This window comes from Paraglaciecola arctica (genome assembly GCF_018861065.1).
Lineage (GTDB): Bacteria > Pseudomonadota > Gammaproteobacteria > Enterobacterales > Alteromonadaceae > Paraglaciecola > Paraglaciecola arctica_B.
Genome location: NZ_JAHKQO010000019.1, coordinates 48,401 through 106,071 on the forward strand (window position 1 = coordinate 48,401; position 57,671 = coordinate 106,071).

Annotated in this window: 58 protein-coding genes (1 of these 58 cut by a window edge); 52 read left to right on the forward strand and 6 right to left on the reverse strand. The window is 41.3% G+C overall.

Going from position 1 to position 57,671, the window contains the following annotated elements:
- Nucleotides 1-102 precede the first annotated feature (102 nt).
- Nucleotides 103-1,770: an energy-dependent translational throttle protein EttA gene (ettA, locus tag KO534_RS07670; RefSeq protein ID WP_215929062.1), complete on the reverse strand. Its 1,668-nt coding sequence runs from the start codon at nt 1,768-1,770 to the stop codon at nt 103-105.
- A 158-nt stretch (nt 1,771-1,928) separates the two neighbouring features.
- Here ettA and KO534_RS07675 point away from each other — a divergent pair, with 158 nt between their 5' ends.
- The 11 genes from KO534_RS07675 (at nt 1,929) to KO534_RS07725 (ending at nt 11,531) form a co-directional block, all read left to right on the forward strand.
- Nucleotides 1,929-2,924 (forward strand): Gfo/Idh/MocA family protein, encoded by a 996-nt coding sequence (locus KO534_RS07675; RefSeq protein ID WP_215929063.1) that lies wholly within the window; start codon nt 1,929-1,931, stop codon nt 2,922-2,924.
- A 162-nt stretch (nt 2,925-3,086) separates the two neighbouring features.
- Entirely contained in the window at nt 3,087-4,343 is a 1,257-nt protein-coding gene (gene glyA, locus KO534_RS07680; protein WP_215929064.1) for a serine hydroxymethyltransferase, read from the forward strand.
- A 142-nt stretch (nt 4,344-4,485) separates the two neighbouring features.
- Nucleotides 4,486-4,935, forward strand: a complete 450-nt coding sequence (nrdR, locus tag KO534_RS07685; protein ID WP_215929065.1) for a transcriptional regulator NrdR — start codon at nt 4,486-4,488, stop codon at nt 4,933-4,935.
- Nucleotides 4,936-4,986: 51 nt separating this feature from the next.
- On the forward strand, nt 4,987-6,123 hold the full coding sequence (gene ribD / locus KO534_RS07690; protein ID WP_215929066.1) for a bifunctional diaminohydroxyphosphoribosylaminopyrimidine deaminase/5-amino-6-(5-phosphoribosylamino)uracil reductase RibD: 1,137 nt from the start codon (nt 4,987-4,989) through the stop codon (nt 6,121-6,123).
- A gap of 35 nt (nt 6,124-6,158) precedes the next feature.
- On the forward strand, nt 6,159-6,830 hold the full coding sequence (locus tag KO534_RS07695; protein WP_215929067.1) for a riboflavin synthase: 672 nt from the start codon (nt 6,159-6,161) through the stop codon (nt 6,828-6,830).
- Nucleotides 6,831-6,909: 79 nt separating this feature from the next.
- Entirely contained in the window at nt 6,910-8,010 is a 1,101-nt protein-coding gene (ribBA, locus tag KO534_RS07700) for a bifunctional 3,4-dihydroxy-2-butanone-4-phosphate synthase/GTP cyclohydrolase II (protein WP_215929068.1), read from the forward strand.
- Between the two features lie 73 nt (nt 8,011-8,083).
- Nucleotides 8,084-8,560 carry a 6,7-dimethyl-8-ribityllumazine synthase gene (ribH, locus tag KO534_RS07705; RefSeq protein ID WP_215929069.1) on the forward strand — a complete coding sequence of 159 codons (477 nt, stop codon included), beginning with the start codon at nt 8,084-8,086 and terminating at the stop codon, nt 8,558-8,560.
- On the forward strand, nt 8,561-8,983 hold the full coding sequence (gene nusB, locus KO534_RS07710) for a transcription antitermination factor NusB (RefSeq protein WP_215929070.1): 423 nt from the start codon (nt 8,561-8,563) through the stop codon (nt 8,981-8,983). It begins immediately after the preceding gene.
- Between the two features lie 60 nt (nt 8,984-9,043).
- The gene (gene thiL, locus KO534_RS07715; RefSeq protein WP_215929071.1) at nt 9,044-10,006 is read left to right on the forward strand and encodes a thiamine-phosphate kinase; all 963 of its coding nucleotides are present in this window, start codon (nt 9,044-9,046) and stop codon (nt 10,004-10,006) included.
- Between the two features lie 42 nt (nt 10,007-10,048).
- On the forward strand, nt 10,049-10,531 hold the full coding sequence (locus KO534_RS07720; protein ID WP_215929072.1) for a phosphatidylglycerophosphatase A family protein: 483 nt from the start codon (nt 10,049-10,051) through the stop codon (nt 10,529-10,531).
- A 124-nt stretch (nt 10,532-10,655) separates the two neighbouring features.
- Nucleotides 10,656-11,531 (forward strand): GH12 family glycosyl hydrolase domain-containing protein, encoded by an 876-nt coding sequence (locus KO534_RS07725; RefSeq protein ID WP_215929073.1) that lies wholly within the window; start codon nt 10,656-10,658, stop codon nt 11,529-11,531.
- Here KO534_RS07725 and KO534_RS07730 read toward each other — a convergent pair.
- Nucleotides 11,521-11,985, reverse strand: a complete 465-nt coding sequence (locus KO534_RS07730; RefSeq protein WP_215929074.1) for an Lrp/AsnC family transcriptional regulator — start codon at nt 11,983-11,985, stop codon at nt 11,521-11,523. The two genes, KO534_RS07725 and KO534_RS07730, sit on opposite strands and share 11 nt — an antisense overlap.
- Nucleotides 11,986-12,140: 155 nt before the next feature.
- Here KO534_RS07730 and leuA point away from each other — a divergent pair, with 155 nt between their 5' ends.
- Nucleotides 12,141-13,814, forward strand: a complete 1,674-nt coding sequence (leuA, locus tag KO534_RS07735) for a 2-isopropylmalate synthase (protein WP_215929075.1) — start codon at nt 12,141-12,143, stop codon at nt 13,812-13,814.
- Between the two features lie 199 nt (nt 13,815-14,013).
- Here the strand turns inward: leuA and exaC are convergent, their stop codons facing one another.
- On the reverse strand, nt 14,014-15,534 hold the full coding sequence (exaC, locus tag KO534_RS07740) for an acetaldehyde dehydrogenase ExaC (protein ID WP_215929076.1): 1,521 nt from the start codon (nt 15,532-15,534) through the stop codon (nt 14,014-14,016).
- Nucleotides 15,535-15,694: 160 nt separating this feature from the next.
- On the opposite strand from exaC, the gene KO534_RS07745 reads away from it, so the two are divergent.
- From KO534_RS07745 to KO534_RS07755, 3 genes are all read left to right on the forward strand, one after another.
- Entirely contained in the window at nt 15,695-16,627 is a 933-nt protein-coding gene (locus KO534_RS07745; RefSeq protein ID WP_215929077.1) for a helix-turn-helix domain-containing protein, read from the forward strand.
- Nucleotides 16,628-16,883: 256 nt separating this feature from the next.
- Complete coding sequence (locus KO534_RS07750) at nt 16,884-17,252, forward strand: MerR family transcriptional regulator (RefSeq protein ID WP_215929078.1); 369 nt, start codon at nt 16,884-16,886, stop codon at nt 17,250-17,252.
- 71 nt (nt 17,253-17,323) lie between these two features.
- Nucleotides 17,324-17,710, forward strand: coding sequence for a carboxymuconolactone decarboxylase family protein (locus KO534_RS07755; RefSeq protein WP_215929079.1), 387 nt, complete (start codon nt 17,324-17,326; stop codon nt 17,708-17,710).
- A gap of 140 nt (nt 17,711-17,850) precedes the next feature.
- Here the strand turns inward: KO534_RS07755 and dxs are convergent, their stop codons facing one another.
- From dxs to xseB, 3 genes are all read right to left on the reverse strand, one after another.
- Complete coding sequence (gene dxs, locus KO534_RS07760; RefSeq protein WP_215929080.1) at nt 17,851-19,713, reverse strand: 1-deoxy-D-xylulose-5-phosphate synthase; 1,863 nt, start codon at nt 19,711-19,713, stop codon at nt 17,851-17,853.
- A gap of 56 nt (nt 19,714-19,769) precedes the next feature.
- Nucleotides 19,770-20,660 carry a (2E,6E)-farnesyl diphosphate synthase gene (gene ispA / locus KO534_RS07765; protein WP_215929081.1) on the reverse strand — a complete coding sequence of 297 codons (891 nt, stop codon included), beginning with the start codon at nt 20,658-20,660 and terminating at the stop codon, nt 19,770-19,772.
- Between the two features lie 126 nt (nt 20,661-20,786).
- Nucleotides 20,787-21,029 (reverse strand): exodeoxyribonuclease VII small subunit, encoded by a 243-nt coding sequence (gene xseB, locus KO534_RS07770; RefSeq protein ID WP_215929082.1) that lies wholly within the window; start codon nt 21,027-21,029, stop codon nt 20,787-20,789.
- Nucleotides 21,030-21,335: 306 nt separating this feature from the next.
- Between xseB and pomA the strand changes: the two genes are divergently transcribed.
- From pomA to metA, 37 genes are all read left to right on the forward strand, one after another.
- Complete coding sequence (gene pomA, locus KO534_RS07775) at nt 21,336-22,100, forward strand: flagellar motor protein PomA (RefSeq protein ID WP_215929083.1); 765 nt, start codon at nt 21,336-21,338, stop codon at nt 22,098-22,100.
- A gap of 3 nt (nt 22,101-22,103) precedes the next feature.
- On the forward strand, nt 22,104-23,021 hold the full coding sequence (locus KO534_RS07780; RefSeq protein WP_215929084.1) for a flagellar motor protein MotB: 918 nt from the start codon (nt 22,104-22,106) through the stop codon (nt 23,019-23,021).
- Nucleotides 23,022-23,166: 145 nt separating this feature from the next.
- On the forward strand, nt 23,167-24,423 hold the full coding sequence (locus tag KO534_RS07785) for a hypothetical protein (protein ID WP_215929085.1): 1,257 nt from the start codon (nt 23,167-23,169) through the stop codon (nt 24,421-24,423).
- 29 nt (nt 24,424-24,452) lie between these two features.
- A complete protein-coding gene (locus KO534_RS07790) occupies nt 24,453-24,854 on the forward strand; it encodes a hypothetical protein (protein WP_252732016.1) in 402 nt (133 codons plus the stop codon).
- Between the two features lie 152 nt (nt 24,855-25,006).
- Nucleotides 25,007-25,339: a hypothetical protein gene (locus KO534_RS07795; RefSeq protein ID WP_215929087.1), complete on the forward strand. Its 333-nt coding sequence runs from the start codon at nt 25,007-25,009 to the stop codon at nt 25,337-25,339.
- A gap of 111 nt (nt 25,340-25,450) precedes the next feature.
- On the forward strand, nt 25,451-26,254 hold the full coding sequence (locus KO534_RS07800) for a flagellin (RefSeq protein ID WP_215929088.1): 804 nt from the start codon (nt 25,451-25,453) through the stop codon (nt 26,252-26,254).
- 196 nt (nt 26,255-26,450) lie between these two features.
- Nucleotides 26,451-27,893 (forward strand): sigma-54 dependent transcriptional regulator, encoded by a 1,443-nt coding sequence (locus KO534_RS07805; protein WP_215929089.1) that lies wholly within the window; start codon nt 26,451-26,453, stop codon nt 27,891-27,893.
- Nucleotides 27,894-28,077: 184 nt separating this feature from the next.
- The gene (locus tag KO534_RS07810; RefSeq protein ID WP_215929090.1) at nt 28,078-29,277 is read left to right on the forward strand and encodes a sensor histidine kinase; all 1,200 of its coding nucleotides are present in this window, start codon (nt 28,078-28,080) and stop codon (nt 29,275-29,277) included.
- Complete coding sequence (locus KO534_RS07815) at nt 29,274-30,626, forward strand: sigma-54-dependent transcriptional regulator (protein ID WP_215929091.1); 1,353 nt, start codon at nt 29,274-29,276, stop codon at nt 30,624-30,626. The genes KO534_RS07810 and KO534_RS07815 overlap by 4 nt, the downstream gene beginning before the upstream one ends.
- 303 nt (nt 30,627-30,929) lie before the next feature.
- Nucleotides 30,930-31,256, forward strand: coding sequence for a flagellar hook-basal body complex protein FliE (fliE, locus tag KO534_RS07820; protein ID WP_215929092.1), 327 nt, complete (start codon nt 30,930-30,932; stop codon nt 31,254-31,256).
- Between the two features lie 10 nt (nt 31,257-31,266).
- Complete coding sequence (gene fliF / locus KO534_RS07825) at nt 31,267-32,967, forward strand: flagellar basal-body MS-ring/collar protein FliF (protein ID WP_215929093.1); 1,701 nt, start codon at nt 31,267-31,269, stop codon at nt 32,965-32,967.
- 37 nt (nt 32,968-33,004) lie between these two features.
- Complete coding sequence (gene fliG, locus KO534_RS07830) at nt 33,005-34,042, forward strand: flagellar motor switch protein FliG (protein WP_215929094.1); 1,038 nt, start codon at nt 33,005-33,007, stop codon at nt 34,040-34,042.
- 33 nt (nt 34,043-34,075) lie between these two features.
- Nucleotides 34,076-34,858, forward strand: coding sequence for a flagellar assembly protein FliH (gene fliH, locus KO534_RS07835; protein WP_215929095.1), 783 nt, complete (start codon nt 34,076-34,078; stop codon nt 34,856-34,858).
- 3 nt (nt 34,859-34,861) lie between these two features.
- Nucleotides 34,862-36,196 carry a flagellar protein export ATPase FliI gene (gene fliI / locus KO534_RS07840; RefSeq protein WP_215929096.1) on the forward strand — a complete coding sequence of 445 codons (1,335 nt, stop codon included), beginning with the start codon at nt 34,862-34,864 and terminating at the stop codon, nt 36,194-36,196.
- Nucleotides 36,197-36,202: 6 nt separating this feature from the next.
- Nucleotides 36,203-36,637, forward strand: a complete 435-nt coding sequence (fliJ, locus tag KO534_RS07845) for a flagellar export protein FliJ (protein ID WP_215929097.1) — start codon at nt 36,203-36,205, stop codon at nt 36,635-36,637.
- Between the two features lie 211 nt (nt 36,638-36,848).
- The gene (locus KO534_RS07850; RefSeq protein ID WP_215929098.1) at nt 36,849-39,137 is read left to right on the forward strand and encodes a flagellar hook-length control protein FliK; all 2,289 of its coding nucleotides are present in this window, start codon (nt 36,849-36,851) and stop codon (nt 39,135-39,137) included.
- A 98-nt stretch (nt 39,138-39,235) separates the two neighbouring features.
- A complete protein-coding gene (fliL, locus tag KO534_RS07855) occupies nt 39,236-39,757 on the forward strand; it encodes a flagellar basal body-associated protein FliL (protein ID WP_215929099.1) in 522 nt (173 codons plus the stop codon).
- A gap of 28 nt (nt 39,758-39,785) precedes the next feature.
- Entirely contained in the window at nt 39,786-40,844 is a 1,059-nt protein-coding gene (gene fliM, locus KO534_RS07860; RefSeq protein ID WP_215929100.1) for a flagellar motor switch protein FliM, read from the forward strand.
- 29 nt (nt 40,845-40,873) lie between these two features.
- Entirely contained in the window at nt 40,874-41,293 is a 420-nt protein-coding gene (gene fliN, locus KO534_RS07865; protein ID WP_215929101.1) for a flagellar motor switch protein FliN, read from the forward strand.
- Entirely contained in the window at nt 41,253-41,765 is a 513-nt protein-coding gene (gene fliO / locus KO534_RS23605; protein WP_215929102.1) for a flagellar biosynthetic protein FliO, read from the forward strand. The genes fliN and fliO overlap by 41 nt, the downstream gene beginning before the upstream one ends.
- A complete protein-coding gene (fliP, locus tag KO534_RS07875; protein ID WP_215929103.1) occupies nt 41,762-42,517 on the forward strand; it encodes a flagellar type III secretion system pore protein FliP in 756 nt (251 codons plus the stop codon). Before fliO ends, fliP begins: the two co-directional genes overlap by 4 nt.
- Nucleotides 42,518-42,552: 35 nt before the next feature.
- Entirely contained in the window at nt 42,553-42,822 is a 270-nt protein-coding gene (gene fliQ / locus KO534_RS07880; protein WP_215929104.1) for a flagellar biosynthesis protein FliQ, read from the forward strand.
- A gap of 57 nt (nt 42,823-42,879) precedes the next feature.
- Entirely contained in the window at nt 42,880-43,641 is a 762-nt protein-coding gene (gene fliR, locus KO534_RS07885) for a flagellar biosynthetic protein FliR (protein WP_436836579.1), read from the forward strand.
- A gap of 17 nt (nt 43,642-43,658) precedes the next feature.
- Nucleotides 43,659-44,783 (forward strand): flagellar biosynthesis protein FlhB, encoded by a 1,125-nt coding sequence (gene flhB / locus KO534_RS07890; RefSeq protein ID WP_215929106.1) that lies wholly within the window; start codon nt 43,659-43,661, stop codon nt 44,781-44,783.
- 106 nt (nt 44,784-44,889) lie between these two features.
- Nucleotides 44,890-46,989, forward strand: a complete 2,100-nt coding sequence (gene flhA / locus KO534_RS07895) for a flagellar biosynthesis protein FlhA (RefSeq protein ID WP_215929107.1) — start codon at nt 44,890-44,892, stop codon at nt 46,987-46,989.
- A gap of 45 nt (nt 46,990-47,034) precedes the next feature.
- On the forward strand, nt 47,035-48,342 hold the full coding sequence (flhF, locus tag KO534_RS07900; RefSeq protein WP_215929108.1) for a flagellar biosynthesis protein FlhF: 1,308 nt from the start codon (nt 47,035-47,037) through the stop codon (nt 48,340-48,342).
- A complete protein-coding gene (locus KO534_RS07905) occupies nt 48,339-49,208 on the forward strand; it encodes a MinD/ParA family ATP-binding protein (RefSeq protein WP_215929109.1) in 870 nt (289 codons plus the stop codon). The genes flhF and KO534_RS07905 overlap by 4 nt, the downstream gene beginning before the upstream one ends.
- Nucleotides 49,205-49,936, forward strand: a complete 732-nt coding sequence (locus tag KO534_RS07910; protein WP_215929110.1) for an RNA polymerase sigma factor FliA — start codon at nt 49,205-49,207, stop codon at nt 49,934-49,936. Before KO534_RS07905 ends, KO534_RS07910 begins: the two co-directional genes overlap by 4 nt.
- Nucleotides 49,937-49,993: 57 nt before the next feature.
- Nucleotides 49,994-50,377: a chemotaxis response regulator CheY gene (gene cheY, locus KO534_RS07915; protein ID WP_039989185.1), complete on the forward strand. Its 384-nt coding sequence runs from the start codon at nt 49,994-49,996 to the stop codon at nt 50,375-50,377.
- A 33-nt stretch (nt 50,378-50,410) separates the two neighbouring features.
- Nucleotides 50,411-51,175 carry a protein phosphatase CheZ gene (locus KO534_RS07920; protein ID WP_215929111.1) on the forward strand — a complete coding sequence of 255 codons (765 nt, stop codon included), beginning with the start codon at nt 50,411-50,413 and terminating at the stop codon, nt 51,173-51,175.
- Nucleotides 51,176-51,187: 12 nt separating this feature from the next.
- Nucleotides 51,188-53,296, forward strand: a complete 2,109-nt coding sequence (locus tag KO534_RS07925; RefSeq protein WP_215929112.1) for a chemotaxis protein CheA — start codon at nt 51,188-51,190, stop codon at nt 53,294-53,296.
- Between the two features lie 67 nt (nt 53,297-53,363).
- A complete protein-coding gene (locus KO534_RS07930) occupies nt 53,364-54,464 on the forward strand; it encodes a protein-glutamate methylesterase/protein-glutamine glutaminase (protein WP_215929113.1) in 1,101 nt (366 codons plus the stop codon).
- A 99-nt stretch (nt 54,465-54,563) separates the two neighbouring features.
- Nucleotides 54,564-55,343 carry a ParA family protein gene (locus KO534_RS07935; protein ID WP_215929114.1) on the forward strand — a complete coding sequence of 260 codons (780 nt, stop codon included), beginning with the start codon at nt 54,564-54,566 and terminating at the stop codon, nt 55,341-55,343.
- Entirely contained in the window at nt 55,340-56,053 is a 714-nt protein-coding gene (locus KO534_RS07940) for a chemotaxis protein CheW (protein WP_215929115.1), read from the forward strand. Before KO534_RS07935 ends, KO534_RS07940 begins: the two co-directional genes overlap by 4 nt.
- Nucleotides 56,054-56,078: 25 nt before the next feature.
- Nucleotides 56,079-56,573 carry a chemotaxis protein CheW gene (locus KO534_RS07945; RefSeq protein ID WP_215929116.1) on the forward strand — a complete coding sequence of 165 codons (495 nt, stop codon included), beginning with the start codon at nt 56,079-56,081 and terminating at the stop codon, nt 56,571-56,573.
- 90 nt (nt 56,574-56,663) lie between these two features.
- A complete protein-coding gene (locus KO534_RS07950; RefSeq protein ID WP_215929117.1) occupies nt 56,664-57,086 on the forward strand; it encodes a DUF2802 domain-containing protein in 423 nt (140 codons plus the stop codon).
- Nucleotides 57,087-57,253: 167 nt separating this feature from the next.
- Nucleotides 57,254-57,671: the start of a homoserine O-acetyltransferase MetA gene (gene metA, locus KO534_RS07955; protein ID WP_215929118.1), read on the forward strand. 503 nt of this gene lie beyond the right edge of the window; 418 of the gene's 921 nt are visible here — the first part of the coding sequence; it begins with the start codon at nt 57,254-57,256; its stop codon lies beyond the right edge, outside the window.

Genomic DNA, 57,671 nt, shown 5'->3' on the forward strand with positions numbered 1-57,671 from the left:
ATCCAATGTTAAATAGACTAATTGGCGTTCCATCAAAAAAATCTGCTGTTCACCTTAAGTGAACAGCATTACGTTAAACCCGGCCTAATCGTTATTTATATTTTACTTACTGATTTTTTTATACTTCAATCTATGTGGCTCAATTACATCGGTACCATAGGTGTCTTTTAACCATGCCGCATACTCGGTGTAATTCCCTTCATAAAAATTGATTTTTCCTTCATCACGGTAGTCCATGATGTGTGTGGCGACTCGGTCTAAAAACCATCTGTCATGGGAAATTATCATAGCGCAACCAGGAAACTCCATAATAGCATTCTCCAGTGCTCGTAAGGTTTCAACATCTAAGTCATTGGTAGGCTCATCTAGCAGTAATACATTGCCTCCGGCTTTGAGTAATTTTGCTAAATGCACACGGTTACGCTCACCACCAGACAAGTTTTTCATGAATTTCTGTTGGTCCGAACCTTTAAAGTTAAAACGTCCGCAATAAGCACGGCTATTTAGTTCAAAGTTTCCTATGCGAATAATATCCGAGTCATCTGATATTTCTTTGTAAACGGTATTGTCGTCGTTCATGTGATCGCGAAACTGATCAACACTGGCTAAATATACCGATTCACCTAAATCAATTTTACCCGCATCAGCTTGCTCGTCACCACTAAGCATTTTAAATAGAGTCGATTTACCTGCACCATTAGGACCAATTATGCCTACAATTGCGCCTTTGGGAATTTTGAAGCTGAGATCATCAATTAAGACTCGGTCACCATATGACTTTTTAAGGCCGGTTACTTCAATGACTTTATCGCCCAAACGTTCGCCCGGTGGGATAAACAACTCATTGGTTTCATTACGTTTTTGATAATCACCGGTGTTGAGCTCTTCAAACCTAGCCATACGAGCCTTGCTTTTAGATTGGCGACCTTTGGCATTAGAGCGAACCCATTCGAGTTCGGTCTTAATCGATTTTTGTCTAGCACTTTCGGTTTTTTCTTCTTGCTCAAGCCGTGCATCTTTTTGTTCTAACCAAGATGAATAGTTACCTTCCCAAGGAATACCTTGGCCACGGTCAAGTTCTAATATCCAGCCCGCTACGTTATCTAGGAAGTACCTATCGTGGGTAATCGCCACCACAGTGCCTTCATAATCATGTAAAAAGCGTTCTAACCATGCCACTGATTCTGCATCCAAGTGGTTAGTTGGTTCGTCTAGTAGTAACATTTCAGGTTTTTCAAGCAACAACTTGCACAGTGCAACGCGGCGACGTTCGCCCCCTGAAAGTTTGCTTACATCAGCATCCCAAGGCGGCAGGCGCAATGCATCGGCTGCGCGCTCCAATGCATTGTCTAGATTGTGTCCATCTTTACTTTGAATGATGGCTTCTAATTCACCTTGTTCTTTCGCTAACGCGTCGAAATCAGCATTTTCTTCTGCGTAGGCGGCATACACTTCTTCGATACGTTTAAGCGCATGAACTACATCAGCCACGGCTTCTTCGATATTGCCCCTCACATCTTTAGTTTCATCGAGTTGGGGCTCTTGGGGTAGGTAACCTATTTTTAATCCTGTTTGAGGAATAGCCTCACCTTCGATTTCTGTATCTAGTCCTGCCATGATCCTGAGTAAAGTAGATTTACCTGAACCATTCAAACCTAAAACACCGATTTTTGCACCAGGGAAAAAGCTGAGAGAAATATTTTTTAAGATATGTTTGCCGGGTGGAACCACCTTACCGACACGAAGCATGCTGTAAACGTATTGAGCCATAACAGTCTAATGTAAGTTAATTTGGTACTAGTGTAATTCAGTGCAAGGGTAGGGTAAAAGGTATTGTTTTATAACTTTAGTTTTTTATTAATAATTGATGGTAATTGTAATCGACTCAAGTAGTATTTTGACTACTAATTTCATAATCAAGGAGTAACATGCAAAGCTTTAATTGGGGAGTCATTGGCCCAGGAAATATTGCCAACACTTTTGCAAAAGCAATCTCAGCGTCGAAAAAGGGCAAAATTTTGGCTGTAGCGAGTCGTTCTAAAGAGCGCGCTTCGGAATTTGCAGATACTTATAACATTCAAAAAACTTACTCGGATTATGGGCAAATGTTAGCCGATCCAGAAATAGACATTATCTATATTGCTACTCCCCATAACTTTCACTATCAACAGGCCAAAATGTGTCTGGAAGCAGGTAAACATGTGTTAGTTGAAAAACCCTGTACTGTGAATGCAAAGCAGATGAAGGTTTTGGTGGAATTAGCACAAAGCAAAAAACTGCTATTGCAGGAAGCACTATGGAGCCGTTTTATGCCCTGTTTGTCGCAACTTAGACAATTGCTTGACGAGGGAATAATAGGTGATGTGCAATATATTCAGTCGGAAATTGGTTTTGCTTTTCAAAAACGAGATAAAGCTCGCATGATTAAGGCTGAACTAGCCGGTGGTGCGCTACTGGATTTAGGTGTTTACAGTATTACCGTCAGTCAGTTTTTACTTCAAGAGCACCCAGATAAAGTGACCGCGATGGGGAAATTAACACAGCAACAAGTAGATGGGCATGTATTTGCAAATATGCGCTATCCGTCCGGTCGTTTTGCACAATTTACCTGTTCTATGTTGGCACAATCAAGTAACACCATGAGAATAGTGGGTTCAGAAGGTTACGTGAATTTACCTAGCTGTTTTTGGGATACAGATAAAGCCGAAATTTTTAAAGATAACCAGTTGCTGCAAACCATTGAGATACCACATCCAGTAAATGGTTTCGAGTATCAGATTGAGGCTAGCATGGACAGTATCCAAAAAGGATTGTTGTGCAGTGACGTGATGTCACACACTGATAGTGTAGGCGTATTGAGTGTGATGGATGATATTCGTAAACAACTAGGTGTGAAATTTCCGCAGCAGATAGAAGCGCTATGATGTCTTGAAGCTGAGTGTGCAAAATCCGTTACAACTTTTGGTTGTTTCTCATGCCGGATTACCACTATACAAACTGTTGAAAATAACTAAACTATGCGCTGCTTCTTTAGAGGGTATAGATATATACCCCATTTTATTTACTGCTGATGTTGAGGAAAAGTGATGCTAACACGTGATATGAATATTGCTGATTTTGATCCGGAATTGTTTGAAGCAATTCAAAATGAAAACCAACGTCAGGAGCATCACATTGAACTGATCGCCTCTGAAAATTATTGCAGCCCACGTGTTTTAGAAGCTCAAGGCTCACAACTCACCAATAAATACGCAGAAGGTTATCCGCACAAACGCTATTACGGTGGCTGTGAATATGTTGATATCGCTGAAGATTTAGCGATTGAACGTGCCAAACAATTGTTTGGTTGTGATTATGCCAACGTGCAACCACATGCAGGTTCGCAGGCTAACTCTGCAGTATTTATGGCATTGTTAGATGCTGGGGATACTGTATTGGGTATGAGCTTAGCTCACGGCGGTCATTTAACTCACGGCTCTCATGTCAACTTTTCAGGTAAAACCTATAACGCGGTTCAATATGGTTTGAATGCTGAAACAGGTGAAATTGATATGGCTGAAGTTGAGGCGTTAGCACTTGAACACAAACCTAAAATGATTATTGGTGGTTTCTCAGCTTACTCTGGAATCGTTGATTGGCAAAAATTTCGTGAAATAGCCGATAAAGTGGGCGCTTATTTACTTGTTGATATGGCTCATGTTGCCGGCTTGATAGCGGCGGGTGTTTATCCTAGCCCAATTCCTCATGCGCACGTTGTCACAACAACTACTCATAAAACCTTAGCTGGTCCTCGCGGTGGTTTGATTTTATCTGCTTGCGGTGACGAAACCATTTACAAAAAGTTAAACAGCTCGGTTTTCCCTGGTAATCAAGGTGGCCCGTTGTGTCATGTTATTGCGGCAAAAGCGGTGGCATTTAAAGAAGCCCTAGAGCCTGAGTTTAAAGTCTATCAACAACAAGTGGTCAAAAATGCTAAGGCCATGGTCGCTGTGATCCAAGAGCGCGGTCATAAAGTGGTTTCAGGTGGCACCGAAAACCACTTGTTTTTACTCGATCTCATTGGAAAAGAGTACACAGGTAAAGATGCTGATGCAGCTTTAGGCAATGCCAATATCACAGTAAATAAAAACTCAGTACCCAATGACCCTCGCTCTCCTTTTGTCACCAGTGGATTACGTCTTGGTTCGCCAGCCATCACGCGCCGTGGTTTTAAAGAAGAGCAAGCCAAACAGGTGGCAAACTGGATTTGTGATGTGTTAGATAATATTAATGATGACTCTTTGATTGAAAAAGTGAAGAGTGAAGTCATTACATTGTGCGAAAAATTCCCTGTTTACGCTTAAATAATGCGACAATGATTCAAATAAGCCGACGCAAGTCGGCTTTTTTTATTGCTTATATTGCTTATTTTGTTGCATACAGTATGCCTGACAGCCGAATTTTGTTAATTTAGCGTTATTCATTATCGCAAGTTAGAAATCCCCTATGTTTTGTCCGTTTTGTTCTGTTCAAGAAACTAAAGTAATAGATTCGCGTCTGGTGGCTGATGGCAGTCAGGTGAGACGCAGAAGAGAATGCACTGTTTGTAAGGAACGCTTTACTACTTTTGAAATGGCTGAACTGGTGATGCCTAGAGTCGTTAAACGCGATGGTTCTAGAGAACCTTTTAACGAAGATAAATTGAGAGCCGGTTTGCAACGCGCTTTGGAGAAACGCCCCGTAAGTACCGAACAGGTCGAAAAGTGTATTAGTCGTTTAAAGTCTTCGTTACGTGCGACTGGAGAGCGAGAAGTCAGCAGCGAATTTTTGGGTAATTTGATTATGGATGCGTTGAAAGAATTAGATAAAGTCGCCTATGTGCGTTTTGCATCTGTGTATCGTTCCTTCGAAGATATACGTGAATTTGGTGAAGAAATTGCACGTTTAGGCGACTAGTGCCCATGGCAATGATTTTTTTAACTTATCATCTTTTTTTGTTGGAAACCCGTGACTCAATTTTCTAATACTGATTTTCAAATGATGGCTCGTGCTATTCAATTAGCAAAACGAGGCCAGTACACAACTGCTCCCAATCCTAATGTAGGCTGTGTCATTAGTAATACTCACGGCGAGATTCTGGGAGAAGGTTGGCACCAAAAGGCGGGTACCCCTCATGCTGAAATTCATGCTTTAAAACAGGCTGGCAAGGCTGCCAAGGGTGCGACTGCCTATGTTACGCTCGAGCCTTGCAGTCATTTCGGTAGAACGCCACCTTGTGCTGACTCATTAATTGCTGCCGGTGTCTCAAGGGTAGTGGCAGCGATGGTTGATCCCAATCCACTGGTATCTGGCAATGGGCTCCAAAAGTTACAGCAGGCTGGAATTCAAACGGAGCAGGGGTTATTGCAAACTGAGGCTGAGCAACTCAATCGCGGCTTTATCAAACGAATGCGTACTGGTAGACCTTGGGTTACCGTCAAATTAGCGGCGACTTTGGACGGTAAAACAGCCTTGAAAAATGGTTTGAGCCAATGGATTACGGGACCTCAGGCGAGGCAAGACGTACAGCGACACCGCGCTAAAAGCTGCGCAATTTTGTCGGGTTCAGGTACTGTGATAGCCGATAACCCTATGCTTAACGTTAGGTATGCTGAGCTGAACCTGAGCAAAGACAAATTAGCACAACAAGACTTGCGCCAACCTTTGCGGGTGTTATTGGATGGGCGTAATCAATTACCCTCTACTCTAAACTGTTTACAACCCGCAAAAAGTAACGTTGCCGGTAAAGTTTTACTTATTAATGGGCTGCCCAGTGAACACCAGTTTGAAAAACACGTGAGTCAATGGCAAGCGCCGTTTAAAGGTAACAAGTTAGACCTAAAAAAAGTCATGGATAAACTAGGTGAAATGCAATTAAATCAAGTTTGGGTGGAAGCAGGAGCTAAATTAGCGGGAGCTTTGTTGCAAAATAAATTGATAGATGAATTGATTTTGTACCAAGCGCCCAAATTAATAGGGAGCGCTGGGCAAAACCTGTTCGAAACTGTGCCGATTGAAACAATGAAAGACGTGACCACTCTTAGTTGGAGTGATATCAGGCAAGTAGGGGATGACCTCAAAATGACTGCTGTGTTTAAGAACTAACACATCAATTAAGCCAATTAATTTATCGAGAGAATATGTTTACCGGAATTATAGAAGATGTGGGGCGTATTGAAGGTTTAGTGCCTTCTGGTGATGACATAAGGTTGTCTATTAAAACCGACAAATTGGACATGAGTGATGTATCTTTGGGCGATAGCATTGCCAATAATGGAGTGTGCTTAACAGTAGTGGCGATGTCTAACAATGGCTTCAGTGCCGATGTCTCTCACGAGACCATCAAACGTACCGGTTTCGCTAGTTATAAAGCTGGCAGCCAAGTCAATCTTGAAAAGGCGATGCAAGCCAATAGTCGCTTAGGAGGACATATTGTCAGTGGCCACGTTGACGGTTTGGGAGAGGTGTTATCAATTAGCACCGTTGGTCGTTACGTAGAAATCTGGGTAAAAGCTCCTGATGAATTGGCAAAATATTTAGCAGAAAAAGGTTCAATTACCGTTGATGGAGTGAGCCTAACCGTGAACCAAGTAAATGGTGCGAAGTTTTTATTGACTCTGATCCCACATAGCTTGCAAGAAACTATTATTGGCCAATATGTAGTCGGTACCAAGGTTAATCTAGAAGTGGATGTAATCGCTAGATATATAGAAAGGTTAATGTTGGGAGACAAGGCCGCCGAGTCTGGTAACGATACCGGTAAAAAAGATATTAGCATGGCGTTTTTAGTAGAAAACGGCTATTTGAAGTAAAATAAGCCACCCTGATTAGGCGTTGCTTAAGTGGTGACTAACCTCGCCATCAATTCAATCAAAGAGAAGACAACAGAATATGCCATTAAATAGTAGTGAAGAGATAATCGAAGATATCCGCCAAGGTAAAATGGTTATCTTAATGGATGATGAAGACAGGGAAAACGAAGGCGATATTATTATGGCTGCGGAACATGTTACCCCTGAGGCCATTAACTTTATGGTGACTCATGCCAGAGGGTTAGTGTGTTTGCCCATGACAGCAGAGCGTTGTAAAACCCTCAATTTACCTTTAATGGTTGATGATAATAGCGCACAGTTTTCTACAAACTTTACTGTGTCGATTGAGGCTGCACAAGGTGTCACCACAGGAATATCTGCTGGTGATAGAGCAAAAACAGTATTAGCGGCAGTATCTAAAGGTGCGCAGGCCAAAGACATAGTGCAGCCGGGACATATTTTTCCATTGATCGGTAAAGAAGGTGGTGTGTTAAACCGCGCCGGACATACCGAAGCGGGAATCGATTTGGCAAGGCTGGCAGGGTGTGAACCGGCATCTGTCATTGTTGAAATTCTAAACGAAGACGGCAGCATGGCTAGACGTCCCGAATTAGAAGTGTTTGCTGCCAAGCATAATATGAAAATTGGTACCATTGCTGATTTAATCGAATATCGAAACTTAAACGAAACGACTATTCAACAAGTAGCTAAATGTAAACTACCTACTGAGTACGGCGAGTTTGATTTAGTGACATTTAAAGATGTCATTGATAACCAAGTGCATTTTGCAATGTGCAAAGGAGAAATTGACGGCGACGTACCAGCATTAGTTCGAGTACATTTACTGAATAGTTTTAGTGATTTGTTGGGTTCTCAGCGCGCCATTTCTCGAAGTATGGGATTACCGGATGCGATTAAATATATTGCTGACAACGGTGGCGTATTAGTGTTACTCGGTAAAGACGAGGACTTATTAACTCAAGTCAAACAATTCGAGGCTGAAGACAAAGGCGAAAAACCTGCTAACGCCGCATGGTCAGGTTCATCGAGAACCGTTGGGGTAGGGAGTCAAATACTCGCCAGCTTAGGTGTTAGAAAAATGCGTTTGTTGAGCAAGCCGAAAAAGTACCATGCCTTGTCTGGGTATGGATTAGAAGTCGTTGAGTATGTGGAAATCTAAGTAATAAAAATCACAATATTTCCCTGAAAGGATGTGCTAAACTGCGCGCCGATTTTTCCAGTAAGGTTTTTACATGAATATTATTGAAGGTAACATCCGCGCAACAGGCAAAAAATTTGCCCTAGTGGTTTCTCGTTTCAACAGTTTTGTTGTTGAAAGTTTAGTGGACGGTGCGCTTGATGCTCTTGAAAGACAAGGTGAAGTAAACGACCAAGATATTACTTTGGTTCGTGTGCCTGGTGCTTATGAGCTACCAATAGCAGCCAAAAAACTTGCTGAACAAAACAAATATGATGCCATCATTGCATTGGGCGCGGTAATCAGAGGTGGAACTCCACACTTTGAATTTGTAGCCGGCGAATGTAACAAAGGTTTAGCGCAGGTTTCATTAGAATATGGCATTCCTGTTTCATTTGGCGTCATCACCACAGATAGTATTGAACAAGCGATTGAACGTTCTGGTACTAAGGCCGGAAATAAAGGTGCCGAAGCTGCGGTAGGCGCATTAGAAATGGTTAATGTTTTAGCTAACATTGAAGGGGCTAAATAGGTGAAACCTAAAGCCCGTCACCTAGCCAGAGAACTTGCTGTACAAGCGGTTTATTCTTGGCAGATGAGTAACAATCAGGTTGAGCAAATCGAGTTGAGTATAGTTACCAGCAATAATATGCAAAAAGTCGATACAGAGTACTTTTTGGAATTGTTGCGAAATGTGGTAAAAGACTGTGCTGAGTTGGATAAAAAAATCAAACCTTACCTTGGTCGTCTGCCTGAGGAACTTGATCCGATTGAAAAAGCCATTTTAAGAATATCGACTTACGAACTTGTTGGCAGAATTGACGTTCCTTATAAAGTTGTGATCAATGAAGCCATTGAATTAGCTAAATCTTTTGGTGCAGAAGAAAGCCATAAATTCGTCAATGGTGTGCTCGATAAAGCAATTAAGACTCTGCGTAAAGATGAGTTGTCTTGATCTTTGCAATAAGGTTTAGGCAACTTTTCTCATCATCTGATGTAACTTAAATTAGTCATAATGAAAGAATTTAATGTTATTGATCACTTTTTCAAAGCAAAAAGTATTCAACGTAAAGACGTGATAGTGGGCATCGGAGATGACGGTGCAGTTACCCATATTCCTCAAGGCCAAGCATTAGTAACCACTACTGACACCTTGTTAAGTGGCGTGCATTTTTTACCTGAAACCTCCCCTCATGCAATCGCACAAAAAGCAGTAGCGGTTAATTTAAGTGATTTAGCTGCAATGGGCGCCGAGCCAGCTTGGATAAGCTTGTCTCTAAGTTTACCCGCTGTGGATGAAGCTTGGTTAGAAGCTTTCTCGAATGGCCTGCAAGAGCATGCTGAATACTACTCAGTACAGCTAATTGGCGGTGATACGGTTCAAGGGCCTTTAGCAATTACTATTACTGCACAAGGTTTTGTTCCATTTGATCAAGCTTTGACTAGAAGCCAAGCACAACCAGGTGATTCCATATATGTCACTGGTACTTTAGGGGATGCAGGTTTAGGGCTCGATATTGCACAAAAAAAATATGTGCTAGAAGACCAACTCAACACTGACTATTTACTGAATCGATTGAATTATCCGACCCCAAGATTAATGGCTGGAACTTGCCTAAGGCGTGTGGCTAGTGCTTGTATCGATGTATCTGATGGCTTGGTGTCTGATATTACGCATATTCTCAACGCGTCGGGTTGTGGTGCAACAATACATATCGATAAGTTGCCCATGTCACAAGCCTTAAAAGAATCGGTAAGTACTCAACAAGCAATTGATTATGCCTTAAGTGCTGGGGATGATTACGAATTGTTGTTTACGGTAAGTGAAGAACAAAAAGGTCATTTAGAAACCACTTTGGCGAGTGCTAATGTACATGCTACCTATATTGGCCAGATGAATGGCTCGATGGGAAAATTAGAGTTTCGCCAAGCAGATAAACCTTACGAATTTAACGTTAAAGGTTACCAACACTTCTAATTACCCGCCGTACAGGGTGAATACAATATAAGTAGGCAAATAGTGGATAAGCAAATACGTAGTCGAGTTAGCCTGCTAAATCCAGTGCACTTTTTGGCATTAGGGTTTGGTAGTGGTCTAGCGGCCAAAATGCCAGGCACATTCGGAACCTTGGCGGCGTTGCCATTAGTTGTTTTGTTATCTCATTACGCCAGTTTTTCTATCTATTTAGGCGTCACTATATTGGTTAGCGTGGCAGGAATATGGATTTGCGGAAAAGCCGCTGATGATATGAAAGTCCATGATGACTCGTCTATCGTTTGGGATGAAGTAGCAGGTATGCTTATCACCATGATCGCTGTGCCGTTAAGTTGGCAAACCTTAGCCATTGGGTTTGTGTTGTTTCGTTTTTTTGATATTTTGAAACCTTGGCCAATTAGTTATCTAGACAAACATGTGCATGGTGGCTTTGGTATTATGATTGATGACGTGTTGGCGGGAGTGTTTGCCCTCTGCGTATTACATATTGGCTTGGCTATGATCTAATTTTCTAAGGCTGTTCGCTGGCTCTTGTAAACTTCGCAATCGCCGTAATTTCTCTTATCTTTCCATCTAGTAGTTCTTTAATGTATTCTGACGTTGATTAAAAATTTTCGTAGAAAGGGACGCTATGTTGAAAAACATCAACCTACTGATGGTGTTGACACTATCGCTGGCATTGCTTAGTTGCAGTGACGGAGTAAGTGAAAAACAAAAACTAGCAGAAATTGAACAAAACAAAGCTATTCTTGCGTTCACTTGCGAAGGTTATGACAGTCACGCTACGCCACTGGGTGATCTACAAAATAATATTTGGAATGCCAAAGCGGCCGCTGGATTTGATTGGATCCAGTGTTTAGCGATGCGAACATATGATGCCAAGACTCAGTACGGTTGGTATTGGCAATGGCCAAAAGATGGCGACAAAGTCTTCGCCCAGCCACAAATAACATTAGGTAATAGCCCTTGGTTACAACACCACCATACTAAGCTCGGCTACCCAATCTCTATTAATCAGTTACAAAGGTTAGAGTTTGATTACAGTGTAGAGATTTTGACTGACGGTGAATTAAACCTTGCTAGTACTATGTGGTTGACTGACGCTGAAACTATTCGAATGAATGTCGATAAAACTACTATCGCCGCAGAAATCATGATTTGGAGCTATGCCACCGAAAACTTCTATGCCAATCCAGCTGGTGAGCATGTCGCAGAGATAACATTAAATGGTATTGAGTGGGAAGTGTGGTTAGAGCCTAACTGGCACGACACATCGGGTGAAAATAATAACCGCTGGGTTTATTTGGCATTTCGAACGGGACAACCGCTGATGCAAATTAATTTTGATGCGGCGCCACTGTTACTCTATGCCATTGAACAAAAGTTTATCAATGCAGACTTATACATTGCTGATATCCAACTAGGAACAGAAATCATGAGTGGTACAGGTCAAGTTTGGTTAAATCATTACAGTGTCGATGTGATTCCAAGTAACACTAATTTATAGGCAAAGCTTGAGTATTCACCGGCGATTTTAATACAAAAGATGAATGTACTCCGGTCACCCCTTCAATAGGCGTGAGTTTATTTAATAGCAATCGTTGAAAGTCATCCATATCTTTAATTATCACCTTGAGTAAATAGTCTGCTGACTGCCCTGTGACTAAGTGACATTCTAATACTTCGGGAAATGTCGCTATTTGTTTTTCAAAATGATTAAAACGTTCGGGTGTGTGTTTATCCATACTTATTTGAATAAACGACACTAAGGTTAAACCGAGCTTTTTGGCATCTAACAAAGCCACATAACCCGCAATCATTCCTGACTCTTCTAATTGACGTACTCTGCGTAGACAAGGAGAGGGGGATAGATTAATCGCTTCGGCTAGTTCTTGATTCGATATACGTCCTTGTTGTTGAATAATGTCTAGGATCATTCGATCGTACTTATCAAGTTGCATAGATTTCTCACTTTAAGGCAATAACTGTCAATTATTTTGATTTATGCGCAATATAATTGTTTATATTCTGCTTTTAAACTGTTTTTAGCAACCTTATTCGAGTGGCAATTCGCTATTCTTTTGACAGACATATTTATCGATATTCGGACCCCAAAATGATTGCTAATCCACATACTAAATATCAGGCTTTTCAGAGCATTAAATTAAAAAAAAGACAGTGGCCAAATAACACTATAAGTGCGCCACCCATTTGGATGAGCACCGATTTACGGGATGGCAATCAAGCATTAATTGATCCTATGTCTATCCAAACTAAATTAAAATTTTTTAAAGCGCTAGTCGCCATTGGTTTTAAACAAATTGAGGTGGGATTTCCTTCGGCGTCAGAAATTGATTTTAATTTTGTGCGTTTGTTGATTGAAGACAAACATATACCAGAAGATGTGACTATCGAAGTGTTGGTACAAGCCCGCTTTGACTTAATCGAAAAAACGGTTGAAAGCTTACGAGGTGCCAAACAAGCCATATTACATATGTATAACCCTGTGGCTCCTGCATTTAGGCAAATAGTTTATAAAACCGATAAGGCCGGTGTTAAAAAAATCGCCACCCAAGGCACGCAATGGGTTAAACAACTAACGGCCAACGCACCCGAAGTAAATTGGACCTATCAGTATTCACCAGAAGTGTTTTCGAGTACCGAAATAAGGTTTGCCAAAGAGGTATGCGATGCAGTGGTCGAAGTTTGGCAACCCAGCGCAGACAACAAAATTATTATAAATTTACCTGCTACGGTTGAAATGAACACCCCAAATACCTACGCCGACCAAATTGAATGGATGCACACCCATCTTAAGCAACGCCAACACATTATATTAAGTGTGCACCCTCACAATGATAGAGGAACCGCTGTGGCTGCCGCTGAGTTGGCCCTTATGGCGGGAGCTGACCGAGTAGAAGGGTGTTTATTTGGTAATGGAGAACGAACCGGTAATGTGGACCTAGTGACTTTAGCGATGAACTTGTATACCCAAGGTATACATCCGGAATTAGACTTTTCAAATATTGACCAAACCCGAAAACTAGTTGAAGAATGTAATCAATTACCTGTGCATCCTCGCCATCCTTATGCAGGCGAATTGGTGTTTACTGCTTTTTCTGGCTCACACCAAGACGCCATTAAAAAAGGCTTAGCAGTTCAACAACAAGATGGGCTTTGGAACGTGCCTTATTTACCTATTGATCCTGCGGATCTTGGTCGTAATTATGATGCCGTTGTTAGAGTCAATAGCCAATCGGGTAAAGGAGGCGTGAGCTTTTTACTTGACCGCGCAGCAGGGTTACAGTTACCACGTAGGCTACAAATTGAATTTAGCCGTATCGTGCAGACAGTAAATGACAAAACCGGTAAAGAGTCTCATGCAAATGCCATAGTTGAATTGTTTGAGCAAGAGTACTTTAAACAAGATACACCGGTTGAGTTTATTAGCAGTCAATTTTCGACTTTAACCGACGGTCAGCAAAGCATTGATATCCAGTTTAATTATCAGAGCAAAAAGCAAAAGGTCAGCGGGATAGGCAATGGACCTATTGATGCTGCTGCGAATGCTTTAAGTCAATTAGTTAAGCAACCAGTGGAAGTGGTGGATTACCATGAACATTCAATAGGCAGTGGCTCAGACGTTTCTGCTGTGTGTTATATCGAATTGAAAGTAGGGGAGCACTCGGCGAGCTTTGGGGTGGCTAAGGATAGTAATATTATGATTGCTGCTGTTAAGGCTTTGGTGGGTGGGGTTAATCGAAAGGTGGGGGCTGTGAGCCCATCATAAATTAAAAGCATGCGTTAGCGGTTACTGCCATCCTTGGCAGTTTTCACACAGAATCCCTTTGAAACATTTACACCACTTGATGCTTGTTGATTTTGAAACAATTTGGGATTTTATTGTTTTGGGTGTCTAAGTTGCGCTCTAAAAAGAAACGTTAGCGCTAGGCGCTAACGTTTAAAAGGGGCTTATTACCTATTCGGTATCAGAAAAAGCCCAAAGGGTTAGTGTCGTAACTCACTAGAAGGTTTTTGGTTTGTTGGTAATTACCCATAGCCATTTTATGCGTCTCGCGTCCTATCCCTGATTTTTTATAACCACCGAATGCTGCATGGGCTGGGTATGCGTGGTAGCAGTTGGTCCAAATACGACCGGCTTCTATTTTTCTGCCAAGGTGATAAGCGCGGTTCATATCTCGCGTCCATAACCCTGCACCTAAACCAAACATACTGTCGTTTGCTATAGCTAGCGCTTCGGCTTCATCTTTAAATGTTGTTACTCCGACTACAGGACCAAAAATTTCTTCTTGGAATACTCGCATGTCATTAGTGCCTTTCAACAAGGTAGGTTGTACGTAAAACCCTTTGTCGTAAGGACTGGCTAAGTTCGCACTGCCACCACCCGTTAATACTTTGGCGCCTTCTTTACGGCCAATATCAATGTAGTTGAGTATTTTTTCATATTGTAGGTTTGATACTTGTGCGCCAACTTGAGTATTTACATCAAGTGGATTACCGCGAATAATACTGTTGGTGCGAGCAATTACCTTTTCCATGAAGGGTTCGTAAATGTCTTGTTGAATTAACGCTCTCGAAGGACAAGTGCATATTTCACCTTGGTTGAAGAAAGCTAAGACTAAACCTTCTACACATTTGCTTAGGTAGCTATCTTCGTAATTCATAATATCACTAAAGTAGAGGTTTGGAGATTTACCGCCCAATTCTACCGTTGATGGAATAATATTTTCAGCCGCGCATTTTAATATTTGGATCCCAACCGGTGTTGATCCAGTGAATGCTATCTTAGCTATTCGTGAGCTGCTAGCTAGCGCTTGACCTGCTTCTCTTCCGTAGCCATTTACTACGTTTAACACGCCATCAGGTAATAAATCGCCGATTAACTCAAGTAATACCAGAATGGATGCGGGCGTTTGTTCGGCTGGTTTTAATACCACACAGTTACCTGTAACAAGTGCTGGAGCCAATTTCCAGGCCGCCATTAGGATAGGGAAGTTCCATGGAATAATTTGCCCTACCACGCCGAGGGGTTCATGAAAATGATATGAAACTGTATTGCTGTCTATCTCGCTCAAACTACTTTCTTCGGCGCGCATACAACCTGCAAAGTATCTGAAATGGTCTGCGGCGAGTGGAATATCTGCATTTAACGTTTCTCGGATGGCCTTACCGTTATCCCACGTTTCTGCTACGGCTAATAGTTCTAAATTTTGTTCTATCCGATCAGCAATTTTTAGTAATATGTTGGAGCGGTCTGTGATCGAGGTTGTTCCCCAGGATGCTTTTGCACGATGGGCTGCATCTAAGGCTAAATTAATGTCTTCTTCAGTTGAGCGAGGAATTTCACAAAATTTCTCTCCATCAATGGGACTTATATTATCAAAATACTGACCTTTAACAGGGGCAACCCACTGGCCTCCAATAAAATTTTGGTATTGTTTCTTAAAGGTGACTAGTGAATCGGCTGAACCTGGTTGTGCATAAATCATAGAAGATTCCTTATAAATACTTTACATTTCATTTGTTAAAAAAAAATTAATTAAATGGCTTTCGACTGTTAATATAAATCGTGAATCTAAAAATGAGTTGTCTGTGAGTCCATTTTACTTGTACGACAATCCTAAAGTTCTTTCAACGTAGGAACGTAATATGAATGACAATGCTTTAGCGACTAATATTGGCTTAGATCGCCCACAAAAGTTGGTTGAAAATAGAGTCAGTTTTGCAGGGCCACATTCTGAATTAAGTATTTACGACACTTATTTACCAGCTGAAAAGGTATTATTGCATTCTACTGGTTTGTTATATTGCGGCATGATCCAGGGCAAAAAGGTATTACACAGTTCATACCCTGTTGTGGGGGGAGCCGAATCAATGGAGTTTGTGCCTAATCAATCGTTTGTGATGGCGGCTAATACGTCTGTTGCTATTGATTTTCCCGAAGCGAAAATGGACAAACCCACTCGTTGTTTGACTGTTGAAATAAGCCGTGAACGTATTGCTAGTATCAGCGATAAACTCGACCAACAACTAGGTGTTCCCCTTGAGCTAGATAGTTGGCGCGTATTGTCACAACGCCATCTGCACACTCAACATTCTCAAGGCACACAACTATTGCTTGAGCGTTTGTTTAATAGTTTTATTGAAGACGACAGCGAACGAGATATTGCTATTGATTTTGGAGTATCGGAATTAGTCACGCGTATTCTCAAACATCAAGCGCGGGAACTTTTGTTAAATGACAGCCAGGAGCAATCTGAAAAAAATGGGTTGCAGGCCAGTATTCACTATATCAATACCCATTTAAGCACGCCGCTCGATATCGACTATTTATGCAAAGTAGCGTGTATGAGTCGTTCACGCTTCTATCAAGCTTTTAAACAAAAAGTGGGTTGCTCGCCGCTTAATTTACAACAGTATTTACGAGTTGAAACGGCTGCCCAATTACTTAAAACAGGTACTTCGGTGAGTGAAGTGTGCTTCTCTCTCGGTTTTGCCGATTTGAGTCACTTTAATCGCCGGTTCCAAGAGCAGTATGGTATGGCTCCCTCAGCTTTTTCAAAACAATACACTAGCCATTAAATATATTAGTATCTAGAAGCAGACAGAATTACTTCTTATCGTTTGTAGAGATTAATCGTAGCATCGATAGAGACAGAGTCTGTGGTATTCCCACGAAATCATAGATGACCTTGAGGCTCGACTATGAGGGATTGTAATGCTGCTATAGCCGTCGTCCAATGACGCTTTCAAAAAGATTAAAAAGCCCATCAATCACAATCATCACTGGTTGTCATTATAATTGTTGCTTACCAGTTAAACTTGTTTCAAGGGTTGTATGAATATTCAAAAATTTTCGAAGGTAACCAATGTTTCTTCGTATACGATTCGATATTACGAAAAGATTGGCTTGTTAAAAAATATTTCTAGAAATTCTAGTGGCCACCGTTGGTTTACAGAGAAAGATGTTATTTGGATTGAATTTATAAAACGATTAAAAGATACAGGTATGCCTCTCGATAATATCAAAAAGTATGCTGATTTAAGAGATGAAGGTGCTTCTACATCTGAATTAAGAATGAAAATTTTGCAACAACATGCTGTTACTTTAGAAGAGAAAATTTCTGAAGAACAATTCCATCTTAAAAAGTTAAAAGAGAAAATTGAGCACTACAGCGAATTCATTGAGTTAGAACTTAACGCTTGACTTAGAGTTGGCTCTAAGTTGTAAGGTTGAGTTATTGTGAATAAGCATAATAAACAACAATTGGAGTGTTAATGATTAATCAACGTTACGAATCAGGCCTCAATAAGCTAAATGAAATTGACGGTGAAGCAGGGCGAAAAGTTATTGATAGCCTAGCCTCAATTGCGCCTGACTTGGCAAAATATACTATCGAATTTCCTTTTGGTGACATCTACCAGCGACCTGGACTTGATTTAAGGAGTCGAGAATTGGCCACAGTTGCTGCATTAACTGCTTTAGGAAATTGCCTACCTCAATTGAATGTACATATTCATGGTGCTTTAAATGTTGGTTGCAAACCTGAAGAAATAGTAGAAGTGATTATACAAATGGCGGTATACGCTGGTTTTCCAGCAGCTTTAAACGGTATTTTTGTCGCTAAAGAAGTATTTATCGAGCGTGAAATAATAAAAGTTTAACAACGCAATCGAGTCAGATTCGCAACAGTTGGCTCGTTCCAAGTATTTGTAGAGAATTTGCAGTGATAGCCTACAAAAAGCTTTAAGCTTTTCTAGCCACTAGCCACTAGCCACTAGCCACTAGCCACTAGCCACTGTGTTTACCTACAAAACGCTTCAACCCTAGCCAATATTCCCGCTGCATCTAAACCTAGTTCTGCATACATCTCTTGCTGAGTACCTTGCATGATAAATTCATCAGGTAGGCCAAGTTGTATCAGTTTGCTGCTATGTTTGCTAGACATTAAGTATTCAGCCACGGCGCTGCCTGCACCGCCTATAATCGCTCCATCTTCAATACTTACAAACAACTCATGAGTGGCAGCGAGTTGCTCGATAATGTCTGTATCCAAAGGTTTGACAAAACGCATATCAATGACTGTTGCATTGAGCTTTTCTGCTGCTTCTTCTGCAAAGGGCAATAAAACACCGAAGTTGAGAATGGCGACTTTTTCACCGGTTCTTATGTTACGGCTTTTACCTAACTCTAAGGCTGTCATTTCGTTTTCAGTTGATACGCCTGTAGCTGAACCTCGTGGGTATCGCACTGCCGCTGGCTTTTGTAATTTATGCCCGGTGTATAACATTTGTCGACATTCATTTTCGTCAGATGGTGCCATGATCACCATATTGGGGATACAGCGTAAAAACGGAATATCAAAGGCACCTTGGTGAGTTGGGCCATCCGCACCCACTAGGCCTGCACGGTCAATGGCAAATAAAACTGGTAAGTTTTGTATTGCTACATCGTGAATTAGTTGGTCGTAAGCACGTTGTAAAAACGTAGAATATATAGCTACTACTGCGTTTAAGCCCTCTTTGGCTAAACCGGCAGCAAAAGTTACTGCATGTTGCTCGGCAATTGCCACGTCAAAATATTGAGAAGGAAATTGCTGAGAAAACTTAACCATTCCAGAGCCTTCGCGCATGGCTGGTGTAACTGCCATTAATTTAGGATCTTGTGCAGCCATATCGCACAACCATTCACCAAATACCGCAGAAAACGTTGGGTTGCTAGGTGCTACTTTAGGTAACGCTTGGTCTTTAGGGTTGAATTTAGGAACGGCATGAAACTTAATAGGATCTTGCTCAGCAGATTCATAACCTTTACCTTTTTTGGTCACCACATGTAATATTTGTGGACCTTTGATGTTGCGCATATTACGCAGCGTATCGACTACACCATTTACATCGTGCCCATCTATTGGGCCTATATATTTGAATCCTAATTCCTCAAAAATAGTACCTGGAACCACCATGCCTTTGATGTGTTCTTCTGCACGACTAGCAAATTCTTTAATAGGAGGCACATTACTGAGTAGCTTTTTACCACCATCTCGGATCGAGTTGAAAAAATTACCGGTTAGTAGTCTTGCCAAGTGACTATTAAGGGCGCCAACATTTTCAGAAATCGACATTTCATTATCATTTAGCACCACTAACAAATCTTTGCTGATATCACCACCATGATTCAGTGCTTCAAACGCCATGCCAGCAGTCATTGCACCGTCACCAATTACCGCTACAACCTTTCGACCTAAGGCTTCTTTTTCAGCGGCGACGGCCATGCCTAACGCGGCACTGATAGAAGTAGATGAATGTCCAACTGCAAAAGTGTCATAGGCGCTTTCTGGCGGCCACGGAAATGGATGCAGGCCCCCTTTTTTGCGAATGGTAGGCATTTGTTCACGGCGACCAGTTAAAATTTTGTGAGGGTAGGCTTGATGACCCACGTCCCATAACAACCTGTCAAAAGGGGTGTTGTATACATAATGCAACGCAACCGTTAGCTCAACTGTGCCTAATCCTGAGGCAAAATGCCCACTGCTTTGGCTTACGCTGGTTAACAAGTATTGGCGTAATTCAACACTCAGTTGTTGTAACTTATCTTGTGATAGTTCTCTTAACTGTTCAGGTGTGTCAGCTTGAGCGAGGATAGGGTAGTGCGCTATTTCTAAGGTCATTAAATGGGTTTCGATAATTTAAATTTCATTTTATCCAAGCTTTCTCTGCTAGTTTTTTAGTAAGAACGATGGATAACAAAGTCGGTGAACGACATCAACATCTGGGTATTGTAAGGCAAAGCGCGCAAAGCTTGAAGCGCTTGTTGATGAAGATCATCGAGATAAGCCTGTGCTTGTTCCAGTCCTAGCAACGCTGGGTAGGTACTTTTGTTCTGTTGTTGGTCTGAACCTTGTGGTTTTCCTAGTACTGCAGAGTCACCTACTACATCTAAAATGTCGTCTTGCACTTGAAACGCTAAACCAACTGTTTTTGCATAATTCAGCAAAAGTTGTCGGTTCTCTGGAGTAATGTCGGTGGCCAACGCAATTGCCATTTCTACACATGCACTGAGCAAGGCCCCTGTCTTTTTACTGTGAAGCGCTTCGAGTTGTTGTTGGCAGATTTGTTGCCCTGTGGCCGCTAAATCCATTGCCTGACCACCACACATACCCTTGTAACCAGCAGCGTGACTGACTATTTTTACCAACTCTATACGTTTTGCGGACAAGCTGCTGGTAATTGGATAATTGCAAAGTATTTCAAAGGCGAGAGTTTGCAATGCATCACCCGCTAAAATTGCTGTGGCTTCATCAAACTTAATATGGCATGTGGGGTGTCCACGCCTTAAATCATCATCATCCATCGCAGGTAAATCATCATGAATAAGTGAATAGGCATGAATTGCTTCTATGGCAGCAGCTGGACCATCTAGATCTTGGTCCGAAACAGAAAGCATTTTTCCAGTGGCATACACAAGAAACGGGCGCATTCTTTTACCGCCAATTAATAATGCGTATTCCATTGCTTGCTTAAGTGTTTCTGAATGGTGCGGTAAAGCATTAATCGTTTCACTTAGAGTCGCGTTAACCCTGTCGTTGCAGGTTTCTCGGAAGGCGTTCAATTGCATTTGGTAACCTGAACTATAGAAAAGCAACCGTTCCCTTTTTGCGAGGAGTGTTGACCCACTATGAGTATAAGAAGTTGAAATAAATAAAAGTAAACCGTGTTCGACATTGCTTATCCAAGTTTCAGATTAGTTATCTGATTCGAATACGTCTAAGCTTTGTTGGCCATTTTGACTGGTGAGAATTTGTACTTTTTGTTCTGCATCTTTTAGTTTCTGTTGACTGTGCCTAGCGAGCTTAATACCTCGCTCGAAACTTTGTAATGCGTCTTCTAAGGGCAAATCACCTTGTTCCATCTTGGATACTAAGGTTTCTAATTCTTGCATAGATTGTTCAAAGCTGAGTGATTCAGGTTTTTTTCTTGTTGTCATTTTTTTCTTCAACCAATTTCTGAAGTGGCACGCACCTTACCTGAGCGAAAAAAGACTTTCAAATACTTTTCAATTAGGGGGCAAAATCACATGTAAATACTGCTATTAAATACGAAAATAGTGGTGTCAAAGTCATTACCAAAATGGTTACTATAGAATTATTTAAGATTGTCGATAAAATGGGATGGAAATAGTTAATTTTGTTTACCCATTTAGTTTTGTTGTGGGTAGTTTATTTTAGCAAAAACTAGGCTATTGGTCTTTGTTATTTAGTATTTATACCTTTATTTCTATTGGGAGCATAATGTGGATTTAGCAACCATAATCGGTATTCTTGGTGCCATTGGGTTTGTTGTAATGGCAATGATCCAAGGTGGTGACATTGCGATGTTCATCAACGTACCTTCAATATTGATTGTATTTTGTGGCAGCTTATTTGTGGTGTTATCTCAATATACGCTAGGGCAGTTTTTTGGTGCGGGTAAAGTCGCGGGTAAAGCGTTTATGTTTAAGATCGACACCCCTGAATCGCAGATTGAAAAAATTGTGGAAATGGCAGATGCCGCACGTAAAGGTGGCTTTTTAGCGCTTGAAGAAGCTGAAATTGAAAATCCTTTTATGCAAAAAGGTGTAGATATGTTGGTTGATGGCCATGACGTAGAGGTGGTGAGGGCTACTTTAGGTAAAGATATCGCTATGACCACTGAACGCCACGAATTTGGCGCATCCATTTTTAAAGGCCTAGGTGATGTCGCACCTGCAATGGGTATGATCGGAACCTTAGTGGGGTTGGTGGCGATGTTGTCCAACATGGATGATCCAAAATCAATTGGTCCTGCAATGGCGGTTGCGCTATTAACCACTTTATACGGTGCGATGTTAGCTAACCTGATTTGTTTACCCATATCTGTAAAGTTAAGCAATCGCGCTGATGAAGAAAAGCTCAATCAAAGTTTAGTGTTAGACGGCATTATTGGTATTGCTGATGGACAAAATCCGCGCGTGATTGAAGGGATCTTGAAAAATTACCTTGCGGCCAGCAAACGTGGTGCTGCTGAAGAGGCAGAATAACTAATGGAAGACGAATGCCCTAAATGTCCCCCAGAAGGGTTACCCGCTTGGATGGGAACTTTTGCTGATTTGATGTCACTGTTGATGTGTTTCTTTGTTTTGTTGTTATCGTTTTCTGAGATGGACGTACTCAAATTCAAACAAATTGCGGGGTCGATGAAATTTGCTTTTGGGGTCCAAAATAAAATTGAAGTTAAAGATATCCCCAAAGGAACCAGTGTTATTGCTATGGAGTTTCGACCGGGTCGTCCTGAACCTACACCCATTGATACCATTCAGCAGCAAACGATAGACATGACCCAAGAAATGTTGGAATTTCAAGCTGGTAATGAAGATTCGGCTGGTGGTCGACAAAAGCAACGCGGTGAGCAAAGAGGAGGCGCGGCGCAGCAAACTGCCACAGAGCAGCAAACCACTAGTCAAAATGCCAGTCAAGAAGAAGTAGATGAACGCACTCGTAAAGTTGCCCAGCAATTAGAAAAACAAATTGTAGACGGGGCTATTGAAATGGAATCTTTAGGTCAACAGATTACTATCCGTATTCGAGAAAATGGTTCCTTTTCTGCAGGGTCCGCGTTTTTACAACCTCAGTTTGTGCCCATCTTACGTAAAATAGGTGCGTTGCTAGCTGAAATGCCTGGTGATATTGAGGTGTCTGGGCACAGTGATAGTCAACAAATATCAAATGAGTTATATCGTTCTAATTGGGATCTATCTGCACAACGAGCGGTTGCGGTGGCCGAAGAGCTAAGACGCGCTCCCGGCTTCGATGAAAGCAGAATGTCTGTAGTGGGTAAGGCCGATACGGCTCCTCTACTTGATACTGATGATGCGCAAGCTCGCAGTCGTAATCGCCGTGTTGAAATTTCTATCATTCAAGGTAAACCTAAAGTTTCAGACCCTATATCGGTGCTTGAGTAACTGTAATTCAGGTTGTTTATCCATATAGCAACACACAAAAAAGACTTTATGTGTTATTTTTACAGTGTTAGCTAGTTCACTTAGTCAAAGAGGCGGCATCATAATATGTCAACTAGTGCCTAAGTATTTTAAGGTCATATACGTCATGTCAAAGTGTCTTTTTCTAATACTTTTAGTATCGAGTTTCGTCAGAGCTGAAGCTGAGTTTCGGGTATCCGGATTCGGAACTATCGGGGTAGTTACCACTGATTCAGATGATTTTGGATATCGAGCCGACTTCTCAAAAACAGGAGGCGTGTTTGAAAATGATATTGATTTCGCTGAGGGCTCAAATTTAGGGTTGCAATTCGACATAATCGCCTCTGATGAAATCGATTTTGTTGTTCAAGCTGTTTACCGAGATCAGAAAAAACTTGACCTTGACTCGGCTATAAATTTGGCCTTCGTTAGGTATGCTCCTAACCCTAATTGGTCATTTAGAATTGGGCGTACCGCATATGACCTATTTTTATTAACTGAATATAGGGATATTGGATATGCCTACACTTGGGCGCATATTCCAAGTGAAATTTACGGAATCATACCGCATCGCTATCTAGACGGCGCAGACGTAACTTTTAGTAAACCAATAGGAGATATAACTTTTGCAGCCAAGTTGTTTTATGGCGAAAACGAGTTTCCATTAACTGCTTACGGTTCCTCAAGTGCTGGGCTGTTTCGTTTGGACAACACTATAGGTTTAGCGCTGGACTTTCACTCTATGAATTGGGAGGTTGCAATAAATCGCACTAGGCTAAAATTTGATTCTCAAGTTTCTGAGCCGTTAGTTGAGGCCCTAGTTCAAATGGATGCGCTTGTTCCTAACTTTTCCGCTATTTGGCCCAACTCCATGGAATTTGCGAGAGATATTGAAGTTGATAATAGAGACGGGATTTACACTTCTATAAGTGGTCAATATCGATTTGATTCAGTCACTGTCATTTCAGAGCTGTCAAAAATTAGCAGTGAAAGCTTGGGTGTACCCGGTGTCGAGAGTGGCTATTTAAGTGGTATTTATCATTATAATGCTCATAATTTTTTCACTTCTTTAGCCTTCAGTGATTCAGAAGAGTTTAAACTCGAAGGCATTAATCTTGCTGCACTTGAGCAAGTACCTTTTGGGTTAGAGGCTTATGAAGGTGCTGAATTGCTGTTGAACTATTTTACCATTAATCAAAAGACATTTTCGTTAGGGTGGCGCTGGGATTTCGACCCCAATATGTCATTTAAACTGCAGCTAGATCATACCCGAATTGATAAAGGGGGCAGTACCTTTTGGCAACCCCCGACCAAAGATTATACGACGCTCAAACGCACAGGACATGTTAACGCCTTGTTTGCCAATGTGAGCTTTTTGTACTGATGTTAGCGTGCATTAAAGTATTGCTATTAATGATTGGACTTAGTTTTGCAAACTTGGTGGTTTGCAACGAGTTAGTTCTGGTAGTTCATAAGGACAATCCAACTGATGCGCTTTCTCGTTCTCAACTAATTGACTTGTATATGGGGAAATATGTGGCCTTTCCCGATGGGGCACGGGCTGTTCCTGTTGATATTGAAGAGGATTTAGAGACCAGAGAAAAGTTTTACGAACTGCTAGTGGGTATGTCTTTAGCACGAGTCAATGCCTATTGGTCTAAGGTTAAGTTCTCAGGACGTGCCCGGCCACCTACTCAACAAAAAGACGAAAAAGCCATTTTGAATTTTGTCACGCAAACCGAAAATGCAATTGCGTATGTGCACCAAAACAGTGTGACAGATGACGTTAAAGTCGTTTATCGATTTACACAGTAGCTAGAGTAGTTGAATCCGATCGTTGTCAGTTCTTATGGTTGTTATCTACAAGAACAATCCTCACGCCAGTCAGTTTTGTATCTATCGTGAGGCGCTAATATTGTTTTAGTTTGCCGCTACATCTTTTCAAACAATCAAAAAGGCCATCTGAAATGGAAACTTCCTCTTTTCAAACGCTTAAACTTCAAATCGTAGAATTGTTAAGTTTATCGAAAGATGCAATACATATTCACATTGGTATGAGTGTGTTTATACTCGCTGTAGTCGTTTGGGGAAAAGGTAAAATAACCTTTAAGTGTTTAATTCCACTATGTATTGTAGCGCTGGGGTTGGAAGTGATGGACTTGACTGATGACTTCAATTCAGTAGGTTATCTTCGCTGGGCCAATAGCCTGCATGATTTTATTAATACTGTGTTATGGCCAGTCATTATTGTTGTTTTGAATAAGCAACTAAAAAAACATCAAAACAGCCACAATATGTAATGTTTTACTCATAAGTGATTATAGTTTTGAATACCTTTCGTTTACTGCATGTATTTTACACATATGGGGTCATTCTGCTATTATTGTTAGTATCAAATCGAGGGTATATCTATGATTGGTTTTAATACTGAATCGAATACATCGTTATTGCAACAAGTGCAAAACAAGCAAGAGTCAATATTAGAGAAACTTGCTTCGGGAAAGCGGATCAATAGTGCTGCTGATGGCGCTGCCGCTCAACAAATTATTGATCGCCTGACTACTCAGGTTGAGGGTAATCGACAGTCAATATCTAATGCTTTTGATGGTGTCTCTTTGGCTCAAGTTGCTGAAGGTGGTTTAGCCAATATTAATCAAGATGTGAATCGTATTCGAGAGCTGTCGGTGCAATCGGGTAATGGGTTGTTGAGCGACTCTGATCGTCAAGCGATTCAAGCCGAAGTTTCTCAGTTACAAGAGAATATTTCACAAACCGTGCAACAAACAGAATTTGCAGGGAAACCATTGTTATCAAGCGAAGGTAATATTGATTTTCAAATCGGTGCGAATGCTGGACAAAAAATTGCGGTTTCTACTAGTGATGTTTCGTCTAGCTTAAACGATATTTTGAACGTAGATTTAAGCACAGCTCAAGGTGCGGAAGATGCATTGCAGGTGGCGGATGATGCTGCTGAGTTTGTAAACAGTGCAAGGGCTGATTTAGGTGCCACTCAAAATCAATTTGAAAGTGCTGCGCGAAACTTAACACAAACCGATGTGAATGTATCCGCCGCAAGAAGCCGTATACAAGATACCGATTTTGCTCAGGCCACGTCTGAAAATGCTGCAGCGAGTATATTGAGCCAATCGAGCTTAGCGGTACAAGGCATTGCTAATCAACAACAAGGCCAAGTGTTATCTTTGTTAAACGGCTAACGTAAATGACGTTTACAAAAAGAAGAGTGGCGAAGCCGCTCTTTTTTTTGACTCAAATTAATATCCTGACTTTGATCGCTACACAATGCTAGATAGTGTTTAAAAATGCCTTAATTAATATTGCTATCCCAACTCGAATGGTTAAAATCATATACAATACAGTGAATTATAAAAACAACAGTAGGCTGGAAGTGGAATGAGCAATATTTTGATTATTAGTTCTGACATAGAGCGGGCAAATAATCTGAGTACCATTCTGACTTTTCTCGGTGAGTCCTGCTCTAGTGTCTTATTCCCTGCAGCGATGGAAACCCTTAAAAGTAAAACCGATATAACCTCGGTGTTAATCGATGCCGCTACGCAGGACTTGGCTAGCGATATCAGTGAAAAGTTCCCACATCATCCTTTTGTTTTGGTTGGTGACTACGAAAAGTTTGAGCCCCGCACTAATATTGTTGGTGCCATTAGAGAGCCTATAACCTATCCTGAACTGACTCAAATGTTACATCGTTGTCAGGAATACAAACGCAATCAACCGAATACTAAAACCAGCGTACACAATAAAACCCGTTTATTTAGAAGTTTAATTGGGAAAAGTGCGCAAATCCAAGGTGTCAGGCATTTAATTGAACAAGTCGCCCCCACCGAAGCTAATGTCCTAATTTTAGGAGAGTCGGGAACAGGCAAAGAGGTTATCGCTCGTAATGTTCACTTCTTATCAAACCGAACTGATAGCGTTTTTATACCTGTCAATTGTGGCGCTATCCCTGGCGAATTACTTGAAAGTGAATTGTTTGGTCATGAAAAAGGGGCGTTTACTGGCGCTGTTAGTTCTCGAAAAGGACGTTTTGAACTAGCGGAAGGAGGCACATTATTTCTTGACGAAATAGGTGATATGCCATTACAAATGCAAGTCAAATTGCTACGTGTTTTGCAAGAACGCACTTATGAAAGAGTAGGGGGCACTAAGCCGATCCAGTGCAATGTGAGAGTGATTGCTGCTACCCATAGAGATTTAGAAGTCATGATTGAGGACGGACAATTCAGAGAAGATTTGTATTACCGTTTAAATGTATTTCCCATTGATAGCCCTGCATTACGTGACCGCAAAGAAGATATTCCGCTACTTCTACAAGAATTGGTTTCCCGATTAGAGCTTGATAACGCACAGATTAAATTCACCGCCAACGCAATGGCTTCTTTGATGGAACATAAATGGGCGGGAAATGTCCGCGAGTTATCGAATTTAGTCGAACGTTTGATGATTTTATACCCAAACCAACTGATTGATGTAAGTGATTTACCCAGTAAATACAATCATTTAGACCTAGAAGCATACGCACCAGATTACCCAGATGAACTATTAGAGCGCGACGCGATTAACGCTATGTTTGGTGGTGAGAGTGAAGATCTTGGAGAAAATGAAGCTGTCAATAATGAGGTCGATCAAGGTTTGTCTACTGAATTACCGGTTGATGGACTAAACCTTAAAGAATACATATCAGACCTAGAGGTTAACCTGATAACCCAAGCCCTTGAGCAACAAGATTGGGTGGTGGCTAGAGCTGCTGAAGCCCTTGGTATGCGTCGAACCACTCTGGTTGAAAAAATGCGTAAGTATAATATTAGTAAAGATTAATCGAAACAATTCCCGAATCCTCCTATTAATTTATAGCCTCTTAGGTGGCAGCGTCATTTCCTTGACGTTATTTACACCTCGATAATTAACATAACTCTCTGATTTATAATGTAAATCCTGTTGGCATGGCATGTGCTTTACTCTACTTGAAATTATTATGTCTATGTTTTGACGTGAGGAATGTATGGGTACTAGTAACATCTTGAATGAAACACAGCGTGATGCGCTGTCTGCTCTTGGCGAAGTGGTTCGCCACGATGCATTACAAAAAGCATCACATGTATCAAAATCTCAAGAATTAGACGCATTGCGTTTGCAAGCAAATCGATTAGAACATTTATTACAAGTTATGCCAGCTGGCGTGGTAGTGATAGATGGTAAAGGATTTGTAAGGCAGTCAAATAATTTGGCCAATGCTCTTTTGGGGGAGCCATTGGAAGGCCAGTTGTGGCGAACTATTATCGCACGTTCGTTCAAACCTCAAGCTGATGATGGTCACGAGGTGTCACTTTATGATGGCCGTAAAGTGAAGTTGTCTATCACCCCGTTAGAAAAAGAACCGGGACAACTAATTGTACTAACTGATTTAACTGAAACTAGGCAATTACAGCAGCGTATTGGGCATTTACAGAAATTATCCTCTTTAGGAAGAATGGTCGCTTCTTTGGCGCACCAAATTCGTACTCCATTATCGGCGGCGATGTTATACGCAGCAAATTTATCTAACCATTCCCTAAATAACATTTCCCGCGAAAAATTTAGCAATAAACTTGTTTCTAGGTTGCGAGACTTAGAAAGTCAGGTGAATGACATGTTGCTGTTTGCCAAAAGTGGTGAAGAGCAAGTAATAAGTGAAATTTCATTGCACAGCCTGATGCAAGAAGTACAACAAGGCGCTGATGCAATGTTGCAAAATCAGCAGGCTAAGTTAGTGCTTTCAATGCCAGATCCTGATGTGGTGATTTTAGGCAATAAAACCGCATTAGTAGGGGCCTTACAAAATTTGATCCATAACGCGTTAACTGTCAAACCCAATAATGCTTTGATCAACATTGTTGCTAGTCGTCAAAGTGATAATCAAGAGTGGGTGAACGTATCAGTCACAGATAACGGCCCCGGTATCAAACCTGAAAATATAAATCGCATTTTTGAACCGTTTTTTACCACTAAGAGTAATGGAACAGGTTTAGGCCTAGCTGTAGTCAGAAGCGTCGCTCAATCGCATCAAGGAAACGTTCATGTGACTAATTTAGCTGATGGTGGTGCTTGTTTTACTTTGCGCTTGCCTACTTATGGTACCAATCAAACATCACAGCAAACTATTGTGCCGACACAAACTGCACAGTCTCAACAATATACAAATGTGACGGGAGCTAAAGTATGATTCAAGCTAAAGTACTGATTGTAGAAGACGATGCTGGCCTAAGAGAAGCATTAGTAGACACCTTGTTGCTTGGTGGTTATCAAGTCATTGAAGCCGACAGTGGCGAACAAGCCATGATCAAATTATCTGAGCACTCAGTTGACCTAGTGGTGAGCGACATTCAGATGGGGGGGATGAGTGGTCTTTCATTGCTAAAAAACATAAAAAATAAATATCCTAATTTGGCCATTTTATTAATGACAGCCTACGCCACCATTGATGATGCTGTTCAAGCTATGCGTGATGGTGCTACAGACTATCTTTCCAAGCCATTCGCTCCTGAAGTATTATTAAATTTGGTTGGACGTTATGCTCCAGCTCAAAAAGTAGAGTCTTGGACTCCGGTAGCTGAAGACCCAATGAGTCTGCAGTTGCTAACCTTAGCTAAAAAAGTGGCAAGGTCAGAAGCAACAGTGATGGTTTTAGGGCCCAGTGGGTCAGGTAAGGAAGTGTTAGCGCGTTTTATTCACGATCAATCCAATCGCAGACACGAAAATTTCGTGGCTATTAACTGTGCTGCAATTCCAGAAAATATGCTAGAAGCAACACTGTTTGGTTATGAAAAAGGAGCGTTTACAGGAGCAATCCAAGCGTGTCCTGGAAAGTTTGAACAAGCACAAGGCGGCACCATTTTACTCGATGAAATCAGTGAAATGGACTTGAATCTGCAAGTGAAGTTACTACGTGTTCTGCAAGAAAAAGAAGTTGAGAGGTTAGGTGGACGTAAAACCATCGCCTTAGATGTCAGGGTGATAGCCACGAGCAACAGAAACTTAAAACAAACTGTGGATTTAGGTGAGTTTAGAGAAGATTTGTATTACCGCTTAAATGTGTTTCCACTGACTTGGTTACCCCTAGATAAAAGAGCCGGTGATATCATTCCTTTGGCCGAACATTTAATAGAACGTCATTGTCAGAAACAGGGTAACGAGATTTTAAAACTTACGGTGGCAGGTCGTAGTAAATTATTACAACATAACTGGCCTGGCAATGTACGAGAGCTTGAAAATGTGATCCAGCGAGCATTGATACTATCTGATGGAAATCATATTGACGCTCAAGACCTATTGATCGAACATGATTTGTCGGCATCGATATCTGCGCCTTCAGGCGAAGATTCAAGTTTTGAAGAAGACAACAGTAAACTAGGCTCTGAGTTACGTCAGCAAGAGCATCAAATTATTCTTGATACCTTACAAAGTTGTAAAGGTCGCCGTAAAGATGTGGCGCAAAGATTAGGTATTAGTCCTAGAACATTGCGTTACAAACTCGCAAAAATGCGTGAAGTAGGAATTGAATTACCCGCTTAATTACAAATTTATAGTGTCGCAGATGCGAGTCCTTTGGCCACCTAGAACGGTGGCTTTTCTTTTGCTTGGGTTTGTCAACTGGCGTTTCACATAAAATTTACTATTTATTTCGTTTATTTATTCAGCTGTCAAGAATATGACACCACAACAAGTCTCTTTTATACCAATATAACTAACTGAATTTTATAGGTATTTATTGAATTTCTTACACCTAACTATTTGGCACTTACCTTGCTATCAGCTACATAGATACTTAGTTTAATTTCCAAAGACAGAATATGTCTTTTGCCAGCGGAGCGTCTTATGGACATCAAAGCACATTCACTATACCAAGAAATGCAAGGCATGGCCGAGCAGTCAAAATTGGGGATTGCAGAAGGAAGTGCCATTCAGGGTAATCCTTCCTCCCAGAACTTTGCTGATTTGCTAAGTAACGCTATTGGTAATGTTAATGACATGCAATTGCACTCCAAAGATATGGCAATGGCATTTGAGATGGGTGACAAAAGCTTAAGCCTTGCAGATGTAATGGTAGCCAAAGAAAAAGCTGGAATTGCGTTTGAGGCGACTATTCAAGTACGCAATAAGGTGCTTGACGCCTACAAACAAATTATGAACATGCCAGTTTAGGAGTTAACTAGTGGCTGAAGCAGCAAGTACAGAATTGGCGATGAGTGATATGGATACCGATACGTATCCAGATGAGTCGAGCGCAGAACAAAAATCTGGTTTTATGGATTCTATCGGCAGTACGGATATGGTACGCCAAATTACCTTGATCGTTGCCTTAGTGATATGTGTTGCCATTGCTGTCTTTATTTTAATCTGGGCCAACGAACCTGACTACCGTCCAATGGCGAGTATGGAAACCCAAGAGTTAATCGAAACCTTAGATTACCTTGATCAGGCGCAAATTGATTATCGTTTGGAAGGCAACACTATTTACGTCAGCAGTGAACAATACCAAACAATCAAATTAGGAATGACTCGCCAAGGCATTACCCAAGGTGAATCGGCGGGTGCTGATATTATCATGCAAGACATGGGGTTTGGTGTCAGTCAAAGGGTTGAAAAAGTAAGGCTAAAACACGCTAGAGAAAAACAAATCGCCAGTACTATCGAAGAAATGACTGCAATTACTCGGGCGAAAGTATTATTAGCCTTACCGGAAGCCAATGTTTTTGCACGTCGCGAAAAACAAGCCAGTGCAACAGTAGTTGTAACCGCCAGACGTGGGTCGATGATCTCAACTGGAGAAGTGAACTCGATCATAGACATAGTCGCTTCAGCAGTACAAGGATTAGAACCCGATAGAGTAACGGTTACTAACAGTAACGGACGTTTATTAAATTCAGGATCACAAGGAGCTGAGTCTGCTCGATCGCGTAAAGAATATGAAATAGAAAAAAAGCGTGAAAATGCCTACATGGAAAAAATCGATTCCATTCTTATTCCAGTCTTAGGTTTAGGTAATTATACAGCGCAAGCTGACGTGACTATGGACTTTACTTCTGTAGAGCAAACCCAGCGTAGCTACAACCCCGACTTACCCGCCGTTCGCAGTGAAATGACTGTTGAAGAAAACAGTATTGGTGGAGTCATTGCGGGTATCCCTGGGGCACTAACCAATCAACCTCCATTAGACTCAAACATTCCTGAGCGAGCCAACGGTGGTGCAACTCAACAAACACCTGGGCGCAACCATAAAGAAGAAACTCGCAACTACGAGTTAGACACCACTGTGAGTCATACTAAACAACAAGTTGGGATGATTCGTCGTTTAAGTGTTTCTGTTGCCTTAGATTACGTAAGCACTGCTGCTGCTGATGGAACAGTGACAAGTGCACCTAGGTCACAAGCTGAATTATTGGATATTCGTCGTTTACTGCAAGGTGGAATAGGCTTTGACGTTACCCGGGGAGATTCTCTAGAAGTTGTGAGTATTCCGTTCAACCGTGAAGGTGAAGTGGAACTAGCCGAAGTGCCGTTTTGGGAAGACCCCAAAATACTACCTCTAATAAAATGGATAGGTAGTTTCTTTATTATTGTCCTAATGTTCTTTGTGGTTGTGAAACCAATGGTCAGTAAACTCATCAATCCAGATGAAATGAAGGCTGATGAATTTGATGCTGATGAAGGGTTAGACCTAGGTGATGAAACTATTAGCCTATTGGCAGAAGAATTTGACGAATCACAAGTCGGTTTTGCAGCAGATGGCACCTTTATGCTGCCAGACTTACATAAAGATGAAGACGTACTGAAAGCTGTTAGGGCGCTGGTGGCAAATGAACCAGAACTGTCTTCGCAAGTAGTGAAAAATTGGATGATGCTTGATGATTAAGTCTAATATTAATGTGTGGCTTGCTGAGGACTAAATTGTGGCTGAAGAAGAACAAATTGAAGAAGCGGGATACGACGTAGGAAAACTAGAAGGTGTAGATAAAGCCGCTATTTTACTGCTGAGTTTAACCGAAGATGATGCGGCGCAAATTCTTAAACATTTAGAGCCGAAACAGGTGCAAAAGTTGGGTCAAGCTATGGCCCAAATTGATGATATGACCCAGTCTAAAATCACTGCGGTGCACAAACATTTTATCGAAGAAATTCAAAACTACAGTACCATTGGGTTCCAAAGTACTGATTTTGTTAAACGCGCGCTAACGTCTGCTTTAGGCGAAGACAAAGCCGCTAATCTTATTGACCAGATCTTAATGGGAACCGGCGCCAAGGGCTTAGACTCACTGAAGTGGATGGATTCAAAACAAGTCGCGAGCATAATTCGCAACGAGCACCCTCAAATTCAAACTATTGTTATGTCGTACTTAGATGCTGAGCAATCTGCGGAAATATTGAGTCAATTCCCCGAAAAAGTCCGTTTAGACCTAATGATGCGAGTGGCGAATTTAGAAGAGGTACAACCCGCTGCATTACAAGAATTGAATGAAATCATGGAGAAACAATTTGCTGGGCAAGCAGGCACACAAGCAGCCAAAATGGGCGGATTGAAGTCAGCTGCGGATATCATGAACTATTTGGATACCAACATTGAAGGTCAGCTGATGGATGCTATCCGCGAACAAGACGAAGAAATGAGTCAACAAATCCAAGACTTAATGTTTGTGTTCGATAATTTAGCCGATGTTGATGACAGAGCAATTCAGGCTATCTTGCGCGAAGTACAACAAGATGCGCTACTCAAAGCCATTAAAGGTGCCGAAAGTGAGCTTAAAGAGAAAATCACCAAAAACATGTCTAAACGTGCTGCAGAAATGTTGATTGATGATCTTGACGCGATGGGGCCAGTGCGCATTAGCGAAGTAGAAACTGCCCAGAAAGAAATTTTGTCAGTGGCCAGACGTTTAGCAGACGCGGGTGAAATTATGTTAGGTGGTGGCGGTGGCGATGAATTCTTGTAAGCGAGCTAATGATATTATTAAGGCAAGTAACCTATGACCGCAGATGGGCAAGACGAGGACATTAAAGCATGGGATTTGCCATATGTTGAAGACACCACGTTAGCGCAAAATGACAAAGCTACTAATGCCCTAAATCGTAGGCCTGAATGGAAATACGAACCCCCTGAGCCCGAAATAGAAGTTTTGCCTCCTACAGCCGAAGAAATTGAAGCCATCAGAGCTGAGGCACACGCTGAGGGATTTGCTCAAGGACACAGTGAAGGGCATGCCCAAGGTGCTGAAGAAGGCGTGTTAAAAGGGCATGAAGAAGGTTTCGCAAAAGGTTTAGAAGAAGGTGAAAAACAAGGAATGCTTGCTGGTGAAGAACATATCCAGCAGCTGTTGGCAAATTGGACGTCGTTAATTGAGAGCCTTAATAATCCTGTTGCTAATGTAGAGAAAGAACTAGAAAAAGAACTCGTGCTGTTGGCTGTAAGCCTTGCTAAAGGTGTGATCCGCAGTGAGGTGAAAACCAATACAGATCTAATTTTTCAAGCGTTAAGTGAAGGGTTAAAAGCCTTACCGATCCAAGAAAAGCACTATCAGATACGCCTACATCCCGACGATATTAAATTGGTCAATGATCATTTCAGTCCAGAAGAAATCGCTAAGCATCATTGGGATTTTATGGAATCGCCAGAATTATCAGCTGGAGGATGCGAAATTGTCACTCAATCAAATGCGGTTGATGTAACAGTAGAGCGGCGCGTTAAAGATGTGATAGATAAATTCTTGTTGGAACAAGGGTTGAGTCAAGTTAGCGCAAGTGACGAGTAAGTTATGTCTGCTGCCATGTTAGATAGAATTAAACGCTTAAAAGATCAGGTACCCCAAAGCCCTGTTGTTGCCTGTGGTAAATTGGTGCGTGGCATTGGGTTAACCCTCGAAGCGGTAGGTTGTCAAATGCCGGTTGGCAGTCAGTGCCTAATCCAAACTATGGACGGTGAAATTGAAGCTGAAGTGGTTGGTTTTGCTGAAGATATCACCTACTTGATGCCAACTGAAGCCGTTAAAGGCATTGTGCCCGGTTCAAGGGTTCAGCCACTCAATCGCGAACAAGGTTTAGCTGTTGGTATGGAATTACTAGGCAGGGTGGTCGATGGTAATGGTCAACCGCTAGATGGCTTAGGCCCAGTAAAAGCTGAAAAACGCGTTCCTTTGTCTAGACCTCCAATGAATCCGCTAATACGTAAACCCATTACTCTGCCGCTAGATGTAGGAGTAAGGGCTATTAATTCAATCATTACTGTCGGTTTAGGTCAGCGAATGGGCTTGTTTGCAGGAAGTGGTGTAGGTAAAAGTGTATTGATGGGCATGATGACCCGTGGAACCGCAGCTGATGTTGTAGTCGTTGGCTTGGTGGGGGAAAGAGGAAGAGAAGTAAAAGAATTTATCCAAGATATTTTGGGAGAAGAAGAACGTGCCAAATCAGTAGTAGTCGCATCACCTGCTGATACCTCACCGTTAATGCGATTAAAAGGTTGTGAAACAGCTGTCACTATTGCCGAGTATTTTCGAGATAAAGGTTTAAATGTACTACTGCTGATTGATTCGTTAACGCGTTATGCGATGGCGCAACGTGAAATAGCGTTAGCTGTAGGTGAGCCTCCCGCCACTAAGGGCTATCCGCCTTCGGTGTTTGCCAGACTACCAGCATTGGTTGAGCGTGCAGGAAATGGAAGCGAAAACCAAGGTTCCATCACCGCATTTTACACAGTTCTGACCGAAGGTGATGATTTACAGGATCCTATAGCCGATGCGGCCAGAGCAATTCTAGATGGTCATATAGTGCTTTCTAGAGATCTAGCCGATTCTGGTCATTATCCAGCAATAGATATAGAGGCTTCAATCAGTCGAGTGATGCCAATGGTGGTTCCCGAAGAACATGTTTTGGGAGCAAGACGAATTCGTCAAGTCTATTCAAATTATCAACGTAACCGTGACTTAATTAGTATCGGAGCGTATACCAAAGGTACGGATCCAAGGATTGATTTAGCAATTAACGCTGAACCCGCTATCAATGCCTTCTTGCAGCAAGGTATGCAACAAATTATCGGTTTTGAACAGAGTACTGCAGACATGGCCACGTTAAGTGGTGGTTTGGGTAAAGGGTAACGTTCTATGGCACAATCACAATTGCAGATGGTCGCGGACTGGGAGCGACAAAAAGAACAAAAGTTAGTGCAAGATTTTCAGCTGGCACAACAGTTTGCCCAAGATAACAAACAGAAACTTTCGGGATTGGAAAACTACCGCTTAAATTATTTGCGAGAAGCTCAAACCCGAGCAAAACAAGGTGTTGGTAGCGTTACTTTTGGTCAACATCAGCAATTTATTGGTAAGTTAGATAAAGCCTGTGAAATGCAGTTACAGACTTTAAACCAAGCAATACGAGTGGCCGATCAAAGGCGCATGCAGTGGTTGGCACAACAGCGAAAACGCAAGGCCGTAGAAATGTTATTGGATAAACAGCATCAAGCCAAACTAAAACGTGAAGCTAAATTAGAGCAAACAATGTTAGATGAATTGTCGCTTCAAAAATTTATGCGTAAGTAATGGTTGTCTACCTTACACTAGTCCATGTTATTGCTGCTTAAAAAACAAATTGGAATGGTCTTTGCTGAGTCATAGTTAATTACACAATATTAGGGTTAATCTAAAACTAGACTTATCACAGAAATGTTAATTAGAAACGACCGACATCTAAATATAATTCTTGTAAGTCAGTGGGTTAGCTGAAATGTCTCAGTTCGAGGGATAGCAAATAATGATGCAACATGTTGCCACCAGCAAATCAGAAATTGCCGCTTTTGCCACAGGTACAGAGTCTCATTCAAAGGTGGGTTCTGCAGCAAATACGCAATTTGGTCAGATACTGCAAGACCACGAAACGAGTGATCCCGTCATAGTTAAATCTAACTCTGCGACTTTAGGAGCCAACAAGCAGCAGGCTACTGAAATCGCAAAGCGTGATTCTTCTTCATTGAAGAGTGAAGACACAGTAAAAAATTCTTCTGTTTCAAATAGTCACTCAAAATCAGAAGAAACGGCTAAATCAGCTGCGTCACAAGATAAAATTTCTATTAAAGGAAAAGAACCAGTCGTTGACACAGAGAAACCTGAAAAGAGTACCGTTAACGGGGACGATGTCAGCGATGAAACACAAGCTGTGATACCTTCAAGCCAACAGCCTAAACAGGCAAGTGACAATTCATCTGAGATTGTTGCTGAAGAATGGGTCTTATTGATTGATAATCTAAAAAAGTTAGCAAGTGATGATGAGTCTATTTTATCTACTTTGCAGGAGCTTGACGGAACCCAAGTCGACTTATCATTACTCAGCCAATCGGAACAAGAATTATTAGAACAAATTGAACAGCGCTCTTTTGCCGACAATTCTCGGATTTCCTTGGACGGCTACGTTGCCGAGCCACGGGAAGACATCAAAGATTCAGATGCCTCAACAGTGAGCATTAAGAAGCGGGTGGAGCAAACTCTCTCCTCTGATGAAAGCCAAGAAAGTGACATCCAGAATTCTGAAAATAGTGATGTGTTGCTCACTAATTCACAATCCGTCAAGAATATATCTGAACTGGTTGATAAGGTGATAGTTGAGGTGCTAGCCATTTCTGACTCCAAAGAATTGTCCCAATCTGAAATCAAACAAAAAGCCGCTGAGTTGTTGTTGGAAAAGCCAGAGGTGCTGCAACAGCTAAATAGCAAGATACAGGAAATGACCCAGAAAGGTGACGTTGCGGATAGGAGCGTCATTGATGTGGCTAAAAGTGAGACTGATGAACAAACTAAAAGGGGCAATCAACCGTCAGAAAATACCCCTAAAATAGATATGTCGCTAGTCGAGGATAAAGATCTATTAAGAACCTTAGTTGCTGAAACTGATACAAAAAATACTCGAGAGCCTGCAAAAGTAGACAAGATAGCGGAGCCTAATGTGGCAAAACATCTAGTGCAATCGCTGCATACAGAAGTTGATCTAACAGCTGGCACTTCTGAAGCCGATTCAGCTGAATTAGTTGAACAAGAAGTGCAAATCAATCAAGAGTTGTCTAACAAACAACTCAACCCTAACAATGCCAATAAAGTACATGAAAATAGTGACATAAAAAGTATTTTGAATTTGACTGACGCTAAATTGGAAAAAGTTCTAGAAAATATTGCTCAGCGGGTTTTCGAAAATAAAAACACATCCGAGTCGAACCAGTCAGAAAAAATTGCATCACAGCTAGTTACACCTAAAGTAGCTGAAATAATTAACTCAAATGAGACCTCTACAAAAGACTTTGTTGCGGCTCTAAAGACTGGTTTAGAAGAGTTTAAGAATCAACTATCTCAAGGCAGAGAGCCGGGTATTGATTTGAAAGCTTTGATTTCTGACGCACTGTCTAAAAATACTGATTCGGCTGCGACAACAGTGGTTAAAACCCCTGTTAATTTAGAACAAATAGCCAGCAGTGTTTCTCAGGTATTGGATTTAGCACAATCTATCAACCGTTCAATTGAGGAACGTCATGATCAAATATATAGCGCGACATCGAGAGACGTGGCCCAAGTTCAAGGTGAGCAAAGTAAGCAGTTACAACTCAACCAGCTTGAGTCAAAGTTTGATAAAGCCGTCAATATAACCAAGCCAGAAGGCCATCAACAATTGGCTGAAAAAGTTCGTTGGATGGTTAATACTAAAAATCTTGTTGCTGAAATTCGACTTGATCCCGCTGAGCTAGGATCAGTAAACGTCAAAGTCGCAGTGTCCGGAGAGTCTGCTACTGTGAATTTTGTGGTTCAGTCGCAACTAGCAAGAGATGCCGTTGACAACGCCACCCCAAGGTTAAGAGAAATGTTGGCAGAAAAAGGTATTGAACTTGGTCAGTCATCAGTGCGTCAAGAAAGTGATGGTCAACAAAACCAAGGCGAAGGTGAATTTACTCGTCAAGGTGCTGGTAAAGATGAAATAGACAGCCTTGAGGTACCAGAGCAAGTATTAGCCCAACAAAATATTGTTAATGGGGCCTTAGGTGGCATCGATTATTTTGTATAAATTGAGGATAAAATTGCAACTAAATGGGCTAAAGGGCTTTGCCAAATTAGCTTTGGGCCTGATACTAATACTAGTGTTTAGTAATTTGAGAGATTAGCATGGCTGAAGAAGAGTTAAAAATGGAAGAAGGCGGCAAAAAAAGCAAACTGATTATTATCATCGTTGCTGTTGTCGTACTCATTGCGGGTGGAGGTGCTGCCTATTTCTTTTTGATGGGAGACGATGCCGCAGACGCGCCAGCTGTTGATGGAGAGCCTATGGCGCAAGGTGAAGCAGGAGGCCCTGCCATTGTTAAAACTGGCACAGCGTTGTATGTCGCGATGCCTAGACCCTTCGTATTTAATGTACCCGGTTCAACCCGAGACCGATTGGTTGAAATTAAAGTGCAGTTAATGATGCGAGGTTCCGATAACGAAGAACAAGCTAAAATGCATATTCCTTTGATTGAAGGTACCTTGTTAAAAATATTTAGTACTGCAAATGCTGATGACTTAGTCACAGAGGCAGGTAAAATTGCGATTCGTGATAGTGCTTTGAAAGAAGTGCAAAAAACCATGATGAACGTTAGCGGTAATCAAACTGTTGAAGAAGTTCTTTTTACTGGTTTTGTTATGCAGTAATCACTGATTAGTTAATGAGAGAGTTAGATTGAGCGATTTATTATCCCAAGACGAAATTGATGCACTATTACATGGTGTAGACGATGTTGAAGAAGAAGAAGTTGACAGTGGCGTCTCTGATGGCTCGGCTATGGAATACGATTTTTCTTCCCAAGACAGGATCGTCCGTGGGCGTATGCCAACTCTTGAAATCGTTAACGAACGATTTGCTCGTCATATGCGCGTCAGTTTATTTAATATGATGCGTCGCTCAGCTGAAGTCTCTATTAATGGCATCCAAATGATTAAATTTGGAGAGTACATCCATACCTTGTTTGTGCCTACTAGTTTAAATATGGTGCGTTTCCGTCCTCTTAAAGGTACGGGTTTGATTACCATGGAAGCTAGGTTAGTGTTTATTTTGGTTGATAACTTTTTTGGTGGTGACGGTCGCTATCACGCTAAAATTGAAGGGCGGGAGTTTACTCCAACTGAACGTCGTATTATTCAAATGTTGTTGAAACTTATCTTTGAAGACTATAAAGAAGCTTGGGCGCCAGTTATGGATGTTTCGTTTGAGTATCTTGACTCAGAAGTTAATCCTGCGATGGCCAATATAGTGAGTCCAACAGAAGTCGTTGTCATCAGTTCTTTTCACATTGAATTAGACGGCGGTGGTGGTGATTTCCACGTATCTCTACCGTATTCAATGTTAGAACCCATTCGTGAGCTATTAGATGCCGGTGTGCAAAGTGATAAAGAAGACACTGATTTGCGCTGGAGCAAAGCGTTACGAGATGAAATTATGGATGTGGAAGTCGCGTTATCAACACATATGATGGATTTAAAGTTGTCCTTAGAAGATGTCATGGAGCTTGAAGCCGGTTTTGTGATCCCCATCGAAATGCCTGAGCATATTACGGTGTTAATCGAAGATTTACCGACTTTTAGAGCTAAGTTAGGTCGCTCCAGAGATAACGTAGCACTTAAGATCATTGAGAAAATTCCGCGCCCGACTTCTGTGAAGTCTGAGCTGCAACTGTTAACAAAAGGCGGTCGAAGAATTGACAGCGACGCCGAATTACAAACCCTTGAAGATGACTGGTAAATCCCGTCATCAAGAGTATGGAGTAAATTATGAGTGAAGAAGACGGTTTAGATGATTGGGCAGCGGCAATGGCCGAACAAGCCGATGAAGAGAGTAAGCAAGAAGGCGCTGATGCACAGTCTATTGCGGGGGCCGAGGTAGCCGAACTTGAAGAGTTTGATGAAGATCACGAAATAACGCCTAAAGAAAAACGCAAGTTAGATACCATTTTAGACATTCCTGTGACTATCTCTATGGAAGTGGGTCGTAGTAATATTAGCATTAGAAATTTACTACAGTTGAACCAAGGGTCAGTAGTGGAACTTGACCGAGTTGCTGGAGAGCCATTAGATGTTTTAGTAAATGGCACGTTGATTGCTCATGGAGAAGTAGTAGTAGTCAACGATAAATTTGGTATTCGATTAACTGATGTTATTAGTCAACTGGAAAGAATTAAAAAGCTTAGATAAACAAAATCCTTATAAAACATGGGTTTGGATAACTCTTTGCTCATGTTTAAGTGTTTCTTTTGAGGCCAATTCGGCGCCTCAATCTCTATCAAACCCAACTTCAATAGTGTCAATATTCCTGTCTTTATTGCTGGTTATTGGCGTTGTTTTTATGTTGGCGTTCCTGATGCGTCGGTTTAATGTCACTCAATCTGGTACTTCAAATCTTAAAGTTGTCGCGTCTATGATGGCTGGTACCAAAGAACGAGTCATGGTGATTGAAGTCGCGGGTGAGCAACATTTGTTGGGAGTGACTGCTCATAATATTAATCACCTGGCGACCCTTGCTAACCCAATTACTACTGCGACGTCTTCATCCTCCGGAAATGATAAATTCAAAGATAAACTTACGCTGTTTATGGCAGGTAAAATAAATCCAGCAATGACTCAAAATGACAAGACCTCTACTAAATCTGAGAGTGAAAAGTCATGAAAAAAATATCCTTAAAACTTTGTTTAATACTCGTGCTTAGTCTTGTCTGTGGTCAGGTCTTAGCTGAGCCGGGGATCCCAGCGTTAACCCTTACTGATAATCCAGACGGTAGTCAAGAATATACTATGACTTTGCAAGTCGTAGCTATCATGACTGCACTGAGTCTGTTACCTGCTTTTGTGATGATGATGACGTCTTTTACAAGGATCATCATTGTTTTATCGATTTTACGTCAAGCAATTGGTTTGCAGCAATCGCCCTCTAATCAAATCTTAATTGGTGTCAGTTTATTTTTGTCGATGTTTATCATGGCTCCTGTGTTTGAAAAGATGAATGAAACGGCATTGCAACCCTACTTAAATGAAGAAATTACTTCAATTCAGGCCTATGAATTAGGCAAAGAACCCTTGCGTGCCTTTATGTTGGCGCAAACTCGGGTTAAGGATTTGGAAACTTTCGTGCAAATAGGGGGTATGGACGGACAATTTCAAGATCCCGTTGACGTACCAATGAATGTGCTGATTCCTGCGTTCGTAACGAGCGAACTAAAAACAGCATTTCAAATTGGTTTTATGTTGTTTATCCCCTTTTTGATTCTCGATTTAGTGGTTGCTTCGATCTTAATGGCCATGGGCATGATGATGTTGTCACCCATGATCGTGTCATTACCATTTAAACTGATGTTATTCGTTTTAGTAGACGGCTGGAATTTAGTTTTTGGTACCTTAGCTAACAGTTTTGGTATGGGGTAGCGTATGTTAATTAGCTATGTAAATAAGGTATACCTGTGAGTCCAGAGGTCTTTGTAGAAATTCTTAAAGAAGCGTTGCAGATGGTTATTCTGTTGGTTTCAGCGATCATTCTGCCGAGTTTATTTGTGGGATTAATCGTGGCCGTGTTTCAGGCTGCGACTTCAATTAATGAACAAACTATGAGTTTTCTGCCACGGCTAATTGTGACTTTGTTAGCACTAAGTTGGGGAGGACATTGGTTAGTACAAAAGCTTATGGACTTCTTTTTCACTATAGTCGAGCGTATTCCAGAAGTGGTGGGGTAGATACCATGACTTTTCAGGTTTTAGGTTAAAATCTTGGATATAACCACAACTACTATCATGCAGTATTTGGCCGACTTATTGTTGCCATTTATGCGCGTAGCTGGGCTTTTTACTTCCATGGTTGGGTTAAGTGCTAAAACTGTGGCTCCGACTACCCGAGCGTTATTAACGTTATTTTTAACCCTGATTATCATCCCAGTTATACCACCTGTGCCCATTCCAGCTGCAGAGCTTTTTTCTGTGGGAACTTTTTTGTTAGTGATACAGCAGCTAATCATAGGAATTGCTTTAGGGTTTATATCCAATATGGTGCTCAATACCTTTGTTTTAGCTGGACAAATAGTAGCCTTGCAGACCGGATTAGGTTTCGCATCTATTGTAGATCCTGTAAATGGAATTAATGTACCAGCGGTCGGGCAGTTTTATCTTATTTTGGCCACTTTACTCTTTTGGGCATTAGATGGGCACTTAGCGATGATCCGTATGGTTGTGATGAGTTTCGAAGCTTTTCCAATTGGTGTGGCTTGGTTTGCCCCTGAGCAATTTAGAGACATCGCGCACTGGGCAGGTTGGATGTTTATTTCAGCCGTCACCATTTCTCTGGCACCTATTGTGTCGTTGCTTATTGTCAACTTAGCTTTTGGAGTCATGACTAAAGCTGCGCCGCAATTGAATATTTTTAGTATCGGTTTTGCTATCGCGCAAATTATGGGACTTCTAATAATTTGGTTAACTTTAGACAACTTAACCCATCATTTTGAAGTGATGTGGGATCGGGCACAGAGCATGATGTGTCAGTTAGTGTTAGTTTGTCCATAGAATAACGGGAGGAAATCATGTCTGATGCAAACGAAAAAACAGAAGAACCCACCTCCAAAAAAATTGAGGACTCCCGTAAAAAAGGTCAAATCGCCCGTTCTAAAGAATTGTCAACCGCTTTAGTTTTAATCTCGAGTGCCGTGAGTTTTTTACTGATTGGTTCGATGATTGCCAGCGCCATATTCGAAGTGACACAACGTACCTTCACTTTGTCTCGGGATGAAACCTATGATTTTACCCACATGTTTCAAGCTTGGGGGTATGCTTTCGATACAATTAGCATGCCTGTATTGTTGTACATGGTGATTGTGACTATTGCAGGGATCTACGGAAATATTGCGCTAGGTGGTTATAATTTCACCTGGGATGGCGCGAAACCCAAAGCACAAAAAATAAGCCCAATAGCAGGGTTTAAACGTATGTTCGGTATGAACAGCGTGGTGGAATTATTGAAAGCGATCGCTAAATTTGTAGTGGTTGCTTTAATGGCTTATATCGCATTGATAACGTTTCAGGATGAAGCATTACATTTGGACTTAGAGTTGTACCCTCGTAATTTATTTCACGCGATGGAGTTAATTGCTTGGGGATTTTTAATCATGTGTTGTGCTTTGATCCCTATTGCTGTTTTTGATGTGCCTTATCAGAACTATAAACACAATAAAGAAATGAAAATGTCTATGCAGGAAGTCAAAGACGAACGTAAAAATGCTGATGGTGATCCCCAAGTAAAAAGTAGAATTCGTAAGTTACAATACCAAGCCGCTGCAAATCGTATGATGCAAGAAGTGCCGAATGCAGATGTGGTTGTCACTAACCCCACTCATTTTTCTGTGGCATTAAAGTACGACCAGTTCGGTACTCGTGCGCCAACCTTAGTGGCAAAAGGGGTGGACGAAATGGCCATGCATATTCGTACCATCGCTAACGCACACGAGGTGCCAATTGTTGCGTCTCCAATGTTGGCAAGGGCTATTTATTATTCTACTGAAGCTGAGCATGAAATTCCTGAGAAATTGTTTATGGCTGTTGCTCAAGTTCTAGCCTACGTTTATCAATTGAAAGCCTTTAAACAAGGCAAAGGTAAGCGTCCTAAACCTCTAAATCGCAATTTACCGATCCCACCAGAATTAAGGCGTTAAATTCAACTTGTTACTCGATCATTATCGTTTCTATGATACTTGGCGCGCTAGTTGCTTTTATTGTTATTAAGGTCAACAAAATTAACAAAGCGTCAATAATTCGTTTATGCAACTCACATCGTATTTAGGTAGGTTTGATAAAAACCAATTAAAGTCAGTTACATCTGGGTTAGGAGCGCCAATAGTCTTGTTGGCCATAATGGGCATGGTGATTTTACCTATGCCTGCATTTCTTCTAGATATTCTTTTCAGTTTTAATATTGCTCTTTCCTTGGTTGTTATTTTGGTTTCGGTTTTTACCAAGAAACCCGTTGATTTTGGCATATTTCCACTAGTGTTACTTATCGCCACAGTTTTGAGACTTGCCTTAAATGTAGCGTCAACCAGGATAGTTTTATTAGAGGGCCATGAAGGTGGAGACGCCGCAGGTAAAGTAATTCAAGCCTTCGGAGAAGTAGTAATTGGTGGGAACTATGCCGTTGGTATAGTGGTATTTGCGATTTTACTTATTATTAATTTTAAAGTTGTTACCGCTGGTGCAGGGCGTATTTCTGAAGTCAGCGCGCGTTTTACTTTAGATGCTATGCCCGGCAAACAAATGGCAATTGACGCTGATTTAAATGCGGGATTTATTGATTCTGATGAAGCCCGTAAACGGCGTTTTGAGATCACAAGCGAAGCAGACTTTTATGGCTCGATGGACGGTGCTTCTAAATTTGTCAAAGGTGATGCCATTGCGGGTTTATTCATCATGTTAATTAATATTGTCGGTGGCTTATTTATTGGCATGATCCAGCATGACTTGGCATTTGGAGACGCAATTGAAATTTATACCTTATTAACAATTGGTGATGGTTTAGTGGCACAAATTCCATCATTACTGCTTTCAGTTGCCACTGCCATTATTGTGACGAGAGAAAATGACTCACAGGAAATGGGGAATGAATTAAGTCGACAGTTAGGCAATCAAAGAGCTTTATATATTACCTCGGCAATTTTATTTGTGATGGGTATCGTACCAGGAATGCCGCACATTGCCTTTTTAGGGTTTAGTGCTGTAGTAGGTGGTTACGCGTATTACAGCTATTGGCGAGCACAGAAAATAGCCAATGAGCCAGAAGAGGTGAAATCGTTACCTGAACAAAATCAACAACCATTAGAAGTGAAGGAGCTTGGTTGGGACGACGTTCAGCATGTTGATACTATTGGGCTAGAAGTGGGCTATAGACTCATCCCGCTGGTGGATAAAGCTCAGGGCGGAGAACTGCTTACCCGCATTAAAGGGGTACGAAAAAAACTGTCACAAGAATTGGGTTTCCTTATTCCTCCAGTACATATTCGCGACAACTTAGACCTGAGTCCAAACAATTATACTATCGCCATGTTAGGGGTCACTGTTGGTGAAGCGGAATTGAGCCACGATGATGAATTGGCTATTAACCCTGGGCAAGTGTTCGGAAAATTAGAAGGAAAAGTGACCAAAGACCCAGCATTTGGATTGGATGCCGTATGGATCAGGGCAAACCAAAGAGAGCACGCGCAAACCTTAGGATATACGGTGGTCGACGCCGCTACTGTTGTGGCTACTCATCTAAGTCAATTGTTAACCAATAATGCCTACCAGTTGTTAGGCCACGAAGAAGTACAGCAATTATTAGACTTGTTAGCTAAAAATAGCCCTAAATTAGTTGAAGGTTTGGTGCCTGACATATTGCCTTTGAGTACTGTGGTTAAAGTTCTGCAAACCATGCTTTACGAAGGTGTGCCAATTAGAGATATGCGCAGCATAGTGCAGACCTTGTGTGAGTTTGGTCCTAAAAGCCAAGATCCAGATGTATTGGTATCAGCGGTACGTATTGCCCTTAAGCGTTTAATTGTTCAAGAGATTAATGGCGGATTGCCAGAGATACCGGTTATTACCTTGGCTCCAGAACTGGAACAGATGTTGCACCAGTCACTCCAAGCAGGCGGTGCTGATGGAGCGGGTATAGAGCCAGGCCTTGCAGAACGGTTGCAAGGTTCGTTAAACGAAGCGGCTCAACAACAAGAATTAGCTGGCGAACCCGCAGTTTTATTGACTTCGGGTATGTTGAGACCGGTATTGTCGAAGTTCTTAAAACACTCGGTGAGTGGTTTACATGTATTGTCTTATCAGGAAATACCAGATGACAAACAAATTAAAATTGTCAGTGCCGTGGGTCAATAATATGACGGGTTCAAATGAAGTAGTGTGGGTATTTAAGGGGTATATATGAAAATCAGACGGTTTTATGGCAAAGACATGCGGGAAGCACTCAAACAGGTAAAGGATGAGTTGGGTGGTGATGCGGTCATTATGTCAAACAAAAAACATGCTGACGGTATCGAAATAGTCGCTGCTTACGATAAAGAGCCTGTCGCACAAATTTTGGACAGCAAAACTGAATCGAAGGGCCAAACCCAAATACCAAGAAAAACCCCTACTTTGAGTGAGATTATTGGTGATACAGGTCCTGATAGTTTAAAAGCGTTATTAGAAAAACAGGCAAATTCTGCTTCTCCAGCGCAAACTAAAGAAATAAAGCAGGAGCCTGAAACGCATCCACAGTATTATTCAAATAATCCAGCTCCCACAAAGCAAGATTCCCAGCAGCAAGATGCACTAAAAGAAATGCGCCAAGAATTATCCTCTTTACGTCACATTCTCCAGTTTCAGGTGTCGGGGTTGATTGAACAAGAAAAGAATCGTAAACATCCTTTGCACGGATATTTGTTCCAAAGATTACAGCAAATGGGGATTTCGGATTCGTTGGCTGAGGAAGTGGTTTCATATGCTCCCGAAGAGGCTGATGAAAGAGAATCTTGGTTATTCCTCTTAAAACTATTAGCTAATAGACTACAAACCAAACATGATGATATCTTATCGCAAGCGGGCGTAGTGGCATTGATGGGCCCCACTGGTACAGGTAAAACCACCACTATCGCAAAGCTAGCGGCACAAGCCGCTCATAAGTTTGGTGCAGATCAAGTGGCGATTATTACCTTAGATAATTATCGAATTGGTGCATTTGAGCAGATTGCGACTTACGGAAAAATTATAGGTTGTAGCGTTAAACAAGCTCAAAATTCAAACGAACTATCAGATTTACTTTATCAATTTAGAAATAAACGTTTAGTATTGGTAGATACTGCGGGTTTTAGTCAAAAAGATGCTAGGCTAATCAAGCAGTTAGATACAATGAAACAGAATTCTTGTGCTAACATTAGACATTATCTGGTGATGCAAGCAAACTGCCAATACCGAGTTATGCAACAAACTATAAATGAGTATCGACAGATTTCTCTGCAAGGGTGTATATTGACTAAGTTAGATGAGTGTTACAGCTTAGGAGAGGTAATTAGCGTGGCAATTGAGAACAAACTACAGATTTGTTATTTGGCTGACGGGCAACGAGTACCTGAAGATTTGCAACCTGCAAGTACAAAATTTTTAATTACTAGTGCTGCGAAGCTTTATAAAAAATTCGGTTTAATTCATACTAGTCCTAATCACGTTAATAACGCAGTAGTGGCAGTATGATTGAGGACCAAGCGAGTAGCTTAAGAAGAATGAATCAATCTAGGTTAATAAAAGTAATAGCCGTGACCGGCGGAAAAGGTGGTGTTGGGAAAACAAATGTTACCCTCAATACCGCAATATCACTCGCTCAGCAAGGCAAGAGAGTCATGGTGTTGGATGCCGATTTAGGCCTCGCTAACGTTGATGTGCTTTTAGGTCTTCGAGTGGAGAAAAACCTTTCTCACGTTTTGTCTGGCGAATGTACTTTAGATGAAGTGCTTGTTGAAGGTCCTTATGGGATCAAGATTGCTCCAGCCACCTCTGGTAGCCAATCGATGACAGAACTAACTGCTACCGAACATGCAGGTCTCATTCGGGCTTTCAGTGAATTACAATCACAAATTGATGTATTGATTGTTGATACAGCGGCTGGTATATCAGATATGGTATTAAGCTTTTCCAAAGCATCACAGGATATCATGATGGTAGTGTGTGATGAGCCGACGTCTCTAACCGATGCTTACGCTTTGATAAAAATCCTGAATAAAGAACATGGTATATTTAGATTTAAGATTGTTGCTAATATGGTGCGCAGTATGCGTGAAGGCGACGAGCTATTTTCAAAATTGACTAAGGTAACTAATAGATTTTTAGATGTGGCATTAGAACTTGTGGCTGTGATCCCGTTTGATGAAAATGTCCGAAAATCAGTAAGAAAACAAAAAGCTGTAGTTGAGGCATTTCCAACTTCACCCGCAGCTATGGCTATTAGAAGACTTGCTAAGAAAGCGATGGAATGGCCCATTCCCAATCAACCAGGTGGCCATTTAGAGTTTTTCCTTGAACAATTGGTCACAAATAAAAAAGTAGTAGGCGATAACAGGTGAATAGTAAAGCTGCCGCTTACCAACAATTAGCCGATAAAAATGAGTTGGTAGAAAGACACGCATCTTTGGTTAAGCGAATTGCGCATCATTTAATTGCTCGTTTGCCTGCTAGTGTATTAGTCGATGATTTAATACAGGCGGGTATGATAGGCTTACTAGAAGCGTCGAGAAATTTTGACGGTAGCAAAGGTGCCAGTTTTGAAACGTTCGCAGGGATCCGTATTAGAGGATCAATGTTAGATGAAATACGCAAAGGAGATTGGACGCCCCGTTCTGTGCATAAAAATGGTCGCGCGATTACCGAAGCGATTAATCAAGTAGAACGTGAAACCGGGCGAGACGCCAGAGACCTAGATGTAGCAGTCAAGCTAGAAGTCAGCATTGAAAGTTATCACCAGATGTTAAATGAGGTGAATGCTGGAAAAATTATTGGGATAGAAGATTTAGGCGTTACGGAAGATGTCATAAGTACACAACAAACCAAAGGTTCAGACACGCCCTTTGAAGATTTTCTTCAAGGTTCGTTTCAAAAAGCACTGGCTCATGCCATTACTACATTGCCAGAGCGTGAAGCAATTGTATTGTCTCTATACTATGATGAAGAGCTGAATTTAAGAGAAATTGGTGAAGTACTGGATGTAAGTGAATCCAGAGTGAGTCAAATACATAGCCAAGCGATGTTAAAGCTTAAGTCTCGCATGCAGTCTTGGCGTTCAAACGAAAAATAATTATAGCAATAAAGTTGGGTTTTAAACTAAGTGTTAAAACTCTTACCGGAGGTGGTTTTGGATAAGAATATGAAGATCCTTGTTGTTGATGATTTTTCAACTATGCGTAGGATTATCAAGAACTTACTTAAAGATCTTGGCTTTGCAAACATACAAGAAGCAGATGATGGTAGTACTGCATTACCTATGTTGCAGCAAGGTGATTTCGATTTTGTGGTAACGGACTGGAACATGCCCGGTATGCAAGGTATTGATTTACTAAGAGCTATTCGAGCAGACGCTAACCTAAAACACATTCCTGTTTTGATGGTGACTGCTGAGGCTAAAAAGGAACAAATTGTTGCTGCTGCGCAAGCTGGTGTTAACGGTTATGTTATTAAACCTTTTACGGCAGCAACGTTAAAAGAGAAATTAGCAAAAATATTTGAAAGACTTGGTTAAATTCAGGCTAATCTGAATACGAGGAAAGACTGTATGACGGCCTTGAAAAATGCGCCAATTTCTCTTGATGACGCAAAAAAATTAGTAGTACTTTTAGAGAACGGAGATAATCAAGGCGCTCAAGATTTACTTGAATCCGCCGGGGCTCAAAGTTCTGTAGAGCTGTTTGCCGAGGTGGGTAAATTAACTCGCCAACTTCACGACTCATTGAATAATTTTCAACTTGATCCTCGTATAGTCGACATGGCGAACGAAGATATTCCAGATGCTCAGACAAGATTAACTTATGTTATAGAAGCAACTGAAGAAGCTGCAAATAAAACCATGGACTTGGTGGATTCTTGTATGCCAATTGCAGAGAAATTGCATGACGGCATTGTAAAGGTGTTACCTGAATGGAATAAACTGATTGCTCGAGATTTACAGTTAGGTGAATTTAATCTTTTAGTAAAAGAATTAGACAATTTTCTGAAAGTAGGTAGTGACGATTCTGCAAAATTAACAGGTTTATTGACTGAAGTACTGATGGCTCAAGGTTACCAGGATTTGACCGGTCAAGTTATTAGACGAGTTATTGAACTCGTTAAAGAGGTTGAAGATAATTTAGTCTACATGCTCACTATGTTTGGCGGCGTTGAACCTAAAGATGGTGCCGAGGTAATTGAAAAGCCTAACAAATCTGAGAATGAAGCCGATATGGTTAAGGCTGAAGGTCCAATTTTGGATGCCGACAGCAGAGAAGACGTAGCGTCAGATCAAGATGACGTTGATGATTTGCTTTCGAGTCTGGGATTTTAAGGGGACCTTAATATGGCGTTTGATGTTGACGAGGAAATACTAGCTGACTTTTTGGTTGAAGCCGGTGAAATCTTAGAGCTCTTGCAGGAGCAGCTCGTCGATTTAGAAAATAATCCAGAAGATACGGATCTGCTTAACGCCATTTTTAGGGGGTATCATACTGTTAAAGGCGGCGCTGGGTTTTTATCACTGACTGAATTAGTTGATATTTGCCATGGTGCAGAAAATATCTTTGATGTTATGCGAAATGGTCAAAGAACCCTTACGCCTGAACTGATGGATGTAATATTGCAGGCTACCGATGAAGTCGTGCAAATGTTTGATCTTGTCAAAGCTGGTGAGCCTCTAGTGGCTGCAGAAAAAAGCCTTATCGATACCCTTACCAGACTCAGTAAGCCCGAGTCGGCAGATGAAGCTGCAGCGTCAGAAACTCCAGAGCCAATCGCGACTGAGACTATCGTTAGTGATGAAGAGCCTGTAAATCAGGATCAAAGTGAGTTGAGTTCAGATGATTTTAGTGAAGATGAATTTGAGGCATTATTAGATGAATTACATGGCGGTAATGCGCCAGGAACTAAGGAAGTCGCTAAGATTGAAGAAGAGTCTTCAAGCGATGAAGATATTAGTGACGACGAATTTGAAGCACTTCTAGACCAGTTGCATGGCAAAGGACAGTTCAAAGGAGATGAAACTCCTAACACTGCTAATGAAGAGGCGACAACCGAGCAAAATTCATCGGGAGATGACATTACAGATGATGAATTTGAAGCGCTCTTAGATCAACTTCACGGCAAAGGCAAAGGTCCTGCAGACAAGCCAGACGAAGCGAAAGAAGCCAAACCGGTTGTGGTCGAGCCTACTGAAGTTAAAAAAGCGGCAGTAAATAAAGTTGAAGCCACTAAACCTGTCGCTGCAAAAAAAGAAGAGAAAAAGTCTACTCCTCCTCCCCAAGCGGAAACGACAGTTCGAGTCGATACTAAACGTCTAGATCAAATAATGAATATGGTTGGGGAGTTAGTATTAGTCAGAAACCGTCTACTCAGCCTTAGTGCCAATGGCAATGACGAAAATATGGCAAAGGCCATCGCCAATTTAGATGTTGTTACGGGGGACTTGCAAGGTGCAGTAATGAAAACCCGTATGCAGCCTATTAAGAAAGTATTCGGGCGCTTTCCTCGAGTTGTTCGCGATCTTGCACGAACGCTTAAAAAAGAAATTACGCTTATTCTAGAAGGTGAAGAGACGGATTTAGATAAAAATTTAGTAGAAGCCTTGGCTGACCCCTTAGTGCATTTGGTTCGAAATTCTGTTGACCATGGTATTGAAATGCCAGAAGAAAGAAAGGCTGCAGGTAAACCGTCTATGGGCACGGTTAAGTTGTCAGCGTCTCAAGAAGGCGACCATATATTATTAAGTATCATTGATGATGGTAAGGGGATGGATCCAGAAAAGCTGAAAGAAATAGCCATTTCCCGAGGTGTTTTGGACGCTGATACCGCAGCAAGAATGACTGATCTTGAAGCCTTCAATTTGATTTTTGCACCAGGATTTTCAACTAAAACTGAAATATCTGAAGTATCCGGCCGTGGTGTGGGTATGGATGTAGTCAAAACCAAAATAAATCAGCTCAACGGTTCCGTCAATATTGATTCTAGTATGGGGGTTGGTACTACACTTGAAATTAAAGTGCCATTAACCTTAGCCATATTGCCCACCCTAATGATAGTGATTGGTGAACAAACCTTTGCGCTGCCTCTTGGTTCTGTGAATGAAATCATCAATCTTGATATGCAAAAAACTAATACCGTTGATGGTCAGCTAACCATGATCGTTCGTTCTAAAGCTATTCCACTATTCTATTTAGGAGAATGGTTAGCAAGGGGTGAAGTTAATATTGATAAAACTACAGGGCATGTTGTTGTGGTTCAAATTGGCACCCAACAACTTGGTTTTGTAGTTGATGCATTAATTGGGCAGGAAGAAGTAGTAATTAAACCATTGGATGAACTGCTTCAAGGTACACCTGGCATGGCTGGTGCTACCATAACCAGTGACGGTGGTATCGCCTTGATATTAGATGTACCAGGGCTATTGAAAAGGTATGCGACCAAGAAAACATAGGTAGATATGCGCTTAATGAAGCCTAAAGAAAAATTGATAGTTAATATTATAAAAAAGATAGGCGAAGATGACATATAGGATTTTGATAGTTGATGACTCAACTTTTTTTCGCCGCAGAATAAAACAGATACTTGAAGACGATGCTGAATTAGAAGTGGTAGGGGAAGCCAAAAATGGTCAGGAGGCCTTGACCTTAGTTGCTTCTTTAAAACCAGATGTTGTAACTATGGACATTGAAATGCCTGTAATGGACGGTATTACTGCCGTCAAAAAAATAATGGCAAGTAATCCTGTTCCTATTATTATGTTTTCATCACTTACTCTGGAGGGAGCGCAAGCGACCTTAGACGCATTGGATGCGGGTGCGTTAGATTTTCTTCCAAAGAAATTCGAAGATATTGCGTTAAACAGAAAAGAAGCGATTCTTCTTTTACAAAACCGAGTAAAAGCACTTTGTGGGCGTAAAGCAATCAGGAGCCATTCGTTGGCAAAAATGCGTTCCGATGCATTGAAATCAAGCGATATTTTTCCCCCCAGCTCCTTAAATAGAATTAATAGGAAACCTCACTTAGGCGCAAACAATTCAAGTCGTTACGATTGTTTGGCAATAGGTACGTCAACTGGTGGACCTGTAGCCCTTCAGAAAATATTGACTGAGTTGCCGAGGGATTTTCCAGTTCCTGTTGTTTTAGTGCAACACATGCCTGGTTCTTTTACTTTGGCATTTGCTAAACGTTTACATGATTTATGTAAAGTCTCAGTGAAAGAAGCGACGAATGGTGAAAGCTTGCGACCTGGGATATGTTATCTTGCTCCTGGTGGAAAACAAATGACAATTGAGGGCAGTTCAGGCAATGCAAAAATAAAAATTTCTGAACCTGAACGTTTTCCAGATGCGACCTATAAACCGAGCGTTGATGTAACATTTGATTCTATGGCTCAGGTTTATTCAAGTAACGTACTCGCCATTATCTTAACAGGAATGGGAGCTGACGGCAGAGAAGGTTGTAAAAAGCTAAAAGACAAAGGTGCTAAAATATGGGCACAAGATGAGCAAAGTAGCGTTGTATACGGTATGCCTCAAGCGGTTACCATAGCTAATATTTCCCAAGCGAATTATGACATTGCTCATATGGCAGGTCATATACTTAATGAAATAGTAGATTGAGGGAAAAGGGGCACTGCGGGTGTTGTTTCTAAGTGAAAGTATCAGTCTGTTTGTCGCAAGATTTTCTTTGAGTCTTATTGTTTGCGTGTGGTTACTCGCGTGGTAGTTTGGACCGTAGCTAATCATAAAGGCGGAGTAGGTAAAACTACCACAACAGTTACTCTTGGTGGCCTATTGGCTCAAAGTGGGAAACGAGTGATTTTGATAGATACGGATCCTCAGGCGTCACTGAGTTATTATTTTGGTGTTGATTCAGAAGAGTTGTCAGCTAGCCTATTTAACGTATTTATGGCTGGGAAGTCTGTAACAAAAGAAAATGTCTTAGATTGTTTGAGCCCCACAAAGTTAGACTCTTTGTTTATTCTGCCAGCGACCATGGCTCTTGCTACTCTTGATAGAAAGTTAGGCACACAAAGTGGGATGGGTCTAATACTCAGGCAGGCGCTAGACTTAATACGTGATGAGTTCGATTACGCTCTTATCGATTGTCCACCGGTTTTAGGCGTGTTAATGATTAACGCGCTTGCAGCATGCGATAGGGTGGTGATACCTGTGCAGACTGAATTTTTAGCGTTAAAGGGTTTGGATAGAATGATACATTCTATGGAAATTATGCAAAAATCTTTAGCAAAAACGTTTGCCTACACTATAGTGCCGACTATGTACGACAAACGTGTTAACGCTGCTACTGAAGCATATAGTACATTAACTCGCACTTATAAAGAGAGCGTATGGGTTGGATTAATTCCAGTTGATACACGTTTCAGAGATGCCAGTCAGGCACAAAGTCCCCCATCAGTTTATTGCCCTAAATCCCGAGGGGTGTTTGCCTATGCGAAGTTACTTAGCTTCCTTCAAAAATTGGAATCGCAAAAATGAGTGGTAATTCGTTCGCTAACGAAGATGTGATGGACGATTATATGTCAGCATTGTTGAGTGACGATGCTGTACTTGAAGATGTTCAACGTCAATCTGTTGAACAGCTTTTAAAAACCGCTCCTGCTCCAAGAACTGAACCTTTTATTGAGCCTGAAGTAGAAACTGTAGAAACGGTGCCTGCTATTGCTAAAGTTCTAGAGCCTAAGGTCGAAAAAAAGTTAGCGACCATTAAAACACCTTCAAAAGTTATTGTACCTGTTATTCCTAAGGGCGAATTCCAAGTGCTATTGTTCGAGGTTGCAGGTATGACCTTGGCTGTTCCATTGACAGAGTTAGGTGGAATACATCAAATAGAGAGTATTAACCCTCTTTTTGGGAAGCCTGCATGGTTTAAAGGTGTTTTGCTGCATCGAGAAGAAAAGTTTAATGTAGTTGATACAGCAAAGTGGGTAATGCCAGAAAAATCTGCTGAAAAGCTGGCAGAATCCACAAAATATCAATATCTTATAGTATTAGGTGAAAGTGGTTGGGGGTTGAGCTGTGAAAGTTTGGTTGCCACCGAAACATTGTTACCAGATGACGTGAAGTGGCGAAATGTAGAAGGTAGTCGACCATGGTTATCTGGAATGGTTAAAAAGAAAATGTGTGCCTTGATGAATGTACAACAACTGATCAATATGTTGAATCAAGGTTTAAGCAGCAACGATTAGCCTATTTTGGGCCGGAGCAATGGGAATGAATGACGACAGAAATTCAAGTAATACAGTAGCCGCAAATGGTGATGAAGTGCTGCAGTGGGTTACCTACAAACTAGGAGAAGAAACCTACGGCATAAATGTTATGCAGGTTCAAGAGGTGTTGCGTCACACTGAAATCGCCCCAGTTCCTGGCGCACCCGATTATGTGTTAGGTATCATTAATTTGAGAGGGAACGTCGTTACTGTTATCGATACTCGTTCACGCTTTGGATTGCCTTCGTCTGAAATTTCAGACAACACCCGTATAGTGATTATCGAATCTGATGATCAAGTAGTAGGCATACTTGTAGACAGTGTGGCTGAAGTGGTCTACCTACGTTCGTCTGAAATAGACAGCGCACCCAATGTTGGAACTGAGGAAAGTGCCAAGTTTATACAGGGAGTAAGCAACCGAGATGGTCAGTTGCTGATCCTAGTTGATCTAAATAAATTGCTCAGCGATGAAGAGTGGACCGAAATTACCAACATATAAGTCCAGAACCTACGACCCTCGTTCGCTAAAACATAGGACGCCTGTTTATGTTTTAGCGAAACGTGTATTTTTACCCTTTTAGAGATAACTATGAGTTTCCCATTATTATTAAGCTTAATTGCATTGTTTGTCTCTATCATTTGTTTAACCTTGTGTGCCCTCCTATTTAAACGTATTAAGACTCATCAAGAGACAGTCATTTCACAAGGGCATCTTCAATCTGAACTTAGCAGAAATATAAATGACCTCAAGGAAGAATTACATGAAATCCGAAGTGGCAACTACGGCGTCATTAATCGTGTCAAAGAGTTAGTACAACAAGTGGATAATTTGCAAACCGCACAACAAGATTTAGCTGCCAATCTTGTTGAGCAAGATCCCCAAAGCCGTTTTTATAGCAAAGGCGCAAAGCTTATTAGCCAAGGGGCTAGCCTCGAAGATGTAATGCGCGAATGTGATATGCCTGCGGCTGAGGCTGAGCTATTATTTAATCTCCATAATAAACAACGCTAACCCCGCAAATGCTTCACTTTCTATTTAACACAGAGTTGACTTTGTTATTCTTAGATCGATTTTTTATATTCTGAAAATTTCATTTAGACGTCTAGACGTAAAGAAGTTGACTTTTTTAGTGTATTAAGCCAAATTTGTTCACATCGTTTTCTGCCTAAGATCCTTGTATGCCAATTAGAATCCCAAGTAATTTACCTGCACAAAATGTCTTAAATAAAGAAAATATCTTTGTGATGGATACACAACGAGCTGCGACTCAAGATATCCGGCCTATGGAAGTAGGTATCCTAAATTTGATGCCTAATAAAATGGAAACTGAGGAGCAATTTTTGCGTTTACTGTCGAATACTCCATTACAGGTTAACATCGACCTTATTCGAATCGATAATCAGGCGCCTAAGAATACTCCTGCAGCCCATATGGATAATTTCTACGTTGAGTTTGATGATGTGGCAAATAAAAAATATGATGGGCTCATTGTGACTGGAGCGCCATTAGCGCATCTCGCCTATCAGGATGTGAAGTATTGGGAAAAAATGACGGTAATTATGGATTGGGCCCGTCGCCATGTGCAGTCTACTCTGT

What these genes read in the sequence shown, in the direction of transcription:
- ettA (WP_215929062.1), bottom strand. Translation starts at nt 1,770, where the DNA reads ATGGCTCAATACGTTTACAGCATGCTTCGTGTCGGTAAGGTGGTTCCA.
- KO534_RS07675 (WP_215929063.1), top strand. Translation starts at nt 1,929, where the DNA reads ATGCAAAGCTTTAATTGGGGAGTCATTGGCCCAGGAAATATTGCCAAC.
- glyA (WP_215929064.1), top strand. Translation starts at nt 3,087, where the DNA reads ATGCTAACACGTGATATGAATATTGCTGATTTTGATCCGGAATTGTTT.
- nrdR (WP_215929065.1), top strand. Translation starts at nt 4,486, where the DNA reads ATGTTTTGTCCGTTTTGTTCTGTTCAAGAAACTAAAGTAATAGATTCG.
- KO534_RS07695 (WP_215929067.1), top strand. Translation starts at nt 6,159, where the DNA reads ATGTTTACCGGAATTATAGAAGATGTGGGGCGTATTGAAGGTTTAGTG.
- ribBA (WP_215929068.1), top strand. Translation starts at nt 6,910, where the DNA reads ATGCCATTAAATAGTAGTGAAGAGATAATCGAAGATATCCGCCAAGGT.
- ribH (WP_215929069.1), top strand. Translation starts at nt 8,084, where the DNA reads ATGAATATTATTGAAGGTAACATCCGCGCAACAGGCAAAAAATTTGCC.
- thiL (WP_215929071.1), top strand. Translation starts at nt 9,044, where the DNA reads ATGAAAGAATTTAATGTTATTGATCACTTTTTCAAAGCAAAAAGTATT.
- KO534_RS07725 (WP_215929073.1), top strand. Translation starts at nt 10,656, where the DNA reads ATGTTGAAAAACATCAACCTACTGATGGTGTTGACACTATCGCTGGCA.
- KO534_RS07730 (WP_215929074.1), bottom strand. Translation starts at nt 11,985, where the DNA reads ATGCAACTTGATAAGTACGATCGAATGATCCTAGACATTATTCAACAA.
- leuA (WP_215929075.1), top strand. Translation starts at nt 12,141, where the DNA reads ATGATTGCTAATCCACATACTAAATATCAGGCTTTTCAGAGCATTAAA.
- exaC (WP_215929076.1), bottom strand. Translation starts at nt 15,534, where the DNA reads ATGATTTATGCACAACCAGGTTCAGCCGATTCACTAGTCACCTTTAAG.
- KO534_RS07745 (WP_215929077.1), top strand. Translation starts at nt 15,695, where the DNA reads ATGAATGACAATGCTTTAGCGACTAATATTGGCTTAGATCGCCCACAA.
- KO534_RS07750 (WP_215929078.1), top strand. Translation starts at nt 16,884, where the DNA reads ATGAATATTCAAAAATTTTCGAAGGTAACCAATGTTTCTTCGTATACG.
- KO534_RS07755 (WP_215929079.1), top strand. Translation starts at nt 17,324, where the DNA reads ATGATTAATCAACGTTACGAATCAGGCCTCAATAAGCTAAATGAAATT.
- dxs (WP_215929080.1), bottom strand. Translation starts at nt 19,713, where the DNA reads ATGACCTTAGAAATAGCGCACTACCCTATCCTCGCTCAAGCTGACACA.
- ispA (WP_215929081.1), bottom strand. Translation starts at nt 20,660, where the DNA reads ATGCAATTGAACGCCTTCCGAGAAACCTGCAACGACAGGGTTAACGCG.
- xseB (WP_215929082.1), bottom strand. Translation starts at nt 21,029, where the DNA reads ATGACAACAAGAAAAAAACCTGAATCACTCAGCTTTGAACAATCTATG.
- KO534_RS07780 (WP_215929084.1), top strand. Translation starts at nt 22,104, where the DNA reads ATGGAAGACGAATGCCCTAAATGTCCCCCAGAAGGGTTACCCGCTTGG.
- KO534_RS07785 (WP_215929085.1), top strand. Translation starts at nt 23,167, where the DNA reads ATGTCAAAGTGTCTTTTTCTAATACTTTTAGTATCGAGTTTCGTCAGA.
- KO534_RS07790 (WP_252732016.1), top strand. Translation starts at nt 24,453, where the DNA reads ATGATTGGACTTAGTTTTGCAAACTTGGTGGTTTGCAACGAGTTAGTT.
- KO534_RS07795 (WP_215929087.1), top strand. Translation starts at nt 25,007, where the DNA reads ATGGAAACTTCCTCTTTTCAAACGCTTAAACTTCAAATCGTAGAATTG.
- KO534_RS07800 (WP_215929088.1), top strand. Translation starts at nt 25,451, where the DNA reads ATGATTGGTTTTAATACTGAATCGAATACATCGTTATTGCAACAAGTG.
- KO534_RS07805 (WP_215929089.1), top strand. Translation starts at nt 26,451, where the DNA reads ATGAGCAATATTTTGATTATTAGTTCTGACATAGAGCGGGCAAATAAT.
- KO534_RS07810 (WP_215929090.1), top strand. Translation starts at nt 28,078, where the DNA reads ATGGGTACTAGTAACATCTTGAATGAAACACAGCGTGATGCGCTGTCT.
- KO534_RS07815 (WP_215929091.1), top strand. Translation starts at nt 29,274, where the DNA reads ATGATTCAAGCTAAAGTACTGATTGTAGAAGACGATGCTGGCCTAAGA.
- fliE (WP_215929092.1), top strand. Translation starts at nt 30,930, where the DNA reads ATGGACATCAAAGCACATTCACTATACCAAGAAATGCAAGGCATGGCC.
- fliH (WP_215929095.1), top strand. Translation starts at nt 34,076, where the DNA reads ATGACCGCAGATGGGCAAGACGAGGACATTAAAGCATGGGATTTGCCA.
- fliI (WP_215929096.1), top strand. Translation starts at nt 34,862, where the DNA reads ATGTCTGCTGCCATGTTAGATAGAATTAAACGCTTAAAAGATCAGGTA.
- fliJ (WP_215929097.1), top strand. Translation starts at nt 36,203, where the DNA reads ATGGCACAATCACAATTGCAGATGGTCGCGGACTGGGAGCGACAAAAA.
- KO534_RS07850 (WP_215929098.1), top strand. Translation starts at nt 36,849, where the DNA reads ATGATGCAACATGTTGCCACCAGCAAATCAGAAATTGCCGCTTTTGCC.
- fliL (WP_215929099.1), top strand. Translation starts at nt 39,236, where the DNA reads ATGGCTGAAGAAGAGTTAAAAATGGAAGAAGGCGGCAAAAAAAGCAAA.
- fliN (WP_215929101.1), top strand. Translation starts at nt 40,874, where the DNA reads ATGAGTGAAGAAGACGGTTTAGATGATTGGGCAGCGGCAATGGCCGAA.
- fliO (WP_215929102.1), top strand. Translation starts at nt 41,253, where the DNA reads ATGTTATTAGTCAACTGGAAAGAATTAAAAAGCTTAGATAAACAAAAT.
- fliP (WP_215929103.1), top strand. Translation starts at nt 41,762, where the DNA reads ATGAAAAAAATATCCTTAAAACTTTGTTTAATACTCGTGCTTAGTCTT.
- fliR (WP_436836579.1), top strand. Translation starts at nt 42,880, where the DNA reads ATGCAGTATTTGGCCGACTTATTGTTGCCATTTATGCGCGTAGCTGGG.
- flhB (WP_215929106.1), top strand. Translation starts at nt 43,659, where the DNA reads ATGTCTGATGCAAACGAAAAAACAGAAGAACCCACCTCCAAAAAAATT.
- flhA (WP_215929107.1), top strand. Translation starts at nt 44,890, where the DNA reads ATGCAACTCACATCGTATTTAGGTAGGTTTGATAAAAACCAATTAAAG.
- flhF (WP_215929108.1), top strand. Translation starts at nt 47,035, where the DNA reads ATGAAAATCAGACGGTTTTATGGCAAAGACATGCGGGAAGCACTCAAA.
- KO534_RS07905 (WP_215929109.1), top strand. Translation starts at nt 48,339, where the DNA reads ATGATTGAGGACCAAGCGAGTAGCTTAAGAAGAATGAATCAATCTAGG.
- KO534_RS07920 (WP_215929111.1), top strand. Translation starts at nt 50,411, where the DNA reads ATGACGGCCTTGAAAAATGCGCCAATTTCTCTTGATGACGCAAAAAAA.
- KO534_RS07925 (WP_215929112.1), top strand. Translation starts at nt 51,188, where the DNA reads ATGGCGTTTGATGTTGACGAGGAAATACTAGCTGACTTTTTGGTTGAA.
- KO534_RS07930 (WP_215929113.1), top strand. Translation starts at nt 53,364, where the DNA reads ATGACATATAGGATTTTGATAGTTGATGACTCAACTTTTTTTCGCCGC.
- KO534_RS07940 (WP_215929115.1), top strand. Translation starts at nt 55,340, where the DNA reads ATGAGTGGTAATTCGTTCGCTAACGAAGATGTGATGGACGATTATATG.
- KO534_RS07945 (WP_215929116.1), top strand. Translation starts at nt 56,079, where the DNA reads ATGAATGACGACAGAAATTCAAGTAATACAGTAGCCGCAAATGGTGAT.
- KO534_RS07950 (WP_215929117.1), top strand. Translation starts at nt 56,664, where the DNA reads ATGAGTTTCCCATTATTATTAAGCTTAATTGCATTGTTTGTCTCTATC.